Consider the following 57,671-nt stretch of genomic DNA (forward strand, 5'->3'; position numbering starts at 1 on the left):
GTTTGTTGAGTGTTCATATCTTATTGTTTTAGAGAACTTTAAAGATACTCGACTTGCTGCTTTTTCATCGATGCTAAACGTAATGCGGAGTTTTGGGCTAAATCGAAAGGTCTGTCTATATTTATGAAGTCCGCAAAATCTTTGGGATTTTGCTTTAAACAAGGAAAAGAAAAAGAAAACAAAAAGATTTTGCTATGTGCGTGGCGAAATGGAAATCGCTACTCTAAAACAACACTAAGTTTAGCCCCTTGCTGGCGCGAGCAAAAAACATAAAAAGGAAACGCTAGCGCGAGCGTCATTCTAAGTGATTAACTTTGAAGGCAATCATCTATATGAATTTTAAAAATGAAGACTTTATGAAAAATACAATTACGCATTCGTTGCTATCATTAGGTATCCTTTGTATTTTCAGTTGTGTGTTTGCCTCCTGTAAATTTTCGAAAGAAAAGGAGAATAGTAATGTGAGTCCAAAAGAAATAACCGCTTTAGACGTAGTAAAAAACGCAATACATACAGCCGGAACAAATCAAAAATGGAAAAACATAGCCTCCTTAAGCTATACCAAAAAATCAAAATTACTTTTAGAGAATGGTGACATCGAATCTGAAGTAACGCAGCGCCACCACTACGAATTGCGACCTCAAAAAAGTATCAAAATAACATGGGTTGTTGAAAAGGATAGCTTTCTAATTGTTCATAATGATTCGATTTCTCAAAAATTCAAAAATGGAAATCTTATTGATGAGGGTGACACCATAAAATCATCGGTTAACAGCTCACTTTATGTTATCGGAATGCCTTTCAAACTTTTAGATGAAGGCACAGTCCTCAGCTACGAAGGGCTACAAACGCTAAACACTATCGACACGGTACACACCATTAATGCAAGCTATGCACCAAAGGAACACCAAAATCATTCTACTCAAGACGTATGGTGGTATCATTTCGAAAAGAATACTGGCGCTTTTTTAAGCTCGTTGGTGTATCATGAACCTACATATGCTTTAATAGAAAATGAAGCTACTATAAAGCACGAAGGGCTGACTTTTCCGAAAAGGCGAAAAAGCTACTTCTGTGATGAATTTGGAAAAAAACTTTTCTTAAGGGCCGAATTCTGGTATGATGATTATGTAATAACATTTCTAAATGACTGAATTAGCATTGTACAGGCTAGGGCTCATCTGTGACGAGTGCCGTCACGATTGAGCAACTTTGTGAGCACTCGTTGCAAACGAGCGCTCGCCGTGTAAAATCAAAAGGTCTGTGTATATTTAGAATGTCGCTAAATTGAAAATTACGCGATAGTGAAATGTTCAATTTTAGCTTTGAACAAGAAAAAAGAAAACCAAAAGCTTTTGCTTAGCGCATAGCTGGAAATCCGTCGAATTTCTGCGCCACACTAATCATAACCGAAACCGTTCTACACCATTTTGACCCGTCCTGAAATATATATACAAAACACTTCAAGTATATGTATAAAAATGATGGATATGTAAAACGCTATAGTCAGAGCTTCAAGCTCAAAGTCTTGGCAGAACTTACCAAAGGAAACCATTCCAAAAGACAAATTGCATTAACTTACGGGATACAATCCAGTACTATAAACGTATGGATCAAAAAATATGATCGTAAAGATTTAATGAACACCCGTGTAACCGTGCAAAAAGATGACGAACTTTCCCGTATCAAAGCCCTTCAAAAAGAGCTGAAACAACTTAAGGACCTTCTTATTAAAAAGGACCTGGACAAACGGGTAAACGGTATTCTAAAAGATGAATTTTTTCTTGACCAAACCTTTACCAGTGTGGTCTATGCTAAAAAAGCAGCCAAAAATGCAATCAAACTATACAACTCTAAAAGATTGCATTTATCTTTAGATTATAAAACACCTAATTACGTGCATCAATATACCGCTTAAAACTAATATTAATCTGTAGCCGTATTTTAGGACGTGACATTTGAGAAAAACCGTCTTCATATTAAGTTTTGTTTTCAGCACATTAATTTTTGCTCAAAATCCTGAATCGTCAACTCTATATGAAAAAGAGTATTACGATTTGATAAATTATGTGCCGAAAAACTTGGAGCTTGACTCTATTCTTAAACCTGAAAGTCGACTTTTACAAGTGGAATTAAATACAATAAGTAGTTTACATATTTACAGCGGGTTAAGAGACGATTTTAAACTGAACGAAAATGACAACAAATGGTTGAATAATAAAATTGACCAAATTGCAATGGCTTTATTTCTCGACGGAAAAAGAATTTTAGTCAGTTCAGTTGGTGGCTATTCTGGTTGTCCAGATAAAATGATTGACACTCTTCAGCTAAATAATATTGAGATTATTAATTTAAAATTCTGCCATAATTGTACTAATACTATTCGAGACGAAAATTTTATACGAAAATTTAATGACCGAATGTATTCCTTAATGAAAATTGAGCCACCAAATAGAAAAACAAGACTTTTCTATGGAGAATATAAAGGACGGAACAAAGACCGATTTGAGATTAAATTAGTTTTAAAAGAAGACAGAACTTTCAAGTTTTGGATAAATAAGGGACACGGTTCAGATTTTACCGAAGGTTTGTGGAAAAATATAAATGATACACTAATTTTAAAGTCTAGGAATCTGAATAAAGATGATGAAATAAGTTTTGCGTTATCGAGTGCAAAATGGATTGAATTTAATGATTTGGTATTCCGATTAAAAAAAGGAAAGCTGACTGAATTAAATGGCGGAAATTTGAAATTAAAAAAAACAGTCGAATAAAAAACGTTGGGTAACACCGTATAAAAATATTGGGGCAATTAGTTGCTTAATTCAATGACTTGGGCACTTTTGTGAGGTCGCCAAATTTTTAAATTTGGCTTTTAGAAAAATAAAGATAGAACACAATGTAAAAATTCGGCTCGGTGTTTAATCGAAAAGTTAGCATCTTTTTATACGCTACGTTTCATACACTAACCGTTAGCCTTCATTATGAACAAAATGAATGATTTTTATTTAAAATAGATATAAAAAGACAATAATAAATATTAACCAATGAAACACGTAAAAAAGTTCTTGACCATCAATTTAAATATCTTTAAAATTTTCTTGTTCGTTTGTCTTTTCTCTTTTAATTTCAACTTAGAAGCTCAAATAAATTGGACAAACGATGGAGCTTCTTATTTTAAATTAGAAAAAAATCAACTTGTTACCTATACCCTTCCTAACCATAAGGCTAAAACAGTCATTTCAAAGGTGCAACTTACTCCATCTGGGAAGTCGGCACCTATATCGGTCGCTCATTTTACATTCTCCTTAGATCAACAAAAAGTATTATTATTCACCAATACTAAAAAAGTTTGGAGGCTTCATACCAAAGGAGATTATTGGGTTTTTAACTTTAAAACAAATACTCTTACCCAAATTGGAAAGAGCCTTCCTCCTTCCACTCTGATGTTTGCAAAATTCTCTCCCGATGGAAACACCGTAGCTTATGTTTCTGAGAACAATTTATATAGTGAAGATTATGCAAGTGGCAAGATTCAAGCCTTGACTACCAATGGCACGGTTTCTTTAATGAATGGAACTTTTGATTGGGCATACGAGGAAGAATTTGCTTGTAGAGATGGATTTCGTTGGAGTCCTGACAGCAAATCTATTGCTTATTGGCAAATTGATGCAAGCGCAATCAAAAAGTTTTATATGATTAATAATACAGATTCTATCTACTCTCAAATAATTCCGTTAGAATACCCTAAAGTTGGTGAAACTCCATCTGCGTGTAAAGTGGGCGTTGTAACTATTTCCGATGCCAAAACAACTTGGATGGATGTTCCTGGAGATCCCTCTCAAAATTATTTGGTAAGAATGGAATTTATTCCAAGTACCAACAACCTTTTAATCCAACAATTAAACAGAAAACAAAACCAAAGCAAATTATTCATTGCAGAGGCGTTAAAAGGAACCACAAAAAGTATTTATGAAGAATCAGATGAAGCTTGGGTAGATTTATTTCAACTAGGCAATTCTTATGCAATTGATTATACCAATAACTTTAATTTTTTAAATGAAAACAAAAGCATTCTTTGGGCTTCTGAAAAAGATGGATGGAGGCATTTATACCAAGTTTCCTTAGAAGGAAAACCAGAGGTACTCATTACCAAAGGTGAATACGATGTGATCGATTTGAAGCACATTAATTCTAAAGAAGGTTTTGTGTATTATCTAGCTTCTCCAGATAATGCCACGCAAAAATATTTATATAAAACGAAATTAAATGGAAAATGGAAAAACGAGTTGCAAAGTCCAGAAAGTTTAAAAGGAAGCCATGATTATTCTTTTTCTTCAAACGGTACGTATGCAGAACATACCTTTTCAAATCATTTCACCCCCTATTCTAAAGAGTTTATTAGCGTTGCCAATCACAAAGCTTTAACTGAAGAAGAAAGTATTCTTAAAAACATTAAAAAACTAGAAGAAAAACCAACAACAGAGTTCTTTACCATCACAACTTCAGACAATATTGAAATGGACGGATGGATGGTAAAACCAACAAATTTTGATCCAAATAAAAAATACCCAGTAGTGTTTTATGTGTATTCTGAACCGGCCGGAACCACAGTAAAAGACACCTATAATGTGAGTAGAAATAGGAATTATAATGGGAATATGGCTGAAGAAGGATATATATACATTTCGTTAGATAACAGAGGTACACCTGCTCCAAAAGGACGCGCATGGAGAAAGTCCATTTACAGAAAAATTGGAGTGATTAATATTAACGATCAGGCTATGGCAGCCAAAGAAATTTTGAAGTGGGATTTCGTGGATTCTGAACGGATAGCAGTTTGGGGCCATAGCGGAGGAGGATCTGCAACATTGAATTTGATGTTTCGATATCCTGAGATCTACAAAACAGGGATTTCACTCGCTGCAGTTGCAAATCAATTAACCTATGATAACATTTATCAAGAGCGCTATATGGGCTTACCACAAGAAAATATGGAAGACTTTATTGAAGGTTCTCCCGTTACCTATGCAAAAAATCTAGAAGGAAATTTACTATATATACATGGAACTGGAGATGATAATGTCCATTATCAAAATGCAGAAATATTAGTTAATGAATTCATAAAATATAATAAGCAATTTCAATTTATGCCTTATCCTAACAGAACTCATGGAATTAGAGAAGGAGAAGGGACATTTGAACATTTGTCTACCTTATATACTAACTATTTAAAATTACACTGTCCTCCAGGAGGAAGATAAAATTTACTAAAAAGGATATCCTCATTAATTAAGAAATGAAGAAATAGGCCACAAAAAAGAATAACGAAAGGCTAACAACGTTTATAAAACATAACTAGTAAGTACTAAGCATTTAGATTATCGCTTATTTACAAAGACCGTCAAATTTTTAAATTTGGCTTTTAAAATAGAAAAGGTAAAAACAAAATATAAAAATTCGGCTCTGTGTTAATCCGAAAAATTAGCGTCTTTTTATACGCTACGTTTCATACAAAAACCGCTAGCAATAATTTAAAATCAGTACTAACTATTAAACTGATTTTTTTTCTAAAACTTTAATTAACTTTATAATTCAATGAGAATCTTATACACTATACTAATTACAACTGTTATAATAATTACACTTATAATCACTTGGTTTTACTTTTATTTACGGGTAAATACCAAAGATGTAAGTAACGAATTGCCTTTTAGTGAAGTTATAGATAAAGAACTCATTTTAGATAGAGATATTTTCCTTCTTAGAAATAATACTTCTGATTTTTATAAAGTAACTTCTACTGTGGTTGATAATGAAGGAGATATTGGAACGATTGATGAAGGAAACATGATCGTAGAAGTTGTTACAAAAGGGACCCCTTTATCTATTAATAAAGCTAACATACAATCTCATGGAGAAAGCGGAACATATGGACTTATAACAGGTGTATTACATACGAAACAATATGACATACCCTTTAAACAAAGATGGGGCACATTGAGCCCTTATATACTTGATAATAGTGAACCTACCGACAATACCAATACACTCTATTTCACATTCAATAAACCTATTTGGGTGAGTGAAACTGAACATAAAATAACGAAAACATACTTTTTACCCGAGCTTTAAAATTAAAAATTTGACTCTGTATTTATCCAAAAAATGGGCGTTTTTAAACGCTAAGTTTCATACACAAACCGTTGTAGTGCATTATGACCCGTCCTGAAGTATGTATAAAAAATCAAATATTTTAGACGTCTAGACTTTTGTTTAAAAAAGGTTTGAAATATAAAATATTTTTTTTATAATGTTTACTAATAATTAACAAGCAATTTAAAATTGTAACTAAATACAAATTCTCGGTTAAAATAACAGAAGCACCAACCCTTATAAAAAGTCATTCAAATTTAAAAAACAACTCAATACAATTTAATTGGTTATTCAACATCAAAAATAATTAATCATGAATAGCAAAGCTATTTACTTTATACTCGGCATTATAAGTGTCTTAATTTTAACGCCTTGTTTGATATGGCCTTTAACCTCGAATGTATCCACATTTGAAGGTGGCAGAGCTTATTCTCGGTTTTTTGCGACACCTATACTTTTTATTGGATTTTTAATACTTTGGTTTATAGACTATAAAATATTTTACAAGCCTACAAACATGTTTTTAAAATATCGAATTATCGTTTTTTCTATAATCATAATAGTTTCATCAATTGGATTAAAAAATTTCATTAGCAATGAATTAAATGTAGAAAAAGCGGGAAAACAAAATACCTATGGTTGCAAAGCAGACGTTAAAGATTCTTATGAAGGCTATATTACTGACACCCAATATCAACGCCTTAAAATTCGTAAAAATGATTCTAATCTTACGGAGTTTAAATATTCTCGCCTTAAGTTAGATAATTTCGATTCATATTTTTATGAAGGGCAAAAAATATCAAAAAAAGCCAATGAAACAGAGTTTGAGGTTGAACTAAGAGATGGTTCTTTAAGAAGGTTTAAAATTCCTTGTTATCAATAAATTATTTATCACTATACACTGTAGCCAAGGTTTATAGTAAAGCCATGAATTAAGGTAGAATCAAAAGGGTAATAAAATTTATAAAACAATACTTGAAATCTAAAAACCTGATTTTGCTAAACCAAGTAGAATTAACAATTAATCAAATATTGAAAAATTAAAAAGAAGTTTGAATAAAAAATAACTAATGAAATCTCTAAAAATATATTACACATTTATCTTTGTCGTTATGCTTAGCTCCTGTGCTAGTATCAGTTCAAATAAAAAAAACACTTTACAAGAAAATATGAAAAAATATAAAGATGATGACCTAATATTAGCAATGAGTGTTAGTAGACATAACATTGCTAATCCTCAATACAATTATGAATTAGCTATTTTTGGTAATGGTGAAATTTTAAGAAAAGGAGGTGTTTACAAACGGGATTATCCAATTAAAGCTTCAAAAGAAATACTAGATTCAATTGTTAGTATGAGCTTGGAAATAAGCTCTTACAATTTTACGCCAAGACCATTTGTGCATGATGGTCCGTCACGTAGTCTAACAGTTTACGCACACCCTACACCCATAGACATGAGTTTAGAAAATGAAGGTGTAACTAAACTGCTAAATTATGTTGACTCAGTTATTATATTACCTGTTAATTAGTGAAAATTAATATTTTTTCACTCTAATTGGTATACAACGTCTAGATTTAAACTAGAATGAATAAAGTCAACTAGAAAGAACATGCAAGTATTAAAAACGCACTACAACAGTGGCAATAATTAATACGGGTTTTGGTAATTAACCCAAAGTGAAGTGCTTTTTAACCAAGTCCGCCAAATCTTTTGATTTGGCTTTACAATAGAAAAGATAAAACAAAATAAAAAGATTTGGCTAAGTGCTTAATCGGAAATTAATTACTTTTAATTTCCGTACTAACAATAGCCGAGACGTGAGCAACCATTTGGTCAAACCAACAACGACATGGCTAAATTTACAGAATTTGTTAGTTCTTTTTTATTCGTTTCAATTTTAGAAACGACTTTAATTCCACTATATAAAGTGTAAAAAAAAGAAGAAATAGATTTTAAATCTTTGCTGTCTTTTAATTGACCTTTTTCTTTACCTTTTTTGAGATACTCATAAAAGAGGTTTTCAATATCTCGTTTATTGCTCTCTAAAACTTTTAATAAACTTTCATCATTGGGAATAAGTTCTGTAGTAATATTTACAACAAAACAACCTTTTCTATCTTTATCAAGAATTGCTTCTTCAATAGCAATATTAAAAAGTTTTGAAAATCCATCTCTAACATTTGGTTGACTTTGAAAAAAAAAAGTCAATCCTTCCATACTTGTCTTTCTGTAAAGTTCAAAGGACTTTTTAAAAAGTTGTTCCTTATCACCAAAAGTATCATATAAACTTGCTCTGTTAATTCCTAAATGATTAACTAAATCTCTGACAGAAGTTGCGGAATATCCTTGTTTCCAAAACAAATTCATTGCTTTGGTCAAGACTTCGTTTTCATCAAATAATTTAACTCTTGGCATATCAAAAAAATATGGAAGCGTTATACGCTTCCACAAAAGTAATTTATTGGAACATTCATTCCAAATATAATTAAAAAAATTAGCCTAATAGCGGATTGATATTTATACCACCATCAATATTATACTCACTTCCAGTGATGAAAGAAGCATCGTCAGAAGCTAAAAACAAAACTAGTTTTGCTATATCTTCTGGCTGTCCAAATCGTTTTAACGGAATACGATTTTGCATAGCTTCGGCAAATCCATTTAATTGTTGTTCTTCCATACCTGTCTTTCCAAAAATCGGAGTAGAAACAGGTCCAGGGTTTACAGAATTTATTCTTATTTTTCTTGGTGCTAGTTCAGTTGCAGCAGTCCTTGTATAAGCGTTCAATGCAGCTTTTGATGCAGCATAAACGGCAGTATTTGGCATTCCAGTATAAGCATTTACAGAAGACAAATTAATGATTGAAGCACCATCATTTAAAATTGGTAGAAATTTTTCAGTTGTAAACAATGCACCTTTAAAGTTTATACTCATTTGGTGGTCGAACATTTCCTCACTAATTTGACCAACAGGAGCAGGCTGAAAAATACCAGCATTTACGAATAGAACATCAACTTTTCCAAAATCTGATTTTACTTGTGCCACCAAATCTTCTATTGCTGAAAGACTTTTAACATCAGCAACAATTCCTTTTACACCAAGCTCTTGTGATGCTTTTGCAACCTTTTCCGAATCTCTTCCCGTAATTACAACAGTTGCACCTTGACTTTTAAACTCTTTTGCTGATGCATAACCAATACCACTATTACCGCCTGTAACTATGGCAATTTTTCCATTTAATTTACTCATTTTTTAATTTTTAAATTCTTAATAATAACAGAACGTTCATTCCGTTTACAAACATACGTATATTAGAACGATAGTTCCAAATAAAACAAAATAATTGTAGGAAAATATAAACGTATGCTTAAGACGTATATAAAACCTAGCTAATTAATACTTTTCGAGAGGTTTTTGCATATTTCTTAAGTCTATCAAATTTTTATTTTTGTATATTTTAAATATAAAAGCTTAATAGAAAAAATAGCAATCAATCTATTATTGTTTCTGAATACTTCAAAGAAGAGAATAAAAACTTAGCTATCGGAGATATGGTTGTATTTGTAATTGAAAATAGTATTAAAGACCAAGTTAAAACTTTGGTTACATCTACTAGTGAAATTGAATCAAAAGAAGATGAATAAAGCCATAAGCTTTCGTTTCGTAGGCTAATTCAAAATAAAAATTATCGGTGTATTATTTATTATTAAGCCGTAGTTCTTTTAACCTTTTCGAGGATACCTTTACTACTGAAATGTCTAATGGTAACGGTGTAAACGGAGTATCTGTAGAATCCTTTGGAACATTAACTAATTCGTCTACAACATTTATCCCTTTTAAAACATTACCAAATACAGTATAATCACCATCTAAGCGGTGTAGGCCATCTTTATTTTGTACAATATAAAACTGACAACGAGCCGATAATTTTTCGGCATTGCCATCTCGCCCTGCTCCTACTGCACCATAAGTATGTGTTAGTTTAGAATCAAATTCCGGAGCTAATAAATATTCGGGGTCATTAAACCCTTCAGGAGTATCTGGGCAACCACCTTGTGCTACAAAATCTGGAATTACCCTATTAAAGGTCAACGAATCCCAATAACCTTCATTTGCTAATGCTATAAAACTTGCTTTATGATTGGGAGTCTCGTCATGCAACCATATCAAAATTTCTCCTTTTGGAGTGTCTATTTTACCTATTTCATATGATTTACATGCCGTAAACAATACAAATACCATCAAATACTTTAAACACTTCATCTAGCCATAATTTTATAGTCCGTTAAAATACTAAAAAACGATGTAAAAATTTAGTGCTTACCAAAGCTCTAAATTGATTTTCAAAAGATAAAACTACAATACAGTTAAATATAAGCTGGATCTAAGACCATTCAGAAGCTAAAAACCTTCTTTCGATAACAACAAAACATCTACAAATACGTTGCACCCAATATGAAAAAACCAATCAAAATTATCATCCGAACACTTTTAGTTTTACTAATTATAGTAATTTCCTACGGTTTATTCACCTATCTATCAGACCCATACATAAAGGCATTGGTACAAAATAATGAATCTAAACTTTTCTATAGACCTTCTGTAGAAATTGAGCCTTTTAATGATTTAAACTTTTCAGAACAAATACTTACCGTAGAAGATTCTATTAACATTCATACTTATTTATTCCATCCTTCAACTAAAGCAAAGGCAAACATTTTTTTAGTCCGTGGCAACAGTGGAAACACCAGTCAAGGTAAAGAACTGATTAAACCACTTGTGGATAATGGCTTTAAGGTGTATTCCACAGATTGGAGAGGTTATGGAAAATCTAATGGAGTACCGAATTATAAAGGTTTAATGAAAGATACAGAGATAGCATTCGCTGATTTTTTGAATCGAACAAAAAATGATAGTATAAAAACAATCGTCTATGGTATGTCTTTAGGTGGTCAATTGGCAGTAAAGCTGACCAAAGAAAATCAAACTAAAGTAGATGCGTTAGTACTAGACGGCTCTTTAGAATCTGCTCATAGCTTTATTACAGATAATTTTAGAGCGTTTTATTTAAAATCATTTACCAATAACGCCGAAGACTATAATCAAGATTATATAGCCATTAGAGACATAGCTGAAATTGAGAATATACCTAAACTTATTATACAAAGTGCTAAAGACAGGGCTGTTCCATTCGAAAGAGGACAGAACATTTTTAATGCTGCTAAAGAACCAAAACTATTTTGGGAAACCAATACCGATCATATAAGAACCATACCCGAATTGACAGAGGAATTAAATTTTAAGTTGATTGAATTAATTCGTTAATTGAACGTTATCATTCTTAACCAACACAATGAGAAAACTATTACCGATTCTTTTAACTATTCATCTATTATCTTCCTGTGGTAATCATGAGAAGAAATCAATTAAAAATAAAATCTCTTCCAACAAAGACAAAACCCTAATGGCAATATTTGCTCATCCAGATGATGAGATTGTTATATCCCCTATGCTATACAAGTATCAAAAAGAAGGGGTAAATATTCATTTGGTAATTGTAACCGACGGTAGAAACGGAGTTACCCCTCATGCCAATATTCCTGCCGGAGATGTACTCGCCAAAACACGTTCAGAAGAGGCATTATGTGTTACAAAAACCTTAGGTATTAATTCGCCGATATTTCTCAATTATATAGACGGAGATTTAGCGCTAAAAGAGAACATTAATTCTTTAGACGAAAAAATTGATAGCCTTTTTACGAAATACCGACCCAATACTGTAATTAGTTTTGGACCTGGTGGGCAATATGGACACCCTGATCATAGAATTGTTAGCAACGTGGTTTCCGAGGTTTTTCAACGAGAAACATCAGAATCTTTGCAAAACCTTTTGTACTACGGGTATCCGAAAAAAATAACCAATACTAATGTCAACTTTAATACCGATTTGGTACAATGGCTAAACGATAATTTAAAAAGAACTCAAAAGAGATTTCTAACCTATAGAATACCATTCAACAAGACCGATTTAGAACTTGCCCATAAAGCATCAAATTGTCATAAATCTCAATATACATTAGATGCTATTGATGATTTACTTACTATTGTAGGACAAACAGATTCGCTAATTTACTTTAGGCCTTGGATGGGGAATGAAGAGGTAAAAAGTAATATTTTTGAATAAAAATACAATCAATGCATATTAAACACCTAGTTTATCTATTAATCATTATTTCTTTAGTTTCATGCGAGCAAAAACAAAAGAAATATCATACCGATAAAGACATTTATAATTACGGCGCTAAAAACGATTCTTCTGTTTTTTATTTTAATAAAGGTTGGGAGCATATTCTAGATTATGGTCAATGGACGCTTTCTGAAAAAGCATTTAGAAAAGCCGTAGCATTCGATTCTACTTTTATTATCGGTCAGGCGTTGGTTGGTAAAAATACTACAGATCTCAAAGAAAGAATTGAAATCTTAAACGACCTAAACAACTCTCAAATTAAGGTTCGTGAAGACGACCAACTAATTTTAGAAGTTACCATGATTACGCTAGAACTATTTAATGCTCGCGGACAAAACGTAAAATTAGATAAAGATTTTTTATCAAATTTCTTGTCAACAGCCGAAAAAAACTATAGAACATTTATTCATAAATACCCCAACGAATCATATATAAAGGCAGAATACATTGAGGTCTTGAATGCTATTTACGGACCTGAATTAGCCTTAGATTCGTTACACATTCTTACTACACCTAAACAAAAGAGAATACCATTTTTTATTAGCTATGCAGCTACCTTGGAATCTGATTTGGGGAATTTCAAAAAAGCACTCGCTATTGCCGACCAATTTAATGACCAGATCAATGACCCGAATATACCTCAACCTTATGTGTTATACGGTAGTATTTATTTAAAAATGGATAGTTTGTCTTTAGCAACTCCAAGCCTTGATAAAGCACTTGAATTAGACCCTAATCATATTTTCGCACAGCGATTTAAAAAACAGCTTCAAACTAAATTAAACACCAATATCAGTAATGACTAAAATTATAGACAACAACAAGTAAACCATTTTAAAAACAGTATAAATGAAAAAGACGACATATATCTATAATGGCATTACTGGTGTATCGTCTTTACTCCTACTCCTGTTTTCAGCCTTTATCATTTCTTGCAACGGTCAACAAACAGAAAATAAACAGCAGTCAAACGATATAGATTCAAGAACCTCTCTGAAAGACATTCCATTACAAAAAACACAACCGCTTAAAAATGAATATAGTAGTCCTTATTTGCAACCGACTATTGATTTACCCATAAGCGAATTTGTTCGTAGAATATTTCAAGATAAAAGCGATAATCTATGGTTTGGTACCAATGGAGATGGTGTTGCAAGGTATAACGGTTCTACTCTTGATTATTTTTCTATCGATGAGGGTTTTGGTGGCGTCGCTGTTAGGGGAATCATTGAAGATAATGACGGAAATATTTGGTTTGGCACCGAACGCGGTATAACAAAATTTGATGGCAGTTCTTTTATAAATTTTACAGAAAAAGATGGACTTAACAATAATAATGTTTGGAGTCTTTTTATGGACAGTAAAGGTATCATTTGGATAGGTACTTTAGAGGGTATAAATTTATTTGATGGTCAAAAATTCACCTCGTTTACTTTACCAGAATCCAAACCAGATTACAACAGAGGTGTTACAAGTGCTAAAATAGTTCATAGTATAATGGAAGACAGCAAAGGTTCTATGTGGTTTGGCACTAACGAAGGTGCTTATTATTATGATGGAAAATCATTATTTAATCTTTCAGAAAAAGACGGATTATGCAATAACGCCGTCAATGATATTTTAGAGGATAAAAATGGTAATATTTGGTTTGCAACTCACTATGAAGGAGTTTGTTTTTGGGACGGAAAATCTTTCACTAAAGTTGCTACAAAAGAAAGAGAAAATAGTACTGAAGTTTGGAGCTTATTTGAAGATACAACTGGTAAAATTTGGTTTCCCATTGAAAGTTTTGGTGTTTACAGATACAACGGTACAATTGCCATAAATTACAACGAAAACGACGGACTTAAAAGTGGTGCCATACAATGTATATTTGAAGATAATGAAGGGAGAATTTGGCTGGGCGGCTATATGGGTTTGTTCCGTTTTGACGGAACTTCTTTTTATAGCGTAAGTCAAAACGGCATATTAAAAGAATAAATAATCAACCGCAATAAACTATAAACCAGATATTTAAATATTTCAAATTAAAGTTGATCTTTATCATACATTTAATAATCAACATTCTATTGATAAAAAATAATTTCAAAATTATAATATAAAAATAGTATTCAGCAATGGCTAAAATAATAGATACCCCAGAACAAAACAACCTTAAAATAGGCATGGCTCAAATCTCACCGGTTTGGCTAAATAAAGAAAAGACGATTGATAAAATCAAGGATTATATCATTAAAGCTGGTGAAGATAATTGTGAGCTTATAATTTTTGGTGAAGCCTTATTACCAGGTTATCCTTTTTGGGTTTCCATGACGGATGGTGCTCAGTTTGATTCCAAAGTGCAGAAAGAAATTCACGCTCATTATATAAAAAATTCTATTCAAATAGAAGCGGGTGAATTAGATGAAATTTGCGCTCTTGCAAAGCAGCATAAGCTTGCTATCTACTTAGGATTAATGGAACGAGCAAAAAATAGAGGCGGGCACAGTATTTACTGCTCGCTAGTTTATATCAATAGTGATGGTGAAATTAAATCTGTTCACAGAAAATTACAACCAACCTACGAAGAGCGACTTACATGGGCACCTGGTGATGGTAATGGTTTACGAGTTCACGAGTTAAAAAATTTCACCGTTGGTGGATTAAATTGTTGGGAAAATTGGATGCCTCTTCCACGCACCGCTTTATATGGTTTGGGAGAAGATTTGCATATAGCCGTATGGCCTGGTTCCGATTACAACACTGCTGATATTACAAGGTTCATTGCAAGGGAATCTAGATCTTTTGTAGTTTCTGTTTCTAGTTTAATGAGCAAAACCGATTTCCCTAAAGACACACCACACTTAGATACTATTCTTGAAAACTGTCCAGATACTCTGGCAAACGGAGGTTCTTGTATTGCCGGACCGGATGGAGAATGGATCTTACCACCGGTTATTGACAAAGAAGGACTTATTACAACGACAATAGATTTTAATAGGGTGCTTCAAGAAAGACAGAATTTTGATTCCGTTGGGCATTATTCACGACCAGATGTAACAAAACTCACCGTTAATAGAGAACGACAATCTACCGTTGAAATAAAAGATTAAAACAGAGAGCAGTTATTACTGCCCTCCATTTAATTCTTTCATAATTTCAGCAAACAATTGGTAAGATTTAATACGGTCTTTGCCATCATAAATATTGGTTACCGCTATAAGTTCATCTACTTGGGTATCAGTAATAAATTGTTGTACCTGCTTTTTAACGGTCTCTTTGCTACCAATAAAGGAATACTTCAACATTTGCTGTACAGACGGATTCTGACTTAACTCGCGTATATCTTCAGTCATGTCTACTGGTGGCTGCATAAAACCTCTATTTCCTGTCAACAAGCCTACAATCATTTTGTAAAGCGATGTTGAAATGCGTTCTGCTTCTTCATCGGTATCTGCAATAATGATGTTCACTCCCGCAGCCGTATATGGTTTTTCTAACTCCTTAGATGGCTGAAATTCATTGTGATAAATTTTCAACGCATTCATTAGGTGGGTTGTAGCAAAGTGGCTCGCAAATGCATAAGGCAAACCTTTTTTAGCTGCTAAATGTGCACTATCTGTACTAGAGCCCAAAATGTATAAAGGCACCTCTACCCCTTCAGCTAAAGTAGCACGTACTTTTGCATGGGCATTTTCAGGAGAAAAGTAGCGTTGTATTTTTTCAACCTCTAAAGGAAACGACTGTGCTGCCTGAAAAAAATCAGAACGTATGGCTTGTGCCGTCAATTGATCCGTACCTGGTGCGCGACCCAAGCCTAAGTCTATTCGGTTAGGATATAATATGCCTAATGTACCAAACTGCTCTGCTATAATTAACGGGGAATGGTTAGGCAACATTATTCCACCAGACCCAATTCGTATTGTTTTTGTTTCTTCGGCAATCTTACCTATTAAAATGGATGTTGCACTACTACCTATAGCTATAGAATTGTGATGCTCTGCCAACCAAAAACGGGTATAGCCAGATTCTTCCGCTGCTTGCGCAAGAGCTACGGAATGATCAAAGGTATCTTTCAATGTAGTCCCCTGCGATACTATGGCTAAATCTAATATGGAATATTTTATTTTTTTCATACTAATAAATTCATTTATATATTTAAAAGTATCTATATATCTATTTAAAAAAATTACAAATTTTGCAACCTCAACATATAATTATCCCACACTTCATGATTCAAGGTATAATTATAATTACGACCTATTTTATGTTTGTTTATCAAGCCTGCTTCTACAAGTTTTTTTACATGATGACTTATAGATGGTTGTGCTAAATCAAGTAATTTACAGGCTTTGGTACATTCTACCTTTCCTTGGTTATTTTGCATATACTGCAACAATTTCAACCGATTAACATCACTTAATGCTTTAGAAATTTTCTCAACCTGTTTTAGCTCCATGATGTGTTTAATATATTGATACATGCAAATGTATTTATAAATATTAATTTAAAATACAAATTGGGAAGACCTTAATAATTATTAACTTGACCTTAAGAATAATACTATAACTATAGATGAAGAAAATTACTCAAGCACCACATTTTATGTTCTTGATTCTTATTCCAATAATACTACTCATTGGATTGTTAAAACCTGACAAAACACTTGAAATTAATATTCATGATACATATATTCTAATTGCATTATTGCATTTAGCTGTTTTGATTTCTATTATCTTCGGAATTCTAGGATTAGGCTATTGGGTAGTAATTAAATTAAACAAAAGGTTGGTAAATTGGCTTACCATAATTCATTTAATCATCACAGTTATCAGTTTATGCTTAATAATATTAATCCCATTTTTCTTACCAGAATCCAATCAAGGTATTACCTCTTTATATTTTGATGCACAAGTAACTATTACTTTATCCGCACTTGTAGCAGTTTGTATACAGTCTTTATATCTCGTAAATATTATAACTGCCCTAATCAGAAAAACAAATTAAATTTTTTAATAAATGTTAGGTATTAATGCAACATGTTAACATTGTGCCAAACCTTAGCATTTACATTGGTTTTTTAATAAATGATTTAACTTTGCTACGTTAAAATTAAGATTAATAACCACCAATGAATCTTACAATTGAAAACATACTTTTAGTAGGTTCTATTCTGCTATTTATTAGCATTATAGTAGGTAAGACCTCCTACAAGTTTGGGGTACCTACATTAATCCTTTTCTTGGCTATTGGTATGCTGGCAGGTTCTGATGGTATTGGCGGTATTCAGTTCGACGACCCCAAGCTTGCTCAATTTATAGGTATCGTTTCTTTGAACTTTATTCTCTTTTCTGGTGGATTAGATACCAACTGGAAAGCTGTAAAACCGATTTTAAAAGAAGGTTTGGTACTTTCTACCTTAGGTGTACTGCTTACAGCACTTACACTAGGTACTTTTGTGTACTACATTACAGACTTCACCATTTACGAGAGTATGCTTTTGGGATCTATAGTTTCATCTACCGATGCCGCCGCTGTCTTCTCCATATTACGTTCAAAGAACTTAGCGTTAAAAAGCAACCTTAGACCTACATTAGAACTAGAAAGTGGTAGTAACGACCCTATGGCCTATGTACTTACACTTGCTTTTCTAACCTTGGTCATTAATCAAGATTTAAGTGTTCTTTCCATCATACCACTATTTTTGCAACAAATGATACTGGGAGCTATAGGTGGATTTGCTTTTGGTAAATTGAGTGAGATTATCATCAATAAAATCAAACTTGGTTTTGAAGGTTTGTATCCGGTATTGGTAATCGCTCTAATGTTCATCACCTTTTCAGCTACAGATGCTGTTGGTGGTAACGGATTCTTAGCCATTTACATTTGTGCCGTATATTTAGGTAATCAAGATTTAATACATAAATCGACCATTTTAAAGATGTTCGATGGTATGGCTTGGTTAATGCAAATTGTATTGTTCCTAACCTTAGGATTATTAGTTTTTCCATCGCAAATTATCCCATATTTAGGCATCGGATTACTTATTTCAGTATTCCTAATTCTAGTAGCAAGACCGGTTAGTGTTTTATTGAGCCTCATGTTCTTTAAAATGAAAATGGGACGTCGGTTTTATATTTCATGGGTAGGTTTACGTGGAGCAGTGCCTATTGTATTTGCTACTTATCCCCTATTGGCTGGTATAGACAAAGCGAATATCATTTTCAGCATTGTATTCTTTATATCAGTTTCATCAGTATTAATACAAGGTACTACGTTGTCTATTTTTGCAAAATGGCTGAATGTTGCTTTGCCTGACGAGGTGAAACCTATAGCAGAAAATGACAGGTATATTCTCAATCTACCGAAATCTGCTATGGAAGAAGTTATAATTTTGCCAAATAGTTTTGCGGTAGATAAACGTATAATAGATTTGCACTTACCAAGGGCTGCATTCATTGTTATGATCAAACGAGATGGAACTTTTGTTAGACCCGGCGGTTCTACCATTATAGAAGCTAATGATACGCTAGTATTGCTGCTAGATAATGATGAAAGTTTACAAGAAGTTAATGTAATTCTAAACCAAGCGGTTATTGCTTAATATGAAAAGTACAAATAACATATTTAGAGTTCTTTTATTCGTTACAATTTATTGTTTCGGGATATATAGTTCTGCAAATACGTTACCCTTTTCTAAAGAGGTTGTAATAAGCCTAAACAGCAGTAAGCAATCCTTATTCAAAGAATCTACAAAGACATTATCTCCGCATGCACAGCAATCTGAAATTTCAGTTTCTGATGTTGCCGAAGTATCATCACCTAATTACAAATTACCATTTACAAGTTACAACTCACATTTAAATAATAGTGAGTTACGCTTCGTAGCAAGAATAAAGCAGTACCAACTGTTCGCTAATACGTTATTGATAAGACATAGAAAGTCTGATCTCATCTTCCCTTTCCATAGTTTCTGGTAATCCATTTTTTTAAAGGTTATCGTTTTGGTAATCATATGTAACTATTTGATATGGTGTTATTTAAAACATCATAAAGAAAACAATATATCATATTTAAAAAATTAGAAAATGGAATTAGGAATAGCCGCTATTGGTTTAGCATCTGTTGCACTTTGTGCAATGCCTTTTGTTGTAACTAGCAGAAGTAGAAAAACGAAAGAAAAACAAATGATGACATCTCTAAACGATGTTGCCAGTAAACATAATTGTAAAATAACGGAACATGAAATTTTTGGTCACTACGCCATAGGTGTTGATGCACAGAAAAAATTCGTATTCTTTATTTCACAAATCGGAGAAGTTTTAAATCAGCAATACGCGGATTTATCTACTATTAAGACCTCTGAAATTGCCAATATCGGCAAATCGTATGCTAGAAAAGAGAAAATAACAGAGCGTTTACTTTTGAATCTTTTTTCGAAAAAAGCAAATGAAGCCGATACCGTTTTTGAATTCTATAATGCTGAAGTAAACTATCAATTGAGCGGAGAGTTTCAGTCTATTGAAAAATGGAACAAGGTGATTAAGAACTTGCTTAAAAGTAATTAGTCTATATCAACAAAGTTCTCTTTAATTATAAAAGCGAGTAGATAATCTTATAAAAAAAGGTTAGCTATTCGCTTTTGTTTTTTAAAGCGTTAAAATTTTATTAGCTTGTAAAAGCACACGAGCATGAATTAGAAAATGAAATTATTCGATATAAAGGTTGACCATAGTAAAAACTTGCTTCCGCAGGGTGGAACAGTTAATTACTACGGAAAAATACTTACCCAACAGAAAGCTGAGAATTACCTAGACAAACTGCTCAATAACATTGTTTGGAAGAATGATGAAGCTATTATCTTTGGAAAAAAGATTATTACCAAACGTAAAGTAGCTTGGTATGGCAAAAAACCATTCGAATATACTTACTCTAATACTACAAAACTGGCGTTACCGTGGACGACGGAGTTACTGGAATTAAAAGATAGAATAGAACAAGAAACGGGAGAAACCTTTAACTCGTGCCTTCTAAACTTATATCACGACGGTAGCGAGGGTATGGCTTGGCACAGTGATGGAGAAAAAGACTTGAAAAAGAACGGAGCCATTGCCTCTCTTAGTTTTGGTGATGAACGCAAATTCGCTTTTAAACATAAAGAAACAAAAGAAAAAGTAGAACTGGTTTTAGAACATGGTAGCTTATTGATTATGAAAGATGAAACCCAAACGAATTGGCTGCATCGACTACCGCCAACAACTAAAAGCAAGAATCCTAGGGTAAATTTGACTTTTAGAACTATTGTGGAAAAGTAATTTTAAACAAATAAATGCTTAGTTCTTTATCTGCTCATAGTTTTTAATGAGTATTCCTAAACGGTATAAAGCATTATCTATTTCTTCATTCCAAACCAGTCCGTAACTAAGACGAAGACAATTGGTGTACTGATCTTGGAGTGTAAAAATCTTTCCAGGAAAAAATCTAATTTCTTCACATTCCGCTAACTTATAGATCACCTCTGTATCTATAGTTGAAGCTAATTCTATCCATAATAGAAACCCTCCCTTTGGTTTGCTTACTCGTGTATCTTTTGGAAAATATGCTACAATAGCTTTTAAAAATTTCAAACTGTTCGTATGTAGCGTATGCCGTAACTTTCTTAAATGATGGTCATACCTACCCTTTTCTAAAAATAACGCCAATGCTTCTTCGGTAATTGTCGCCGTGGTTGAAGACAAATAAAGTTTTAGTTTCACGATTTCATCGAAATAGTTACCTGGTGCCACCCATCCTACCCTATACCCACAAGCAAGTGTTTTAGAAAAAGAGCCGCATAGAATTACAAGACCTGTATCATCATAGGTTTTACAAGTAGTAGGTCTACTTTCTCCATAATAAATATCACCATATATATCATCTTCTATAAGTGGAATGTTATGTTTTTGAATAATTTTCACCAATGCCTTTTTACCATCATCAGACATTGTATTCCCCATAGGGTTATTAAAATTAGAAATTATTGCAATTGCCTTAATATCGTTCTTCTCAATCGCTTTTTCTAAAGCTTTTAAATCTATACCTGACAGGGGATCTGTTGGTAGTTCTAAAACCCGTAAGCCTAAAGTATTTGCAAGTTGTAATAATCCAAAATAAACAGGGCTTTCCACTGCAATGGTATCTCCTGGCTTTGTTACGGTCATCAACGAAAATGATAATGCGCTGGTACAACCAGATGTTATGATTAAATCATTTTCGGTAAGCTTACCTCCCCATAGAATGGACCTTCGCGCTATTTGTCTTCGTAAATTCTCACGTCCTAAAATATCGCCTTGTGCACTGCCACCTAGCGGCAACGATATAATTGCCTCATGCATTACTTTGTTTAACTTCGCAATAGGCAACAACTCTTTTGATGGTACACCCAATGAAAAGTCAACGCCTTTTTCAATAGTAATATTCTGAAAAAAATCAACAATAATCTCTGTTGAACTACTTTTTACAGATGATTGATGCGGACTACTCTTCTCAAGATTTTTTGGAATATCCGTGGAGCAAAAAATGACAAAATATCCAGATTTAGGTTTAGGCTCAATTAAATTTTTTGCCTCTAATTGATAATACGCCTGTAGCACAGTGCTTATACTAACGCCGTATTCTTGCTGCAATACGCGTAATGAAGGTAACTTATCGCCTAACTTAAGAACGCCTTCATAAATTTGTTGCTCTATACTGTTAGCGATTTCAATGTATTTATAACTTTTTGTGGGTATTGATTTCAATATGATTTTTTATCTGTACTGGTTAAATTTACAAAAACTGAATCTGTTATGGTATCTATAAATTGTTCAATTTTGAATGCGATAATTAGTAAGAATTCTAAAAACATGTAAAAATGAGCAGCACAAGTTTAGTACAGAACCAGATGTATAAAGAAGTGGATGATAAAATCATTTTTAAAAAAGCGTCACAATTCGCAAAAGAATACCTAGAAAGTGTTTTTGAACGAAATGTATATCCAACAGAAGAGGCATTATCTGACTTAGATAAATTTGATGAATCTATGCCGCAGAATTCGAGTAAAGCCAATGATGTTTTAGATTTTTTAAATCAATACGGTTCTCCTGCAACAGTTACCACAACAGGTGCTAGATACTTCGGCTTTGTTTCTGGTGGTGCAATTCCGGTAAGTTTAGCCGCAAAAGTAATATCTACATTTTGGGATCAAGCACCAGCCATGCACGTGCTCTCCCCTATTGGATCAGCACTGGAAACTGTTGTTGAGAAATGGTTAAAAGAGATTTTTAATCTTCCTGAAAGTACGGTTGCTGGTTTTGTCAGTGGTACTTCTACTGCTAATTTCTGCGGATTAGCAGCTGCGCGCTTTAGATTACTATCCAACCTTAATTGGAACATTAACGATAAAGGACTGTTCAATGCTCCTCAACTACGAATTGTTACTGGTAAACATGCACATTCTACTATTCTTAAAGCAATAGGACTTTTAGGATTTGGTAAAGAAAATATTGAATGGGTAGATGTTGATGATCAAGGTAGACTAGAGCTGAATAATTTACCCCAATTAGATGAAAGAACTATATTAATTCTACAAGCTGGGAATGTTAACAGCGGTTCTTTTGATAATTTCTCGGAGCTTTGTAAAATTGCAAAAAAAGCAAAATCATGGGTACACATTGATGGTGCTTTTGGTCTGTGGGCTGGTGCCGTAGATAAATTAAAACATTTAACAAAGGGAATTGAAGGAGCCAACTCTTGGGCTGTTGACGGACATAAAACCCTTAACACTCCTTATGATTGTGGCATTGTACTTTGTGAAGATGAAGCTGCAATTAGATCTGCCCTACATATGACCGGAAGCTACATTATAACATGCGAAAAGCGAGATGGTATGTTCTATACACCAGAGATGTCACGCAGAGCCAGAGTTATTGAGCTATGGGCAACAATGAAATATTTAGGCAAAAATGGTATTGATGAAATGATTTATGAAATGCACATAAGAGCCAATCAGTTTGCCAATGAAATTAAGATTGTAGACGGATTCTCTGTTCTTAATGACGTTGTTTTTAATCAAGTTTTAATTCAATGTAATACTGATGAAGTAACAGATAATGTATTACAAAAGGTTCAAGAGTTACGAGAATGTTGGGCAGGCGGCTCGATATGGAAAGGTAAAAAAGTAGTTAGAATCAGTATCTGTTCTTGGGCAACCACCTCGTCTGATATTTCACGCTCCGTAAACTCTTTCAAACAAGCTTTAAATGAAATATCTAAATAAATCTATGATTCAAATTACCTTAAAAGGAATGTCAGGATAATTAAATCAGTAATATAATTTCATTTAATTTTGCAGCATGGTCAGAAATGTACAGTTGCGGTTATCATTAAAGGAAGAAGGCACACCTAACGGATTAGAAATTCGTACGGCAAAGTACTTAGGACTCGAAGATGGAACCTTTAAAATTAGGGTACTTCGAAAGTCTATAGATGCTCGTAAGCCTAAAATTTTCTTTAATTACAAACTGGCAATTTACATTAATGAACCTGCCCCTAGCGATGCTCTTAATTTTAAATATAAAGATGTATCGAAAGCAAAACCAATTCACATTGTAGGATTCGGACCTGCTGGGATGTGGGCTGCATTACGTTGTTTAGAAATGGGCTATAAACCCATTGTTCTTGAACGAGGTAATAATGTAAAGGATCGTAGACGAGATTTAAAAGCAATCAACCAAGACCATCAAGTAAACCCTGAAAGTAATTACTGTTTTGGAGAAGGTGGTGCCGGCACTTATTCTGACGGAAAATTATATACACGTAGCCTTAAACGTGGTGATGTTCGTCGCATATTCGAAAGTTTAGTTTTTCACGGTGCTACAGACCAGATTCTGGTTGATGCTCATCCGCATATTGGGACGAACAAACTTCCTAAAATTGTTCAGAATATTCGTGAAGTAATTCAGCATCACGGTGGTGAAATTCACTTCAATACTAAAGTGACCGATTTCGTTATTAAAGACAATACCTTAAAAGCGATTGTTTTAAACGAGAATGATGAAATGGCTGTTGAAAGAGTAATCTTGGCAACGGGACATTCAGCTCGCGATATTTTTGATTTACTGCATAAAAAAAATATTGCACTTGAAGCAAAGTCATTTGCTATGGGTGTTCGTGTAGAGCATCCGCAACATATTATAGATAGTATTCAGTACCACTGTTCTGGTGACCGTAGCGAATTGCTACCAGCGGCTTCATACAGTTTGGTAGAACAGGTAAAAGAACGTGGTGTGTATTCTTTTTGTATGTGCCCTGGCGGATTCATAGTACCTGCTGCAACTGCACCTGGTGAGGTTGTCGTTAATGGAATGTCTCCGTCGAAACGAAATAACCTGTATGCAAATTCGGGTATCGTGGTTGAAATAAATGTGGATAAGGATATTCCCAAGTACGAGAAATTTGGAGCGCTTAAAGGATTAGAATATCAAAAAGCATTAGAGCGATTAGCATTTACATCTGGCGGAAGAACACAAACTGCTCCTGCGCAACGATTAACTGATTTTGTAGATGGAAACCTTTCTGTAGATTTAAATCCGACTTCATATCAACCTGGTCTTAACTCTTCGCCTTTACATTCTTTACTACCTAAATTAATAGGTGGTAGACTACGCCAAGGCTTCAAAGCATTCGGTGATAAAATGCATGGGTATTATACTGCCGAGGCAAATATTGTAGGTGTAGAATCTAGAACCTCATCACCTGTAAGTATTCCAAGAAATGAAAAATTAGAACATCCTGTTATCAAAGGTCTTTTCCCTTGTGGTGAAGGCGGTGGTTATGCTGGTGGAATCGTATCTGCCGCTATGGACGGAGAACGTTGTGCCGAAGCTGCAATTGTGGGACTTTAATTGGTTGTTGGTTGTTGGTTGTTGGTTGTTGGTTGTTGGTTGTTGGTTGTTGGTTGTTGGAAAATAAAATTTTGCGTAGCTAAATTGTTATTGCCTGTAGTCTTTCCTCTCTACTCTATTTTCTCTTTTCTACTTTATACTTTGTACCTAATACTTAGTACTTAATACTGCAAACTGGCAACTGAACACTGAACACTGAACACTGAACACTAAAACTTAAGCCATTTTAGGCTTATTAGCCTTTGTCAAAAAATTCAAATCTCTTTTGATTCTTGAGTTTTTAAATTTGTATAATCTAGCTACTTCTGTATTTGATTCTATTTTGATTTCGTTATTTGTTTCTGTAACAATGGTGATTTCAATAGTTTCAACCTTTACTTCTTCAGTAGTGTTTTGTGCTTGAGCAGTGAAGCTTATAAAGATGATAAAGATTGTTGCGATTATTGTTTTCATGACTTGCGTTTGTTACAATAATAGAACGCCGCAGGCCTTGTTTTACTAGGTGGTGAATCGCTGAAAAACCCCTTATACTCGTTACTTGACACAAGTTCGGGTAAAGTGTAAAATCGCATCGATAAACGACATCACCCTCAAAAACACCTTACCGAGATTTGGTGTCGTTAACCGACAAACGAAGTTTTAAATTCAAGAATTAGATACAAGTTCAAACTCAAAAATCAAGTTCAAGTTCAAAATGAGTTGTTGGTTGTTGGTTGTTAGTTGTTAGTTGTTAGTTGTTAGTTGTTAGAAACTATAAAATTTAGCTTTACTAAATACGCTTGATAAGGAACTAATCAAAAAAAAGTCTATTCTCTATATTCTTACCTCTTACTTTGTACTTATTACTGATGACTGGAAACTGGAAACCGAACACTGAAAACTAAAAACTGAAAACTGAAATTAAGCCATTTTAGGCTTGTTAGCTTTTGTTAAGAAGTTCAAATCTCTTTTGATTCTAGAATTTTTGAATTTGTATAAACGAGCTATTTCTGTTTTCGCTTCTAAGTTGATCTCGTAAGTGGTTTCTGTAACAATGGTCATTTCAACAGTTTCAACCTTTACTTCTTCAGTAGTGTTTTGTGCTTGAGCAGTGAAGCTTAAAAAGATGATAAAGATTGTTGCTATTATTGTTTTCATGACTTGCGTTTGTTACAATAATAGAACGCCGCAGGCCTTGTTTTACTAGGTGGTGAATCGCTGAAAAACCCCTTATACTCGTTACTTGACACAAGTTCGGGTAAAGTGTAAAATCGCATCGATAAACGACATCACCCTCAAAAACACCTTACCGAGAATTGGTGTCGTTAACCGACACATAGCTTAAACTGGAGGATAGAATTTAGGAGATAGTAGATAAAAATTGTCGACCAGAGAATATTCAAGAATACATATTGAAGACATCTAATTAGATTTCTTCGGACTAAACAATTGAGAAATGAAAACTAAAACTGAATACTAAAATTTATGCCATTTTAGGAGCGTTTGGCATTTACTTCAGTTTGAAGAACACAGACCGTACCCGTTAAAATGTTGGTAGATTTGTAGGCTTCCCTATAAATAAGACAGTAGAAAATTCGAATTTACTAACTTTAAATTCAAACTGTCATTATGAAAACAAGCAAGTTTAGCGAGAGTCAAATCATCAAGGCTCTTAAGGAAAATGAACAAGGAAAATCTGTTGGGGATATTTCCAGAGAATTGGGTATTGATAAGAGCACATTTTATTACTGGCGTAAAAAGTACGGTGGTATGGAAAAACAGGAACTCAAACGCCTGAAAGATTTAGAAGCAGAAAATCTGAGACTTAAGCAAATGTATGCTGACGTAAGTCTCGATAATAAGATGTTTAAAGATATACTGTCAAAAAAGTTCTAAGACCTTCCGACAAAATAGTTCGAACAAAATATCTCATCAAGGAATATCTAGTGCCTATCGTACGTGCGTGTAAAGTAGCTGGTCTGACCAGTATGAAATGGTTTAACGGAATGAACTTAAAGTTGTAGAACTCCCAAAAAAAATGATAAAAACTCTGTGTATATTTAATAAAACAGTTTTCGGTTAGTTATGACACAGTATAATAGTGTCTTTTGCCTTATTAAAATAGATTAAGGTTGCTATCTTATATTGTTGAATCGTGTGTGTGTGTGTGTGTGTGTGTGGACTATAGGGCATAAAAGTTCTAACCCTACATTTAATTCTTTACGCGGTACGTAATTCTTCTATTGGTAATTACATTACACTTACTAACAGTTAAGTTAGTGGTGGCAGAAATATTCAAAACTGGGTCACCCGGCATACCACCGTATTCTACTACATAACCTTGCGAAGCATAAGCACCCCCACCCCCATTGTTTGGTAAATCGTTCCAAGCACCTATTGGCGCTCCACCTCTAATTACAGATGCTGCTGCAATGTGCGCATAGTCTTCTCCATTACTACCAACGTTATTAGGTTCACCACCATTCCAATTGGCGAAAGTTAGTTCTGTACCATTAGAGAGACCTTGCCAGAATTGAGTCCCTGCCTCAGGCCCAGTCACCCAGCGCCATTCACCTTCAACTGCTAAATCTGTTGCCCCTATCCATCCAAAACCACTGGCTTGTGCTCCAGAAAAATCGGCTTCTTCCTGTGTTGTAAGCGTTACCAAATATCCTTGTAATCCAAAATAAGTTCGAGCAGATGCAGCGGCCTCTGCTGCTGTCCAAGAAATACCTGGTGCAGAAACAAATTCGTAATAATGCTGGGTAGAAGGTAAAAAATTAGCCTCACCTACTGTAATTGAAAATTGCCTAATTCCAGATGGAGTTAGGGAACTGCTAGAGAATTCAGTTGCTAAGACCGCAGCTTCAAATTCGGTATATGTTGCAGGACCTTGTAAGGTTAACTCACCTTGCACAATATCCCAACTTGTAGTAATGTTAGGATGAAATCCAGTTAGTGTCAAAATATCCTCGCCATTGATATAACCGTTAGATATTTGTATATAAACGGCAGAAGTACTTGTATCATCTGGATCAGTAATACTTATGGATTGTGCTATGGGCAGTGATGCAGCCGGACAATACAGCTGATTTCCTGTTGCCGACAGTACCGGAGGTAAATCTGTGCCTTGCCCTTTTACAAGACTCGTCATCAAACAAAATAAAATACTACAAATGAAAAATTCATACCTCAATAACATTCAACAATAATTAACCATAGTAAAGCTAACCCAATAGACTCCTATGGTCAAAAAAATGTTGTGTAGCGATCCATTTATAACACAAATGGACATTTTAGCATCATTATCCCTTATAAGTCATTACACAAGATGAAAGGTTTTTTCTCAAATCCTTTTAATAATAGCCGTAACTTCGCGCTTTATTAAAAATTATGACATTTAAAGAACTCGGCCTAGCCGAACCAATCCTAAAGGCCTTAGAAGCCGAAGGTTATACTCACCCTACTCCAATTCAAGAACAATCAATTCCTATATTACTTAAAGGCAAAGATCTTTTAGGTGTTGCACAAACAGGTACTGGTAAGACAGCTGCTTTTGGTATTCCAATACTTCATCAATTATATGAAGGTATTAGTTTAAGCCAAAACAAACGAAAGATAAAAGCACTGATTGTTACTCCTACTCGTGAACTTGCCATACAGATTGCTGAAAGCTTTACGGCTTACGGTAAACATACTGGCTTACGTAATACTGTTATTTTTGGCGGTGTAAAACAAGGTAAACAAGTAAATGCACTTAGAGGTGGCGTTGATATTTTAATAGCTACTCCCGGTCGTTTATTAGATTTAATGAACCAAGGTTTTATTTCTTTTAGAGATTTAGAGCATGTAGTTTTAGATGAAGCCGACCAAATGTTGGATATGGGTTTCATTCACGACATTAAAAAAATCATTGCAAAATTACCAGCCAAAAGACAATCGTTGTTCTTCTCGGCAACCATGCCTAAAGATATCGTAGAGCTTTCTCGTAAAATGCTTGGTGATTTTGAACGTGTTACTATTAAACCTGAACAAGCAACCGCAGAGAAGGTTGAACAAGGTGTCTATTTTGTTAGTAAAGCGAATAAGCCTAAACTTCTTATTCACCTTATTAATGAAAAGCCCGAGAACACATTAATCGTATTCTCAAGAACCAAACATGGTGCTAACAAGATTGTAAAGAAATTAGACCAAGCTGGTATTCGTTCTGCTGCAATACATGGTAACAAATCGCAAACGGCAAGACAAAAAGCTTTAGGTAGTTTTAAAGATGGTTCGTTGAAAGTATTGGTAGCTACAGATATTGCTGCAAGAGGTATTGATGTTGAAGATTTATCATTAGTTGTAAATTACGATTTACCTAATGTTTCTGAAACTTATGTACACCGTATTGGTAGAACTGGGCGTGCAAATGCAAGCGGAATCGCAATTTCGTTTTGTGATAAAGAAGAAAGAGCATACTTACGTGATATTGAAAAGCTAATAAAGCAACCTATACCACGCATGCCAGAGCATCAATTTACTGATGGGGATTCTGATGATGCACAAGATGAGAAACCAGCTCAACAACCAAGAAATAACGGCAATAAAAATAAAAACCGTAACAGACCTGGTGGTAACAACTTTCGAGGAAAGAACAATAGAAATACGAGTAGACCTAAAAAAAGAAATGATTCTAGCAGAAGCGAATAGCTTCTGTTAGAATTTCATTTATACTAACACACTGCATTATGAAAAAGCAAATGGTTATTTATGGCAGCGGTCGCCATACCATACCATTCTTAAATTACATCGCAAAAGCAACTGGTAAAGAAAAACCGAATATGTGTTTTATACCTACAGCTAGCGGTGAAGATGAAAAGTATATTGCTTCTTTCTATGATGTTTGCTCACAGATAGATGTTACTCCGCATGTACTTTCCGTCTGGATAAATTCATACGACCAAAAAGAATCTTTCGAGGAGATTATCTCTCGTATGGATGCTATTATAGTTGGCGGCGGAAACACCTTAAATATGCTTGCCATTTGGAAAGCTCAAGGCATTGATATTGCTCTTAAAAACGCTTATGATAACGGCGTAGTTATGGGTGGCGGTAGTGCAGGTTCTTTATGTTGGTTTAATGGTGGAACTACAGATTCTAGACCTAAAGAATTAAGTATTGTTGGTGGTATGGCGTTTATTGACAAAAGCCACTGTCCGCATTACAATTCTGAGACTTCACGTAGACCTCTTTATTTTGAAAATATTAAAACAAGTAAACTTTCTAATGGTTACGCCTGTGATGACCGTTCTGCTATTCATTTCATTGATGGTGAAGTTCATACCTCCGTTTCTTTGAATGAAGAAAACCACTCTTATTACGTGTATTTAAAAGATGGTGAAATTGTTGAGGAGTTGATACCGAGTACGGTAATTTCTTAGATTCTAGGGATTCGGACTAATTCTATAATTATTTATTGAATTCAAATCATTTTAAATTGTAGTACTAAAAAAGACCCACCCCTAGCCCCTCCCATGAGGGGAACAGTTTGAGCATGTATTTAATCCTTCGTGAAAAAATTTACTAAGCGACTTTAAATTGCTTTTTGGTCAAATACTCCCAATCAAAAACGCAATAATCCCCTCTTGGGGGGAATAGTTCTTGCTTAAATTAATCTTTGTCCCTAACGTCAACAGTGTAACTATAGACTTCAAAACTTGATTGAAACTCGCAATCAAAAACAAAAATCTCCCCTCCTGGGAGGGGACCAAAGGGCTGGGTAATACGGATGATAAATTGGTCTTATATGGAACTCTAAAAGAATATCGATACCTAAGATCGGAAAATAAAAAAATCATCAAAGTAATTTTGATAGCACTAAAATGATTTATGTTCATAATTTGGTACACTAAATTATAGAACCCTTAAATAGCCTATAAAAACTTACCTGACCATACTAATCCAACTGATTTACGATTATATTTAAATGTAAGAAATGCAAAAGAGATTACTTTAAAATATAGTACATGAAAAAAATATCCATAAGCCTTTTTATCTTTACTAGTTTATTTTTTTTAGCATGTAGTGATTCCGGAATAATTTTTAAAGACGGTTTGATTATTGAAAATATTTCTATAATTGATCCCGAAATAGGCATAAAAGAAAATCAAACCGTGGTTATCCAAAACGGCAAAATCATTCAAGTATCCCCTTCAAAGGATCTTCATTTATCTGAGATAAATACAATTATAGACGGAACCGGAAAGTATCTCCTACCTGGTCTATGGGATACGCATATACATTTCTCCTATATAAAGGAACTAGCTCCCAATATGTTTGATCTTTTTTTGGCAAACGGTATAACAAGTGTAAGGGATACCGGAGGCGACATTGATTTTATAAACAAATGGAAAGAAAAGTCATTGTCTGATCCTACTAACTCACCTAGGGTTATGATTGCCGGTCCTCTTCTGGACGGAATGCCAAATGTGTATGATGGCAGTGACCCAGGACATCCGCCTTTATCTGTTGGACTTCAATCCCAAGAGGATTTGATTAGTGAGGTCAATGAACTGGACAGTTTGGGTGTAGATTTCCTTAAAGCCTATGAAATGCTTACTTCTGAGCAGTTTAAAACAATTGCAAGACTAGGAAAGGAAAAAGGACTGAAAGTTACTGGGCATGTTCCCTTAAGTATGGATGTTATTAGCGCTAGTAATGCAGGGCTGAACAGTATGGAACATCTTCGTAATCTAGAATTGTCATGTGCATCTAATTCAGACGAACTATTACAAGAACGTAGGGATTTACTTTTATTGGGAAGAGATGACAAAGGTGCTGCCCTACGCTCCAGCATCCATAATAAACAACGAGAAACAGCCATTAAAAACTATGATAAAAATAAAGCTAAAGAGGTACTTAGCGTTCTGGCAAAAAATGACACGTGGCAAATACCAACTTTGGCATTAAGCACAGGTTTTGTGAAAAGACATTTCAATAAAGCTGAATGGCATGAAAGTTTCAATTATATTCCAAAAGAGATCGCAAAAAATTGGTTGGAAAGTATTGACAAAATCAATCAAATGGAGATTACCCCATTTCGACAGGAATATTCAGATTGGCTTATAGCTATGACAGAGAATATTCACAATACCGGTATCGAAATCATGGCCGGAACCGACACTCCTATTTTCTTTCTAACTCCTGGCAGAAGTCTACATCAAGAATTAGTGATGTTAGTGGAGGCAGGACTAACACCATTGGAAGCTATAAAAACAGCAACTGTTAACCCTTCAAAATACTTCAACCTAGAAAAAGAACTCGGTAATATTAAAAAAGACCATTGGGCAGATTTGATCATTCTTGATGCTAACCCTCTAGAAGATATTAACAACACCAGGAGTATCAATGCAGTCATCAAACAAGGAAACTATTTTGATAAGGCGGCATTAGATGAAATGATGAAGCAATTAAAAGAAAAGTAATTTATAGCCCAATTTTACTCGAACTTAAGCTAATAATAATGATGATGTTAAAGGTTAGATGCCATATTTATAATTACATCGTTAATTAGACAACAATTTGTAAGCACTCAACACATTCTCAATCTTAGCCTCTGTCTCGGCATCAATATTCTGATGCTCAGGATTCTCTTTTAGCCACTTTACGGTTCTCTTAATTCCTTCTGAGAACGGAATGGTTGCTTTAAAACCAGGTACAAAGGTTTTAATCTTAGTATTATCAAACAAAACACTTTCTGCTTTGTCCGCCAATAACGTTCCTGTAAATGATGGTTCAACTTTACATATAAAATCTGATGCTATGTGTACTACATTTGCTTCTTTTCCTAAGGCATCCGCTAGAATTTTATAAATCATATTCCAACTTAAAACCTCATCTGAAGTAATGTGAAAAGCGTGACCGATTGCTGGCTGTAATCCTAATAATCCAACAAATCCTTTTGCAAAATCGTCGGAATGGGTAACTGTCCATAACGACGTTCCATCTCCATGTATAATAATTTCTTTTCCTTCTAAAATTCGCTTTGCTGTGTTGTATTTATTGAATCCGCCAATGGCAATAGGTATTACAGTATCATATGTTAAGGAAGGACGAACTATGGTAATGGGAAATCCTTCTTCACGATATGCTTTTTGCAAACGATCTTCACACTGAATTTTACCTTGAGAGTAATCCCACAAATTATTGCAAAGCGGTGTAGATTCCGTTATCACCGGATAACTCAACGGAGTCTGATAACACGAAGCTGAGCTAATAAAAATATATTGCTTGGTCTTCCCTTTGAATAATTCAATATCGCGCTCAATATCATTGGGTGTGAAAGCGATCCAGTTAACGACAACATCCCATTCATGCTTTTTTAGTTCTGTAAGTTCTTCTGGCTTATTGATGTCTCCGATAATGGAATGTGCTCCTTCAATCTCAACTTTGGCTTTCCCCCTATTCAGCACATATAAATCTATTCCCTTAGCAACTGCAAGCTTACTACTTGGCGTACTTATATTTCCTGTTCCTCCTATAAATAATACTTTCATTTTTATATTTTATTTACTGAATATCAACTGATTAATACTATTCACTTTACATATCTGCATAAAATTATAATACGTTTTTAAACAGTTTATAAAAATCAAACATGTCAATAACATTCCATTCAAAAAAACAGAATTAGTTTAATGTATGCAGTCTTAGTCTTCTATAGTGTGAAAATACGAAAAGCAATAAAAATTCGAATGTTAATACTTACTCAATTCTGCAAAATAGTGATTCATTTTTTTAAGTATTTCGCTATCTTCATAGCATCGTTTTAAACCAAATTCAACACTATGAAAATTATTATTAAAACACTCTTTCTTCTATTCTTTACAACATCTATTACCGCCCAAGTTTCTTCTAACCTTCAGCTGACCGATATTTTTAATATGGAGTATGTTTCTGACCCTCAGATTTCTCCTGATGGTAGTAAAATTATCTATGTTAGGAACTTTAAGGATATTATGACTGATAGAAATTTATCGAACCTTTGGATTATAAATTATGATGGTTCACAAAATAGACCTTTGACTACTGGCAACCAAAATGACTACTATCCTCGTTGGTCGCACGACGGTAAAAAAATCATCTTTAAATCTAATAAAGAAGATGAAAAAATGAAATTGTATGTTATGTGGATGGACACCAAAGAAATTGCACCACTTACGAATACACCAAAAGCACCCGGTGCCGTTAGTTGGTCTAATGACGATCGTTACTTGGCATTTACCATGTTTGTACCAGAAGCTGAAGAATCTATTGTAAAACTACCGGCAAAACCGGAAGGTGCAAAGTGGAACACGCCACCAACATATATTGATAAATTGAACTATAGAGGTGACGGTCAAGGTTATATAAAAGGTGGTCATACTCAAATTTTCACCTTATCTATAGATGGTGGTACTCCAAAACAATTGACAACAACAACATTTGACCATGGTGCTCCTGTATGGGCTAAAAATGACAGAACGCTTTACTTCTCTGCAAATTTTAATCCTGATGAGGCTTTTGAACCTGCAAATAGTGAGGTATACGCTTTGAATATTTCTACTGCCGATGTTTCACCGTTAACTACAAGATATGGCCCTGACAGTTCACCAACGGTTTCTCCTGATGGTAAAATGATTGCCTACACCGGTAATGATGATAAATTACAAGGGTACCAGATCACAAACCTTTATGTGATGAATACAGATGGTAGCAACTCAAAATTACTTTCTGGAAGTTTTGATAGAGATATTGCCAATGCGCAATGGGCTAACGATGGCAAAGGGCTATACTTTCAATATGATACCGAAGGTGCTACTAAAATAGGACATATTACATTAGACGGTAAAGTAACCACTCTTGTTGAAGGGCTCGGCGGATTGTCTTTAGGCCGACCTTATAATGCAGGTGATTTTACGGTTTCTAAAAATTCAAGATTCGCCTATACTTTAGGAAATACCGAACACCCTTCTGATTTAGGAGCTGCCGATAAAAAAGGCTCTAAGCGATTAACTTTTGTAAATGATGACCTTTATTCTTTTAGAGATTTAGGTAAAACCGAAGAAATTTGGTGGGAGTCTTCGTACGATCAACAAAAAATTCAAGGTTGGGTGGTAACTCCACCAAATTTTGACCCTAATAAAAAATATCCATTTATTCTTGAAATTCATGGCGGACCATTTACTAGCTACGGTTCTGTGTATAGTGCAGAAATACAAGCTTATGCTGCTGCTGGTTATGTGGTTTTGTATAGTAACCCACGTGGTAGTACTAGCTATGGTGCTGAATTCGGTAATTTAATTCACCATGATTATCCTAACCATGACTTTGATGATTTAATGAGTGGTGTAGATGCCGTTATTGAAAAAGGATATATTGATACCGACAACCTTTTTGTGACCGGTGGTAGTGGCGGCGGAGTGCTTACTGCTTGGATCGTTGGTAAAACAGATAGATTTAAAGCTGCTGTAGTTGCCAAACCAGTAATTAACTGGACAAGTTTTGTTCTGTATGCTGATGGAGCTGCCTTCTTTTCTAAATATTGGTTCGGTAAGAAACCTTGGGAAGATCCAGAAAATTATTTTAGACGTTCTCCATTAATGTACGTTGCCAATGTAACTACACCAACTATGTTATTAACCGGAGAAGAAGATTATAGAACACCTATTGCAGAATCTGAGCAATTCTATACGGCATTAAAATTAGAAGGTGTAGAAACGGCCATGGTACGTATACCTGGTGCGGGACACGGTATTGCCAACAGACCAAGTAATTTAATTGCCAAAATTGCAAGTGTATTAGCTTGGTTTGAGAAATATAAGGATGCCGAGTAATAGCTTGAAGACACTAGTATTAATATTGGGATTATTTGTCTCGATGTCTACTATATATGGTCAAGAAGTTGATGTATTGTCATATAACATAAAATATGATAATGTAAACGATTCTGTAAACAATTGGAACGACCGTAAAGGTGCTATGGTAGACTTATTGAACCATTATAACCCTGGTATTATTGGCTTTCAAGAGGTTTTACATCATCAGTTGAGTTATTTAAATGAACAACTTTCTGATTATTCATACATCGGAGTTGGGCGTGATGACGGGAAGGGAAAGGGCGAATACTCCCCTATTCTTTTCAACATCAAAAAATATAAGCTTTTACAGAGTGAAACCTTTTGGCTGTCTGAAACTCCCCATGAAATTTCTGTAGGTTGGGATGCTGCTATGGAGCGTATTTGTACATATGGTTTATTTCAAGATTTAAAAACAGGGAATCAATTTTTAGTATTCAATACGCATTTTGACCATATAGGTACCGTAGCCCGTGAAAAATCTGCGGAATTGATAGTTTCCAAAATTCATGAAACAAATGAGAATAAACTTCCTGTAGTTTTAATGGGCGATTTGAATTTGAGTCCCGATGAAGGTCCTATTCAATATTTACAAAATGCCCTGTCAGATGGTTTAGCAATTACTCAAAAACAATTCTACGGACCAACAGGAACGTTTAGTGGATTTGACCAATCTAAAGTTTTAAACAACCGAATCGATTATATATTTGTTGAGAATTTCAAAGTTTTAGAATACATGCATATTGATGACAGAATGGAAAATAACAAACACATCTCTGATCATTTGCCAGTATTAGCACGATTGATTATTGAAAAATAGATACTTGTTCGTATTCATTGAAATCATAAAAAATCCCGATTGTTTAATACAATCGGGATTTTTCATTCAATAGAACTCCTACTTATTTCTTCAAAAAGGAAATCAATATTTCATTTAACTCCTCTGGGTGCGTAACATTGAGTCCGTGAGGTGCTCCTTTAATTACTTCATAAGTACTGTATTTAATACCCTCATGAGCTTGTTTTGCCGATGTTTCTATTGGCACAGTCGCATCGGCATCACCATGCACTATTAATGTTGGTACGGTTACATTCTTTAGTTCTGGTCTAAAATCAGTATGCATCCATGCTAATGCTGCTTGTATGGTTGCTCTAGGCGATGCAAATGAAGCAATGGTAAAATCGTAATCTAATTGTGCCTGACTTATTCTTTTACCTTCGTTTTCTTCAAAATTATAGAATCCTTTACTGAACTCTTTTAAGAAACCTACCCTATCTTTTTGCAAAGCATCAATAATACCATCTAAAGCTTCCTCCGGTACGCCCGCTGGGTTATCTGCTTTTTGTTTTACTAGCGGAACAATTGAACTAATCAATGCTGCTTTAGCTATTCTACTAGAACCGTAATCAGTTAAATAACGAACTACTTCTCCTCCACCCATTGAAAAACCAACGATAACGGCATCTTTTAAATCCAATTCTTCAATGATTGCATTTAAATCACTCGCTAAAGCTGAATAATCATAAGCATCCCATGGTGAAGATGATGTTCCAAATCCTCTACGGTCATACGAAATACAGCGATAGCCTTCCTCTACTATCTTCCATACTTGTTGCTCCCAAGACTTACGACTTAATGGCCACCCATGAATTAAAATCACCGGTTGTCCACTTCCGTAATCTTCATAAAATATATCTACTTGTTCTTTTGCTTTAGTATTTGTTATAAAAGGCATATTCTTGTTTTAAAATTCACATACAAGATAATTAGTATCTCGCTAATTATGTAACACGAAACATTAAATAATTGGTTCTAAAACCATTTGCTCAAAACGGTTATATTTACAAAGAAAACCAGACCACATGTTTATACCTGAGCACTATAAAAATAATGACGTTAAAGAGATTCATGACTTTTTAAAGAATAATAGTTTTGGCATCTTTATTAATACTATTGAAGGAAAACCTTGGGGTACACACATTCCTTTAGAACTATCAAAAAATTTAGACGATAAAGATATCTTGGTAGGCCATATTGCCAAAGCGAACTTGCAAAGTAAAAACCTGGTTGATGGCGATGAAGTGCTATGTATTTTTAACGGTCCGCACAGCTATATTTCATCATCATGGTATCAGAAAGAAGAGGTGCCTACGTGGAACTACATTGCTGTTCATGTATATGGTACTGTAAAAATTCAAACTTCAGAAGAGTTGCTTACCTCTTTACATGCACTCGTAAATAAATACGAGCAAAAATCTGAACAGCCTATCTCATTAGATAATATGTCTAAAAAAACCATGAGTCAAGTTAATGGTATTATAGGGTTTGAAATTTTAGTTAACGATATACAAGCTGTAAACAAACTTTCGCAAGGCAGAAGTCATGATCACCCTAAAATAATTTCTGAGCTTGAAAAACAAGGCGCTTCTGAAAAAGCGGTTGCAGATGAGATGAAAAAACGGATGACTTAATTGTTTCTCATATCAGTTAAAATAAATTTGGTTAGACTGTTTACATTACCTTCTTTACCCCTAATTTTAATCGCATTGGCATACCCAATAAACACTTTACATTATGAGCGAATTAAAATCTGTTTTTGAATTCAATAAAAAGGCCAACATCAAACAATGGCATATTGTCAACGATGATGTTATGGGAGGTCTATCAATGGGACTCATGCAAATAAATATACAAGGTAACGGTGTTTTCAGCGGCCATGTTTCTTTAGATAATAATGGTGGATTTTGCCTTGTTAGACATGATTTAGAACGCATACCCGTAGATAAGTATTCATTTTTTGTATTACGAATTAAAGGAGATGGAAAAAAATATGCTTTCCGCTGTAAATCTGGTGAGCATCAAAGACATACCTATAGCTATGATTTTAAGGCAGGTAAAGAATGGCAAACTATTGAAATTCCATTTAAACAAATGGAACCTGTATTTAGAGGTGAAGAATTAAAACTACCGAATTACCATGGCGATTATCTAGCTCAAATTGCCATCATTATTAAAAATGGTATTGAAGAAGACTTTACACTCGAAATAGACTGTATTGCATTGAAATAATGCAAAACTCCCAAATACAATAATCATTTTAAAAGAATTAAATATTGATTTTTATCATTTTTAAATCACTTAAATTTTAATAAGTTTAAGTAACCAATACTTAAACCTATGTACCACCAACTACATCCCATTAAAAAATTAATTATTCCATTTAAGGTAGATGCATTGTTACCTAATGTTCTAATATTGATACCTAGAGTAATTACCGGATACTTACTTGCATTTATTTTTGCCGTCAATAAATTTGGAACACCTTGGACTCCAAAATCTGCGGGACTCGGATTTTTAGAGGTATCTGATTGGTTTGTTGAATTGGTTAAACAATTTGGTATACCCTTTACTTTTATGCCCGAATTTTTTGCATGGTCTGCAGGTTTTACAGAAGCTCTAGGTGGTATTTTACTAATCTTAGGGTTAAATACTAGAATAACAGCCTTCTTTGTCACTATAACTATGTTTACTACCATAGTATTTAGACCCTGGGATAATTCGTGGAGTATAATGCCCACATTTACATTTTTCTGTTTAGGTCTCTTCTATATGGGCTTCGGGTCGGGTAAATTCGGTCTCGATTATTTCATTACTAATAGAAGATAATATCCCTTAACACTATTAAAACTATGTGCTTTCTCGCACTATCATCAATATTATTCAATTCAGTAGCGCATTTCTACAATTGAGTTAGTTCCTTTTTCAAAAAGCGTATTCATAAGGCATCTTTGAAGTATCAATTAAACTTTAAAACCTTATAAAATGAAAAAGTTATTATTTACAATTACCGTATTTGCAATGAGTTTTACAATGAATGCCCAAGAAGAAACAGGCATAACATTAACTGTAGTTATCCAAAATGTATTGAACAGTGAAGGTCATATATTAAGTGGATTGCATAATGAAACTACGTTTATGAAAGCGGAGGGTATTAAAACCAGTAAAGATAAAGCTGAAGCAGGAGAATTAATTTTAACTTTTGAGAACATACAACCGGGAGATTATGCATTTTCCGTATTACACGATGCAAACGACAATAACCGAATGGATTTTGCAACCAATGGTATGCCCACAGAAGATTATGCCATGAGTGGTGAATCTTTACCAATGGGTCCGCCAACTTTCAGTGATGCAAAGTTTTCTATTGAAGAAGATGATATGGAATTGACCCTTCGTTTTTAGAGAGAAATTAACGTCTGAATACCTGTTGTCAATAGGTTATAATAATGGTTTTTAGTAATTTTATAACCTTATACTATATACATGACCATTACTCAATTACAATACGTACTTGCTGTTGCTGAATACAAAAATTTTACACTCGCTGCCGAGAAGAGTTTTGTAACGCAACCAACTTTAAGCATGCAAGTTCAAAAGCTTGAAGATGAATTAGATATACTTCTTTTTGATCGTAGCAAAAAACCAATTACTATTACCGAAGTCGGTAAAAAAATTGTAGCGCAAGCAAAAAATATTGTAAACGAGGCGGCACGTATTAAAGATATTGTAGAGCAAGAAAAAGGATATATTGGTGGGGATTATGTATTGGGAATCATCCCAACTATAATGCCCACTTTATTACCTATGTTTCTGAAGAATTTTATACAGAAATATCCGAAGGTAAACCTTATTATTAAAGAGCAGAATACGGAGAGCTTAATTCAAAATATTGAAGATGGACATATTGATGCCGCCATTGCCGCGACACCTTTAGAGGTAGATTTTATTACCGAAAGACCGTTGTATTACGAACCCTTCGTTGGTTATGTACCAAAGGAGCATCGTTTAGGAAATAGTACACAGATTACACCAGAGGATTTAGATATTGAAGACATTTTACTGCTACAAGATGGGCATTGTTTTAGAGAAGGTGTTTTAAATCTTTGCAAAACTCCAAAAATTGGCGGAGACCATTTTAGTCTACAAAGTGGAAGTTTTGAAACCCTAATCAATCTTTCTAATGAAGGATTGGGTATGACCCTACTACCCTATTTAAATACGTTAGAACTTGATGATATAAAAAAGAAAAACTTGAAGTACTTTAAAGAACCTTCGCCTGCACGTGAAGTAAGTCTTATTTACCACAAAAAAGAACTTAAGGTACAGATTACGGAAGCTTTAAGAGATGTTATTACAGGCATTGTTCGTGGTGCAATCGCTTTTCAAGATGTTAAGATCATAAGCCCTATACATAAGTAATACCTATTGTTTTTCAAACCTGTACAAACAACCTTCAATACAAATACCTGGGTAAGATGGCGATAGCGTTAATCTTGTTTTACTCTCATTAAAATCTGCGCTATACCCTAGAGTATCTTTTTTACCTTCAATTATAAAGTACAGATAAAGTTCTTCGTCTGTAATTTCATAATCGCCAGAATTCAGTACTTCTTTATTAAAATCGGTTCTGTCGTAGTTACCAGATTCATCGAAGAAATAGCGATACCCTTCTTCAACATCTTTCCATTCCGTAGCATCACCTGGACTTACATAAGATGCTGTCAAAAGACACTCACCTAATAAACTCGGGTTATCAATTGGTGTGTCATCAAAAGCATCATCACTTTCACATGCTATAAATCATATTGCACAAAATATAATAGTAAACTTTAGTTTCATTGTTCCTTTTTAATACTAGATACCAAAATAGATAAAAGGTTGTCTCAAAAAAAAAGAGCCACTTTAAGTGGCTCTCTATTATGCTTTTAAATAAACTAAACTTTGATGTAATTCTGGTTTATCAGTTATAAAACTTTCTAACCAAACTTTTAACTCCTCTACCTCTTCGGGTAGTAACGTCGTTAAGGCTTTCTTCAACTCTTTACAAAATAGTAAGGTATCAAAACTAACCTTTTTAAGTACTGTTTTACTATACTCTAGCATAGACTTAGACATGTTGTTGTTAGATTAATAGATTTGTTGTTGTATAAAGATAAACAGAAATGCAGTTGTAATATTGTATACAAAAAGTTAAAGTACTTACCTACATGTTAAATTTTTATCGCATTCATAAGTATGCAATTTTGTAATTTCGAATTCATGAAGAATTTTCTTTTTATTATAGTTATTTTAATACTTATTTCCGCCTGTACTTCAACAAAATCTATTATACGAAAAGATTTTAACAAACAGTTGTCATCTTTATTTTATCAAAATCAGTTTACTGGTGTTTTGGTAATAGATGCAGAAACGAAAGACACTATATATACCAATAACAGTCATAAGTATTTTATTCCTGCCAGTAATACCAAAATTTTTACACTTTACGCAGCGCTTAAAATCTTGCCAATTCAGATACCCGCTTTAAAATATATTGAAGCAAATGACACTTTGTATTTTGAAGGTACCGGTGACCCTTCGTTTTTACATCGGTATATAAAAGACTCAACAGGTTTAAAATTTCTTGAGAGACATCATAACCTCGTATTTGTTTCTGATAACTTTCAAGATGAAAAATACGGACCAGGTTGGGCATGGGATGATTACCAATGGTATTATTCTGCAGAGAAAAGTGCGCTACCCATAAATGGTAATGTAGTGATTACGAATAAGAATCCGGTGCTCATGGTTTCTCCTTCTTATTTTAAGGACAGTATTTTAGAATTGACCCATAAGAACAATAGAAATGAGACTTCAAATTTATTTTATTATCCACCGACAAGAAAGGATACATTAGAAACTCCGTTTATTACAAGTAATCAGACTACAAAATCAATTTTAGAGAATTTGCTTTCCAAAAAGGTTGGTATCGCTACAACAATGCCTGTAGGCGAAAAGCAAACATTGTACGGTAGTAATGCCGATTCGCTTTACGTGCGCATGATGCACGAAAGCGATAATTTTATTGCAGAACAACTTTTACTCGTATCTGCAGGTGTTCTCACGGACACCTTAAATGGAAAACTAACTAGAAGTTATATTTTAGAAAATGAACTAAAAAATTTAAATCAAGAACCTAGGTGGGTAGATGGATCGGGACTCTCGCGATACAATCTGTTTACTCCGCAGAACATGGTCTCGGTTTTAGACCAATTATATAAAATGGTACCTCAAGAACGTTTATTTTCTATTTTCCCTGCCGGGGGATTATCGGGTACTTTAAAAAATAGATTTGCAGGAGATAAGAAACCTTATGTATTTGCTAAATCTGGAAGCCTAAGTAATAACTACTGCCTTAGCGGATACTTGGTTGCAAACTCAGGAAAAGTATTGATTTTCAGTTTCATGAACAATCACTTTAAACAATCTACAACAGAAGAACGAGATAGACTTGAACAAATGCTTCAAACACTTAGAGATACCTACTAACTATTGGACTTTTGCTGACACATGTTTGGCATATTTCTCTTTCAACAACTTAATTTTAGGGGAAATATGTGTTCTACAAAAAGGCTTCTCAGTATCGTTAAAATAGTAATTTTGGAAACGTTCTTCAGAAGATTTAAATGCCCCAAATGGAATAACTGCTGTAATCAACGAAGTTTTAAAATCTTGTTGTACGTCAGTCATAATTCCCTTTAATACAAGCTCATCAGCCTGTTTAAAAAAATAAATACCTGAACGGTACTTATTTCGCATAGAATGATTTTCGGTGCTTTTATGGGTGTCCAAATGAATCGCTACTAAATCTTTCAACGAAATAACTGCAGCATTATAATGGACGATTACAGCCTCGGAAAAATCTGTTGGGTTCTCCTTCGGAGCAATGAAGCCTTGTTCCACCTTTTCAACACCGTTGAGTGCCATAAACACAGCTTCGGTACACCAATGACAACCACCTCCAAATCCGACTTTAAAGACTTTATTCATATTAGAAGAGTCGCATATCAAACTTTAAACTAACGAAAATAGCTTTGCATGTTGTAACAGCATAATGGTTTTGGCATCTTTAATCTCTCCACTAGCTACCATCTTCATAGCATCATTAAAATCTAATTCCAAAACCTCAATATTTTCAGTTTCATCATCCGCACCACCACCATCACTGACTTTCATACTTTCATCATACTCTCCTACAAAAAGATACACTATCTCGGTCACCGAACCCGGCGACATGTAGGTTTGAAATACCTTCTGTACATTACTGATTTTATACCCTGTTTCTTCTTCGGTTTCTTTACGAACACAATCAGCTGGGTTATCACCATCTAGGAGTCCTGCACAAACTTCGATCATCATTCCGTCTTCATTACCATTTACATACGTTGGCATTCTAAATTGTTTGGTAAGCACAACAGTCTTCTTTTTAGAGTTATATAATAAAATGGCAGCACCATTGCCTCTATCATAAGCTTCACGTTCTTGTTTTTCCCAAGTGCCATCAGGTCGTTGATAGCTGAATGTATATTTATTTAGCGTATACCAATTATCAGAAAGTAGTTTTTTTTCTACGTCTTTTATGCTTCCGTTTTTCAATTCAATTGAATTTTAAATTCGTTCATAAAGATAAAGTAGTAAAATGTAAATCGTAAATAAATTGCTTACATGTTCCATAAGATTACCTTAATAGCTTAAAAATGGTTATCCAGCAAAATCTCTTGCTATTTAAAACTCTTTTTATTTATCTTTTCAATGCAAACATAAACTTCCACTACCTTGAAACAATTCTACGTCTACGCCATTTTACTTTTAGTATATACAACCTCTTGTAAAGACGATAAGTCATCAGAAGAAATCAAAGAACTACCAAAAATTGCTATTGCCGGTTTAGGTATTGAAAGTAGCACCTTCTCACCTGCCCTTTCTACCGAAGAGGCTTTTCACGCAAAAGTGGGCGATTCGGTTTTCTCCAGATACCCATTTTTACAACCAGATTCTTTAAACAGAAATAGAGCGGAATGGGTACCAACTCTTGTAGGTAAGTCTTTACCTGGCGGAACTGTAACCCGCGATGCTTATGAGTCTTTGGTAACTAAAAGTTTAAACCTACTGGAGGAAAATAAGCCATATGACGGACTCTTCTTTGACATACACGGTGCAATGAGCGTTGTTGGTCTAGATGACCCTGAAGGTGATTTTATAGTACGTATTCGTGAAGTTATTGGTGATGATGTATTAATTTCTACGTCGATGGATTTGCACGGTAATGTATCTGAACGTTTAGCTGAAAATACCGATTTAATTACCTGTTATAGAATGGCGCCACATGAAGATGCTATTGAATCTAAAAAGAGAGCGGTTACCAATTTAATAGATAGATTAGAAAGCGGCAAAGGAAAACCTACTTATAAAGCTTGGGTTCCTGTTCCTATACTTTTACCCGGAGAAAAAACAAGTACACGTATAGAACCTGGTAAAAGTCTTTATGCCATAGTACCAACGGTTGCCGATCAAGACGGCGTAATTGATGCAGCCATTTGGATCGGTTATGCTTGGGCAGATGAGCCACGTAACCATGCAGTTGTAATGGTTACAGGCGATGATAAGGAAAAGGTTGAAAAAGGTGCAGAGAAATTAGCTCAAAGTTTTTGGGATGTACGTAATGAATTTGAATTTGTAGCGCCAACCACAACCCTGGAGGAAAGCTTAAAACTTGCTTTGGCAAGTGATAAAAAACCCTATATGATAAGCGATATGGGCGATAACCCTACCGCTGGTGGTGCCGGTGATGTTACGTGGACTTTAAAAGAATTATTAGCAAGACCTGAATTTACATCTAAAAACGGAAAGGCTTTAATCTATGCTTCTATACCCGGACCAGAATTCGTAGAAAAAGCACTAGAAATTGGTGTTGGCGGGAAAATTCAAGCGGAAGCTGGTGCCGCCGTAGATCATAGATTTGCCGGACCTTTATTACTGGACGGAACGATTAAAGCCATAAAAGAAGGTGATGTAAATGCGGAAGTTGAAGTGGTCGTTAAGGTTGGAAATATTGATGTGATTGTTACTAAAAAACGGAAACCTTATCACCACTTAAGTGATTTTACCAATTTAGGATTAGACCCGAAAAATTCTGATGTTGTTGTCGTAAAAATTGGCTACCTAGTTCCTGAGTTGTACGATATACGTGGTGATTGGACCATGGCGCTTACTCCCGGAGGAGTGGACCAAGATCTTAACCGTTTAGGGTATAAAAGAATTAAAAGACCTATGTTTCCTTTAGATAGTACTATGACGCAACCAGATTTAAAAGTAAGATGGATTCCTGCAGCTGATGCTAAATAACTTAGATAAATAACTTATGTTTGTTCAATATGTCTAGTAAAAAATGGCGAAAAATTATAGGTTACCTTTTTATATTTAGTATTGGAATAGCTACGCTTCTTGTAATAATTCTTTTGATAGGAAGCTTTTTGTAAAATATAAATTTTGAAAATCATTCAGCAAGTATTATGTAATAGGCTATTGAATCTAGGATAGAAAGAAAATCAGCTTGGATATTTATTATCACCTTATGCTTAATTTCAATTTTGTTCTAATGAACGATACAGATCCATTTAAATACATTATGCTCGTTTCAATAATTATGAGTTTAATAATATATTACTTGCTTTATAGAAAAGGAATAGTAACCTCCCGCATTGGGGATCTTGAAAATAGATTGTTAATTGGAATATTATTAATACCTGTATTATATGTGATTAATTTTTTATTTGATTGGTTTTGGCAAAGGCTAAATTAATTGCAATGAATAGTTTTTATTAAAATTAGTATTAAACCGTAATCGCTTTGTTCAAATAACGCCTAAACGGAAGCATTTCTTTATAGGCGTTTATTAATTCATCATCAAAAGAAGCCTTGTTGGTTTCCTTTGTGGAAAACTCTTGGAATACGGCAAAAGTCTTATTTTTGAGTAATTCTATATGTTTATGATCTTTATCAAAACCTTTAGGTGCGTTGGTTAATTTGGCATCTTCGTATAGATTACCGAAACGAGTTTTGAAAGATTTTTTATTCAATATTTTTACAAAGTCCTCACCGTCGTAATCAATAGCATCACGAACACTTCGTAATACTTTTGACTCAGGTCTCCATAATCCACCAGCGAAAATGCAACGTTCAATTCCCAACTCAAAATAGAAATCTGCCGTCTTAGGTTTTTTGTCAAATCCCGCTCCAAAATGGTCTTTATATACCGGTTTGTTTGGATGAAACATCAGATTATTATTAATACGGTTGATTCCTTTTTTACCGGGAGTATCATAGTATTCGTCATCAATATCAGATAATCTAGTATTCATACTATTAAGCCAATCGATATATTCATCACGAACTTGGTGGTACCATTTACGATTGGCATCCATCCATTCCTTTGAATTGTTTTTCTGTAATTCTTTAAGAAATTCTATTAGGTTGTTGAAACTCATATGCTACAAGTTCAAACTCAAGTATCAATTTCAACTACAAAGCTTATGTATTTGAGCTTGATACTTGAACTTGAGTTATATTTTATTTTTAAAATCGATTATCTCCACCAACAATGTCACCAAGTGTACCTAGAATACTACCTTCTCCTTTATCTTTTCCTCCTCTTGGTATAGATGCTAGAACTCTACCTGCCAAACGACTAAATGGTAAAGACTGAATGTAGACAGTACCTGGCCCGCGAAGAGTTGCGAAGAATAAACCTTCACCACCGAAAACGGTATTTCGTATTCCGCCAACAAACTCTATATCATAGTCCACATCTTTTGTAAAACCAACGATACAACCGGTATCTACTTTTAATACTTCACCAGGACCTAATGTCTTTTTAGCTAAAGTTCCACCAGCGTGTATGAAAGACATTCCGTCACCTTCTAATTTTTGCATGATAAAACCTTCACCACCAAAAAGACCGCGGCCTAATTTCTTTGAAAACTCTATACCTACAGATACTCCCTGAGCTGCACATAAAAAGGCATCTTTCTGGCATATAAAACGACCGCCCATTTCAGAAAGGTCAATTGGTAGAATTTTACCTGGATACGGAGAAGCAAAACTCACTTTCTTTTTACCCTGACCTATGTTTAAAAATGCAGTCATGAACAGACTCTCGCCCGTGAGCATACGTTTACCTGCAGAGAAAATTTTCCCTAAAACACTATTATCTTGATTGCTACCATCACCAAAAATGGTGTTCATTTTAACATCGGTATTCATCATCATAAAGCTACCAGCTTCGGCAACAACTGCTTCTTGTGGGTCTAGCTCTATTTCAACGTATTGCATTTCTTCTCCAAAAATCTCGTAATCTATTTCGTGTGCGTTCATGTGTATTTTGTTTTTGATTGATGCTTATTAGTTGCAGGAAGTAGACGTTTTGTTACATCAAATCAATTATTTTTTGAAAGGGATTTCAAAAACTGTTCTGCCTTTTGCGACCCAATAAGATATTTCTCTCCATTTTCAAGTGTAAAAGCGACTCCTTCTTTACCCTTTACATTATAGACGGTACCGTACTTTTTAGTTTTTCTAATACCATAACCTACAAAATCATAATTGGTTATTTGATAATCCATTATATCATTAAAACCGATCACTTTTTTAAAAAATAACAGATGACGAATTTTAATATAATTGTTTATTACTACAACCTTAAGTTTAGATAGTGCCAAAAATAAAATGGTAAGTATGTAAATTAGTACTAATACAAATTGAAACATAGATACTCTTGCCGATATCCATGACATGCTCACATTTCCTGAAACACCAGGAGTGTAACCGCCAGATACATATAGAATACTACTTATAATATTAAAAGCTGCTAAAATTATAGGCGCAAGGATAATCAACCACAACCACCATTGTGTAAATTTTTGTGTTTCCTTAAACCGTATTACTTCTTTCATTGTGACTATTTTTTCTTCTTCAATCTTAACGTCCACTCAAACTTAAAGGTACTTACCACTACTCCATCGGTATTTACTCCAACAGATTTCATCCAAACGGTTTGTCCTTCTCCGGTAGCAATCGTTTTATCTAAAGCTTCTTTAATTAAGTGTCCGTCTTCACAACTAAATGTAATTCTACCTGTTGCTTTCTTTGAAAAGTTTGCGGTGTTGTTCGCTACCAACATGGAGATTTTCTTTCCTGTCGCTTCAATTTGATCTATCATTAAAGCCCCAGTTGTCAACTCTGCTGCCATACCTTGAACAGCCCAAAACATAGAGTTAAACGGATTCTGGTTAAACCATCTGTGCTTTACCGTTACTACTGACCTGTTTTTATCTATTTCTCTTAAACGTACCCCACACCACCATGCAGACGGTAGTTTAAAAAATGAGAACATATTGATTTTACTAGGTGTTACCGCCATTTTATCTAAATATTTTTATAAAAATAACTATTATTCGCAGCATACTAAAATGTTAATTTATTGTTAAATATTAGTACTATGTGTTACATAGTACCTTTTTTTAGACATATATTTGCATAGGAAGTTAATAGGTAATCAAAGTAATTGGCTTTTACATAGTATTATAATCAATCATCATCACCAACGAATCAATCATGACAGAATCAGTAACAAAACACGAAAGAAACCTCTCTGCATTAATACATGCAAGTACGTTCTCTAAATTCTTTTTTCCGTTCGGGAACTTCATCATTCCTCTAGTTTTATGGACGGCAAGTAAAAAAGAATATGAATTTGTAGATCATAACGGTAAACAAGCGCTGAATTTTCAAATTAGTATACTCCTCTACTCTATTCTAGTAGGTATGGTTAGCATCCCTTTTTTCTTAGGTGGCTTTCTTCCTAATATTTTCGATTTTGATCATTTCAGCTTTTCAAATATTCACAGTTTCAATAACATCAATTTTAATTTTGATTCTGATGACTTTTTTGGTCCGTGGATGATACCTGTAGCATTACTTGGCTTGGCACAATCAGCCTTATTTATTATCAATATCGTTTATACCATATTAGCTACTATAAAAACAAATGAAGGTGAAGTTTTTGAATATCCTTTCACTATAAAATTTATAAAATAGAATCATCAGTTTACATTATATATCGGGTATTCATCACACCTTTAAGAGTTTATTAATCAATCAAAAAATCAATCAGGATGTTTATTCATCAAACAAAAAACGAACAGTTAACCTATGCAGACAACAGACACAATGGAGCAATCCCCTCCGAAAGCGGGACTGCATAAAAAGCAAAAAGAGATTATGAATGTAGAAAATACGAAAGCACAAATGCGCAAAGGGGTTTTGGAGTATTGTATCCTGTCCATTTTAAATGGGCATGATAAATATGCTTCTGAAATCTTAGGAACGCTAAAAGATGCAAAAATGCTTGTAGTGGAAGGTACTATCTATCCGCTACTGACCAGATTAAAGAATGCGGGTCTTCTAAACTACCGTTGGGAAGAATCTACTTCTGGACCGCCACGAAAATACTACACCCTAACCGAGACCGGTAAACTTTTTCTTAAAGAATTAGATACCACTTGGGACGAATTAAGAAAAGCCACCAACCTGGTAACCAACTCAAAAAACAGCTAATCATGAACAAAACAGTAAATATAAATTTAGCAAACATGCTCTTCCATATAGACGAAGAGGCATACAATATAATGCGTAGGTATTTAGAATCTGTAAAACGTTCTTTTGCCAACACACCGGGTAGCGATGAAATCATTGCAGATATAGAAGCTCGCATAGCCGAACTTTTTCATGATAAATTAGAGAATGAAAGACAGGTAATTACTCAAAAAGAAGTAGATGAAGTTATCGCCATTATGGGGCAACCTGAAGATTACATGGTCGATGAAGACATCTTTGAAGATGAGCCTAGAGCCAAAACTGCTTCAGCCAAAGAAAGAGTAAAAAAGCTATATAGAGATACTGAAAAGAAATATGTTGCCGGTGTATCTTCTGGTTTAGCACATTACTTCGGTATTGATCCGTTATGGATTCGCTTACTTTGGATTTTCTTGACCATTTTCACTTGGGGCGGATTCATCTTTATATACGGTTTACTTTGGATCCTAATTCCTGAAGCTAGAACTACGGCTCAAAAATTAGATATGAGCGGTGAGACTGTAAATATCAGTAATATTGAGCGTAAGGTTAAAGAGGGTTTTGATGACGTAGCGGATCGTGTAAAAAGTGTTGACTATGAAAAAGTAGGTGACACCGTCAAAAAAGGAGGTAAAACGATTTTTGACACCTTTGGTGATATCGTAATGTTCCTTTTCAAAATCTTCGGCAAATTCATTGGTATACTATTAGTTATCATTGGTGCCGCTACATTAATAGGACTCTTTGTTGGCATGTTTACGGTTGGTATTTTAGATATCATTCATGTACCTGGTATTGATTTCTATAATGTAGTTAACTCTACCAACCTACCAATTTGGGTAGTATCGTTATTGGCATTTTTTGCCATCGGTATTCCGTTTTTCTTCTTAATGTACTTAGGATTAAAAATATTGGTAAATAACTTAAAGTCAATTGGTACAGTTGCTAAATTCTCTTTATTAGGATTATGGCTGATCTCAATTATATGTTTGGTCGTCTTTGGTATTAGAGAAGCTGCAGCACATGCATATACAGGTAGTACTTCTGTAGAAAGTGAAATTACTTCTATCATGCCTTCAGATACTTTAAATATTAGGTTAGTGTCTACCGATGAGTACGATTATGAAAAGGATATGCATATGGGCGATACCTTTATTTCTTATGACGAAGCCGGTAATAAAGTATTGGTTTCAGATGATGTTAGATTCCGTATTCGTAAGTCTAAAGACACCTTGGTTCGTGTTCAAATCAGAAAGGAAGCTGACGGACCATCTAATAGAGAAGCAAAAGATATTGCTAGCCAAATAATTTATGAATATGAAGTAAACGGTAATACCATCTCTTTTGATGATTACTTGACCACACAGGGTCCTAAGTTTAAAGATCAAGAGGTACGTGTTAATATATTCTTACCAGTAGGTACCATTTTAACCTATGACCAAACAAATTCTAGAGATTGGATTACGACCGTAAATACCGATAGAGATGTTGAAGGTCTAGAAGGCTATATCTGGAAAATGACGAAAAGCGGAGAGCTTGAATGTCTAGACTGTCCTGATTTTATTGAAATGGAAGATGAAGATGATTCTGGTTCTAATCGCATCAATATCAATGAAAATGGCATCGATATCAACATTAATGATAATGGCGATAAAGGTAAAATCATTATCAACGAAAACGGAATTGACATTGACGTAAATGATAACGGAGAATCGTTTAAAATGAAGTTAGATGAGAATGGCGTAAAAGTTAATACCAACGATAGTATCAACTAATTACAGTTCAGGCATCTTAAACAACAGTTCAGTATTTATAAATAGAAAAGGAGTTAAAAAACAATCATTTTTACATCATCATAAAATAATAATCAATCAAAAAACGAACAATCATGACAACATTAGTAAGAATAACAGTAGCACTCGTATTAGCCCTATTACTTTCATCTTGTGGCTTTGATATTAACTTTGGAGATTTTGGTTCTGGAGAAAAAGGCAACGGCGTAGTCGTTGAAGAAACCAGAGAAATTACCGGAGAATTTACAGAAGTATCAGCTTCTGAAGGTTTAGAGGTATTTGTTACTCAAGGCGCAGACCTTGATATCGCAGTTGAAGCAGATGAAAATATCATTGACTTAATTGGAACGGATATTAAAAACGGAAAATTAAAAATTCACTGTATCGAAAACATTGGCCGTTCTACTAAAAAGATATATGTAACCATGCCAGACGTGACTGGACTTTATGCTTCAAGCGGTTCTCATTTAACTACTGAAAATAAAATTCAATCAGATAAATTAGAAGTCGATGCAAGTAGCGGTGCCATTATTAATGCTAATGTACACGTTACGAATATGGATATTGATGCCAGTAGCGGTGCAAACATTTCTTTAGAAGGTATTGCCAAAGAAGTATATGTTGACGCTAGTAGCGGCGCAAATATTAAGGCGAATGACTTAACTACTTTAGTGGCTACTGCAGATGCCAGTAGTGGTGCAAATATAAGTATTGATGTTACCGACGACTTAACAGCAGAAGCTTCTAGTGGTGGTAACATATCTTACAAAGGTGACCCATCGGTTCAAAAGAACAAATCGGTTTCTGGTAGCGTGCACAAATATTAAAAATCACATCAATCAATTCAACTTTAAAACCCACTGAAATATCAGTGGGTTTTCATTTTTTAGTCTATACCTAATCTGTATATTAGTGGTATGCAAGTAGACCTTAAAAAATATACATTACCATTAAAGCACACCTTTAGCATCTCAAGAGAATCTCATGATTTTCAAGATACTATGATTGCTTCTTTAACTTTAGACGGAAAAACAGGATATGGAGAGGCTACCTCTAATCCGTATTACAAAATTACTACACAGAGTATGATGGCAGAAATTAATGCCATTTCTCCTGAAATTCAAGAATTTGAATTTACAAAGCCAGAAGTTTTTCATGCCTTTTTAGTGAGTAAAGGGTTATCTAATTTTGCTATTTGCGCTTTAGACTTGGCTGCTCATGACCTTTATGGCAAATTACTTGGTAAGCCGCTATATGAGATTTGGGGTACCAGTATTAAAGAATACCCTACTACAAATTACACTATTGGTATCGCTTCCATTGAAGTTATGTTAGCTAAAATGCAGGAGATGCCCTGGCCTATTTATAAAATTAAACTAGGTACTAGTGATGATGTTGCTATTGTTCGCGAATTAAGAAAACATACAGATGCTATTTTTAGAATAGATGCCAATTGTGCTTGGACCGCTACAGAAACTATTCACAATGCCCCTCTTTTAAAAGAGTTGGGAGTGGAATTTTTAGAACAACCATTAAAAGCTGATGATTGGTCTGGCATGGAAGAGGTTATGCACCATAGTGTTTTACCTGTAATTGCCGATGAAAGCTGTATTGTAGAAAGTGATGTAGAAAAATGTGCATTACATTTTAGTGGTATTAATATTAAATTGACCAAGTGTGGCGGACTCACCCCTGCCCTACGTATGATAAAAAAGGCTAAAGAATTAGGAATAAGTGTTATGGTGGGCTGTATGACCGAATCTACCGTAGGCATTTCAGCTATTGCGCAGTTGATTCCGCAATTAGATTATGTGGATATGGATGGTGCTTTGTTATTAAAAAGTGATATTGCAACGGGAGTACATATTGAACCTGACGGAAAAGTTATCTTCCCAAAACTAGCCGGTAGCGGTGTTCAACTATTAGATTAATGTTTACTATTGATGAATTTCCCGATAGAACTATTGCCATTAACGGTAAGGAATACCTATACTTTGGTGGCACTTCATATTTAGGATTACAAACTGATGCCGAGTTTCAATCGTTGTTCATCAATAATATTAAAAAATACGGTACGGCTTACAGTGCTTCTCGTAAATCTAATATTAGAATATCGATTTTTGATGAAGTAGATGCCCATTTAGCTGAAATAATTGGCAGTGAAACTTGTGTAACTATGTCGTCTGGTTATCTGGCTGGTCAGTTGGTGTGCAACTATTTCAGTCAGCCCGATTACCAATTATACTATGCGCCAAACACGCATTCTGCCTTATATAGAAATCATCAAGAAATATTTCAAAGCTGGAACGAGCTTGAAAATGCAATCAACCTTAATTCTAACAAAACACCCGTACTCTTTTTAGATAGTATCGATTTTCACGGCGATAATTATCCGGAGTACAACTTCCTTAAAAACCTAGTACTGAAAGATATAATTCTAGTCGTAGATGATTCTCACGGGATAGGAATTACTGGAGAAAATGGTGGAGGTAGTTTCAAATTTTTACAATCACTGGCACCGAAAGAACTTTTGGTTTCTTGCTCTTTAGGTAAAGGTTTTGGTATTCAAGCCGGAGCAATATTTAGCAGTAATAATATGATTAATGCGCTAAAAAATACGCAGTTTTTTGGTGGTGCAAGTCCCGCAACACCTGCTTCTTTAGCAACATTAAGAGATGCTAGTTCGCTTATAGCAACTAAAAGAATGCAATTGGCAAATAATATGGATCTATTCTTGAAAAACGTATCAAATAGGTCTCTATTTGTCTACGCCGAGGGGCATCCGACCTTTAATTTTCAAAATGAAATCCTTGCCAATTATCTAGAAGATAACGGTATTATAGTGACCAATTTTAGATATCCAACAGAAAATGATTCCCTCATGAGTCGTTTAGTTTTAAGCGCTTCTCACACCAATGAAGACATCTTGAAAATTTGCACTATTCTCAATTCAAACTCTTCAAATCTGTAGTAATTACTATAATTACTTAAATACCATTAGGTTATTCGTAATTATAGTGTATTTTTTTTGTTAAATTCTAATATTTAATTCGTATCTTTTTACTACACATTCAACCCTTTTATTAACTAACACCTTATCACTATGAAAAAAACTATAGGATTGGTATTGTTGATGCTGATATTGGTATCGGCCGCCTCAACAAATTCCATCAACGAAAATTACATGCATACCATTCAAGGTACATGGGAACTGGAAAGCTTTTATAATTATGACGGACAAGAAGTAATTGATACCATACCAACTGCCGATGGGTATAGACAGGTTAAAATGTACTATAACGGTAAGATTATGTGGTCTAGATATGTGCCAGTAGATAAAGTTGGCAGATTCGGCTATGGCACTTATAATCTTAAAGATGACAAACTAATGGAAACGCTAGAATATGGCGATAATGAAATGATTCAAGCTATGGATACCATGCGAATTTTCACTTTTGAGCTTCAACTTAACGACGATAGATTCAGTCAAATAAGTTTAGATGAAGAAGGCAACAGAACATTCTCTGAAAACTACGTAAGAATAGATTAACTTAATACATTCAACAAATAAAAGAGCCCATTCTAACGAATGGGCTCTTTTATATTTTAAACTATTCTATACACTAGTACTTATCTGCAATTGCTTCTTCTACAGAACCAATTGATGCTAAGTAACGCTCTGCATCTAATGCTGCCATACAACCTGAGCCAGCAGCTGTAACCGCTTGTCTATACTCTTTATCTTGAGCATCTCCACTAGCGAATACACCTGGTAAATTAGTTTTGGTAGACTTACCTTTTGTAATAAGGTAACCCGTTTCATCCATATCTAACTGACCTTTAAATATATCAGTATTCGGTTTGTGCCCAATGGCTATAAATATGCCAGTAATGGCAATTTCTTCTTTCTTACCTGTTTGGTTATTTACCATACGCAATCCTTCAACAACTTGGTCACCCAAAACTTCATCTACTTCTGTATTGTAGCGTACTTCAATATTTTTAAGGCTGTGAACCCTATGCTGCATTGCTTTTGACGCTCTCATTTCGTCTTTACGAACCAACATAGTCACTTTATTACAAATATTAGCTAAATACGAAGCTTCTTCTGCTGCTGTATCACCTGCACCAACGATTGCTACATCCTGTCCTTTATAGAAAAAGCCATCACAAACCGCACAAGCAGAAACTCCGCCGCCACGTAAACGTTGCTCACTAGGAATATTTAAATATTTAGCAGATGCACCTGTAGAAATTATAATAGTTTCAGCTTCTATTTGCTTTTCACCATCGGCAACTACTTTATGAATACCTCCTTTTTCTTTTGAAAACTCAACTGAAGTTATCATACCAATTCTAACTTCGGTACCAAAACGTTCAGCTTGTTGTTGTAATTGTACCATCATCGTAGGTCCGTCAATACCTTCTGGGTATCCTGGAAAATTATCTACTTCAGTCGTGGTGGTCAATTGACCCCCTGGCTCCATACCTGTATACATAACAGGTTTTAAATCTGCACGGGCAGCATAAATAGCTGCTGTATACCCTGCAGGACCAGATCCTATAATTAATGTTTTTACACGTTCTATTTTATCAGACATAATATCAAGTGGTTCTATTAAATTCTCTACTACAAAAGTAGGTTTTTGAGCTAAAAACTTACAATATAGTTATCAAAAGTTTTTATACGAATATTAGCTATGAAGATAACTATTTACTATTTTTCGCCTGTTTTTCTAACTTTTTGTTCAAATTAAATTGAAGAAAAATGAACTTTCCCCCATTCTTTACGTATGTATAGTAGAACTTATATTATTATCGAATGAAAACCTTTAAATGCGCTATCATAGAAGATTCTAGCACGCAGCGAAAACTTCTTGAGCAAATTATTGACAAAAATAAAAGCTTAAAGCTATTACATTCTTCTAGTGCGAGTACTGAAAGCTTAGTAGAGGTAAATGCCTTGAAGATAGATTTCTTATTTCTTGATATTGAAATGCCCGCAATGAACGGATTCGAGTTTTTAGCCGGACTAACAATTCATCCGCAGGTAATTATTACTAGTCAGAATAAGAAATATGCCCTTAACGCTTTTGAGTTTAATGTGACGCACTTTCTTTTAAAGCCTTTTAGCAATACTAGGTTTGAAGCTGCTATTACGAAAGCAATTGATAAGGCGAAATCGATAAAAAAGAAACAA

General features: G+C 34.4%; 59 protein-coding genes and 2 pseudogenes (1 of these 61 running past the window's edge). 40 read left to right on the forward strand and 21 right to left on the reverse strand.

Features of this window, described 5'->3' with window-relative positions; translation table 11 throughout:
* Positions 1-356 precede the first annotated feature (356 nt).
* From Q0871_RS17415 to Q0871_RS17445, 7 genes are all read left to right on the forward strand, one after another.
* On the forward strand, positions 357-1,154 hold the full coding sequence (locus tag Q0871_RS17415) for a hypothetical protein (RefSeq protein WP_299325979.1): 798 nt from the start codon (positions 357-359) through the stop codon (positions 1,152-1,154).
* A 317-nt stretch (positions 1,155-1,471) separates the two neighbouring features.
* Complete coding sequence (locus Q0871_RS17420; RefSeq protein ID WP_299325981.1) at positions 1,472-1,918, forward strand: integrase core domain-containing protein; 447 nt, start codon at positions 1,472-1,474, stop codon at positions 1,916-1,918.
* A gap of 40 nt (positions 1,919-1,958) precedes the next feature.
* Positions 1,959-2,774, forward strand: a complete 816-nt coding sequence (locus Q0871_RS17425) for a hypothetical protein (protein ID WP_299325983.1) — start codon at positions 1,959-1,961, stop codon at positions 2,772-2,774.
* Positions 2,775-3,047: 273 nt separating this feature from the next.
* Positions 3,048-5,264, forward strand: coding sequence for a DPP IV N-terminal domain-containing protein (locus Q0871_RS17430; protein ID WP_299325985.1), 2,217 nt, complete (start codon positions 3,048-3,050; stop codon positions 5,262-5,264).
* A gap of 334 nt (positions 5,265-5,598) precedes the next feature.
* Entirely contained in the window at positions 5,599-6,135 is a 537-nt protein-coding gene (locus Q0871_RS17435; RefSeq protein WP_299325987.1) for a hypothetical protein, read from the forward strand.
* 334 nt (positions 6,136-6,469) lie between these two features.
* On the forward strand, positions 6,470-7,039 hold the full coding sequence (locus tag Q0871_RS17440) for a hypothetical protein (RefSeq protein ID WP_299325989.1): 570 nt from the start codon (positions 6,470-6,472) through the stop codon (positions 7,037-7,039).
* Between the two features lie 286 nt (positions 7,040-7,325).
* Entirely contained in the window at positions 7,326-7,688 is a 363-nt protein-coding gene (locus Q0871_RS17445) for a hypothetical protein (protein ID WP_299325990.1), read from the forward strand.
* A gap of 305 nt (positions 7,689-7,993) precedes the next feature.
* On the opposite strand, the gene Q0871_RS17450 is transcribed toward Q0871_RS17445, so the two are convergent.
* The 3 genes from Q0871_RS17450 to Q0871_RS17460 all read right to left on the reverse strand — a co-directional run bounded on the left by Q0871_RS17450 (position 7,994) and on the right by Q0871_RS17460 (position 10,424).
* On the reverse strand, positions 7,994-8,575 hold the full coding sequence (locus tag Q0871_RS17450) for a TetR/AcrR family transcriptional regulator (protein WP_299325991.1): 582 nt from the start codon (positions 8,573-8,575) through the stop codon (positions 7,994-7,996).
* A 79-nt stretch (positions 8,576-8,654) separates the two neighbouring features.
* The gene (locus Q0871_RS17455; protein ID WP_299325993.1) at positions 8,655-9,410 is read right to left on the reverse strand and encodes an SDR family oxidoreductase; all 756 of its coding nucleotides are present in this window, start codon (positions 9,408-9,410) and stop codon (positions 8,655-8,657) included.
* Positions 9,411-9,857: 447 nt separating this feature from the next.
* On the reverse strand, positions 9,858-10,424 hold the full coding sequence (locus Q0871_RS17460) for a peptidylprolyl isomerase (RefSeq protein WP_299325995.1): 567 nt from the start codon (positions 10,422-10,424) through the stop codon (positions 9,858-9,860).
* Positions 10,425-10,616: 192 nt separating this feature from the next.
* Between Q0871_RS17460 and Q0871_RS17465 the strand changes: the two genes are divergently transcribed.
* The 4 genes and pseudogenes from Q0871_RS17465 to Q0871_RS17480 all read left to right on the forward strand — a co-directional run.
* Complete coding sequence (locus Q0871_RS17465) at positions 10,617-11,486, forward strand: alpha/beta fold hydrolase (protein ID WP_299325997.1); 870 nt, start codon at positions 10,617-10,619, stop codon at positions 11,484-11,486.
* A gap of 28 nt (positions 11,487-11,514) precedes the next feature.
* Positions 11,515-12,345, forward strand: a complete 831-nt coding sequence (locus Q0871_RS17470; protein ID WP_299325999.1) for a PIG-L family deacetylase — start codon at positions 11,515-11,517, stop codon at positions 12,343-12,345.
* Between the two features lie 11 nt (positions 12,346-12,356).
* Positions 12,357-13,214, forward strand: coding sequence for a hypothetical protein (locus tag Q0871_RS17475; protein WP_299326001.1), 858 nt, complete (start codon positions 12,357-12,359; stop codon positions 13,212-13,214).
* Positions 13,215-13,257: 43 nt separating this feature from the next.
* Positions 13,258-14,313 (forward strand): annotated as a pseudogene (locus tag Q0871_RS17480) (two-component regulator propeller domain-containing protein); the annotation flags it as partial.
* Here the strand turns inward: Q0871_RS17480 and Q0871_RS18760 are convergent.
* The gene (locus Q0871_RS18760) at positions 14,255-14,386 is read right to left on the reverse strand and encodes a glucodextranase DOMON-like domain-containing protein (protein WP_367275160.1); all 132 of its coding nucleotides are present in this window, start codon (positions 14,384-14,386) and stop codon (positions 14,255-14,257) included. The pseudogene Q0871_RS17480 and the gene Q0871_RS18760 overlap by 59 nt on opposite strands.
* Positions 14,387-14,525: 139 nt before the next feature.
* Between Q0871_RS18760 and Q0871_RS17485 the strand changes: the two genes are divergently transcribed.
* Positions 14,526-15,500, forward strand: a complete 975-nt coding sequence (locus tag Q0871_RS17485; RefSeq protein ID WP_299326005.1) for a carbon-nitrogen hydrolase family protein — start codon at positions 14,526-14,528, stop codon at positions 15,498-15,500.
* A 15-nt stretch (positions 15,501-15,515) separates the two neighbouring features.
* Here the strand turns inward: Q0871_RS17485 and Q0871_RS17490 are convergent, their stop codons facing one another.
* Together Q0871_RS17490 and Q0871_RS17495 are read right to left on the reverse strand one after the other, a co-directional pair.
* Positions 15,516-16,529, reverse strand: coding sequence for an LLM class flavin-dependent oxidoreductase (locus Q0871_RS17490; protein WP_299326109.1), 1,014 nt, complete (start codon positions 16,527-16,529; stop codon positions 15,516-15,518).
* Positions 16,530-16,576: 47 nt separating this feature from the next.
* Positions 16,577-16,846 carry an ArsR family transcriptional regulator gene (locus tag Q0871_RS17495; protein WP_299326007.1) on the reverse strand — a complete coding sequence of 90 codons (270 nt, stop codon included), beginning with the start codon at positions 16,844-16,846 and terminating at the stop codon, positions 16,577-16,579.
* Positions 16,847-16,962: 116 nt separating this feature from the next.
* Between Q0871_RS17495 and Q0871_RS17500 the strand changes: the two genes are divergently transcribed.
* The 5 genes from Q0871_RS17500 (at position 16,963) to Q0871_RS17520 (ending at position 20,702) form a co-directional block, all read left to right on the forward strand.
* Positions 16,963-17,394 carry a hypothetical protein gene (locus Q0871_RS17500; RefSeq protein ID WP_299326009.1) on the forward strand — a complete coding sequence of 144 codons (432 nt, stop codon included), beginning with the start codon at positions 16,963-16,965 and terminating at the stop codon, positions 17,392-17,394.
* A 124-nt stretch (positions 17,395-17,518) separates the two neighbouring features.
* Positions 17,519-18,991 carry a potassium/proton antiporter gene (locus Q0871_RS17505; protein ID WP_299326011.1) on the forward strand — a complete coding sequence of 491 codons (1,473 nt, stop codon included), beginning with the start codon at positions 17,519-17,521 and terminating at the stop codon, positions 18,989-18,991.
* A gap of 1 nt (position 18,992) precedes the next feature.
* Positions 18,993-19,367, forward strand: a complete 375-nt coding sequence (locus tag Q0871_RS17510; protein ID WP_299326013.1) for a hypothetical protein — start codon at positions 18,993-18,995, stop codon at positions 19,365-19,367.
* A 108-nt stretch (positions 19,368-19,475) separates the two neighbouring features.
* Positions 19,476-19,955 (forward strand): hypothetical protein, encoded by a 480-nt coding sequence (locus Q0871_RS17515; RefSeq protein ID WP_299326015.1) that lies wholly within the window; start codon positions 19,476-19,478, stop codon positions 19,953-19,955.
* Between the two features lie 135 nt (positions 19,956-20,090).
* The gene (locus tag Q0871_RS17520) at positions 20,091-20,702 is read left to right on the forward strand and encodes an alpha-ketoglutarate-dependent dioxygenase AlkB (protein ID WP_299326017.1); all 612 of its coding nucleotides are present in this window, start codon (positions 20,091-20,093) and stop codon (positions 20,700-20,702) included.
* A gap of 18 nt (positions 20,703-20,720) precedes the next feature.
* Here the strand turns inward: Q0871_RS17520 and Q0871_RS17525 are convergent, their stop codons facing one another.
* Positions 20,721-22,166: a PLP-dependent aminotransferase family protein gene (locus Q0871_RS17525; RefSeq protein WP_299326019.1), complete on the reverse strand. Its 1,446-nt coding sequence runs from the start codon at positions 22,164-22,166 to the stop codon at positions 20,721-20,723.
* Positions 22,167-22,279: 113 nt separating this feature from the next.
* Between Q0871_RS17525 and Q0871_RS17530 the strand changes: the two genes are divergently transcribed.
* Positions 22,280-23,683, forward strand: a complete 1,404-nt coding sequence (locus Q0871_RS17530; RefSeq protein ID WP_299326021.1) for an aminotransferase class V-fold PLP-dependent enzyme — start codon at positions 22,280-22,282, stop codon at positions 23,681-23,683.
* Positions 23,684-23,759: 76 nt separating this feature from the next.
* Complete coding sequence (locus Q0871_RS17535; protein WP_299326023.1) at positions 23,760-25,310, forward strand: NAD(P)/FAD-dependent oxidoreductase; 1,551 nt, start codon at positions 23,760-23,762, stop codon at positions 25,308-25,310.
* A gap of 216 nt (positions 25,311-25,526) precedes the next feature.
* On the opposite strand, the gene Q0871_RS17540 is transcribed toward Q0871_RS17535, so the two are convergent.
* Together Q0871_RS17540 and Q0871_RS17545 are read right to left on the reverse strand one after the other, a co-directional pair.
* Complete coding sequence (locus Q0871_RS17540) at positions 25,527-25,763, reverse strand: hypothetical protein (protein ID WP_299326025.1); 237 nt, start codon at positions 25,761-25,763, stop codon at positions 25,527-25,529.
* Positions 25,764-26,210: 447 nt separating this feature from the next.
* A complete protein-coding gene (locus Q0871_RS17545) occupies positions 26,211-26,447 on the reverse strand; it encodes a hypothetical protein (protein ID WP_299326027.1) in 237 nt (78 codons plus the stop codon).
* Positions 26,448-26,918: 471 nt separating this feature from the next.
* Here Q0871_RS17545 and Q0871_RS17550 point away from each other — a divergent pair.
* Positions 26,919-27,190 (forward strand): annotated as a pseudogene (locus tag Q0871_RS17550) (transposase); the annotation flags it as partial.
* 311 nt (positions 27,191-27,501) lie between these two features.
* Here the strand turns inward: Q0871_RS17550 and Q0871_RS17555 are convergent.
* On the reverse strand, positions 27,502-28,443 hold the full coding sequence (locus Q0871_RS17555; RefSeq protein WP_299326029.1) for a C-type lectin domain-containing protein: 942 nt from the start codon (positions 28,441-28,443) through the stop codon (positions 27,502-27,504).
* A gap of 239 nt (positions 28,444-28,682) precedes the next feature.
* On the opposite strand from Q0871_RS17555, the gene Q0871_RS17560 reads away from it, so the two are divergent.
* The 3 genes from Q0871_RS17560 (at position 28,683) to Q0871_RS17570 (ending at position 32,755) form a co-directional block, all read left to right on the forward strand.
* Positions 28,683-29,981, forward strand: a complete 1,299-nt coding sequence (locus Q0871_RS17560; protein WP_299326031.1) for a DEAD/DEAH box helicase — start codon at positions 28,683-28,685, stop codon at positions 29,979-29,981.
* A gap of 38 nt (positions 29,982-30,019) precedes the next feature.
* Positions 30,020-30,712 carry a peptidase E gene (locus Q0871_RS17565; protein WP_299326033.1) on the forward strand — a complete coding sequence of 231 codons (693 nt, stop codon included), beginning with the start codon at positions 30,020-30,022 and terminating at the stop codon, positions 30,710-30,712.
* A gap of 732 nt (positions 30,713-31,444) precedes the next feature.
* Positions 31,445-32,755: an amidohydrolase family protein gene (locus Q0871_RS17570; RefSeq protein ID WP_299326035.1), complete on the forward strand. Its 1,311-nt coding sequence runs from the start codon at positions 31,445-31,447 to the stop codon at positions 32,753-32,755.
* Positions 32,756-32,836: 81 nt separating this feature from the next.
* Here the strand turns inward: Q0871_RS17570 and Q0871_RS17575 are convergent, their stop codons facing one another.
* Positions 32,837-33,826, reverse strand: a complete 990-nt coding sequence (locus Q0871_RS17575; RefSeq protein ID WP_299326037.1) for an SDR family oxidoreductase — start codon at positions 33,824-33,826, stop codon at positions 32,837-32,839.
* A gap of 291 nt (positions 33,827-34,117) precedes the next feature.
* On the opposite strand from Q0871_RS17575, the gene Q0871_RS17580 reads away from it, so the two are divergent.
* Together Q0871_RS17580 and Q0871_RS17585 are read left to right on the forward strand one after the other, a co-directional pair.
* Positions 34,118-36,145 (forward strand): S9 family peptidase, encoded by a 2,028-nt coding sequence (locus Q0871_RS17580; RefSeq protein ID WP_299326039.1) that lies wholly within the window; start codon positions 34,118-34,120, stop codon positions 36,143-36,145.
* Between the two features lie 43 nt (positions 36,146-36,188).
* Positions 36,189-36,986 (forward strand): endonuclease/exonuclease/phosphatase family protein, encoded by a 798-nt coding sequence (locus tag Q0871_RS17585; RefSeq protein ID WP_299326041.1) that lies wholly within the window; start codon positions 36,189-36,191, stop codon positions 36,984-36,986.
* Between the two features lie 82 nt (positions 36,987-37,068).
* On the opposite strand, the gene Q0871_RS17590 is transcribed toward Q0871_RS17585, so the two are convergent.
* Complete coding sequence (locus Q0871_RS17590) at positions 37,069-37,902, reverse strand: alpha/beta hydrolase (RefSeq protein WP_299326043.1); 834 nt, start codon at positions 37,900-37,902, stop codon at positions 37,069-37,071.
* Positions 37,903-38,029: 127 nt separating this feature from the next.
* On the opposite strand from Q0871_RS17590, the gene Q0871_RS17595 reads away from it, so the two are divergent.
* From Q0871_RS17595 to Q0871_RS17615, 5 genes are all read left to right on the forward strand, one after another.
* Positions 38,030-38,638 (forward strand): FMN-binding negative transcriptional regulator, encoded by a 609-nt coding sequence (locus Q0871_RS17595; RefSeq protein WP_299326046.1) that lies wholly within the window; start codon positions 38,030-38,032, stop codon positions 38,636-38,638.
* 103 nt (positions 38,639-38,741) lie between these two features.
* A complete protein-coding gene (locus Q0871_RS17600) occupies positions 38,742-39,236 on the forward strand; it encodes a CIA30 family protein (RefSeq protein ID WP_299326048.1) in 495 nt (164 codons plus the stop codon).
* 108 nt (positions 39,237-39,344) lie between these two features.
* Entirely contained in the window at positions 39,345-39,833 is a 489-nt protein-coding gene (locus Q0871_RS17605) for a DoxX family membrane protein (RefSeq protein WP_299326050.1), read from the forward strand.
* Between the two features lie 156 nt (positions 39,834-39,989).
* The gene (locus Q0871_RS17610) at positions 39,990-40,409 is read left to right on the forward strand and encodes a DUF2141 domain-containing protein (RefSeq protein WP_299326052.1); all 420 of its coding nucleotides are present in this window, start codon (positions 39,990-39,992) and stop codon (positions 40,407-40,409) included.
* 81 nt (positions 40,410-40,490) lie between these two features.
* Positions 40,491-41,426, forward strand: a complete 936-nt coding sequence (locus tag Q0871_RS17615; protein WP_299326054.1) for a LysR substrate-binding domain-containing protein — start codon at positions 40,491-40,493, stop codon at positions 41,424-41,426.
* A 3-nt stretch (positions 41,427-41,429) separates the two neighbouring features.
* On the opposite strand, the gene Q0871_RS17620 is transcribed toward Q0871_RS17615, so the two are convergent.
* Both Q0871_RS17620 and Q0871_RS17625 read right to left on the reverse strand, forming a co-directional pair.
* Positions 41,430-41,732 carry a hypothetical protein gene (locus Q0871_RS17620; RefSeq protein WP_299326056.1) on the reverse strand — a complete coding sequence of 101 codons (303 nt, stop codon included), beginning with the start codon at positions 41,730-41,732 and terminating at the stop codon, positions 41,430-41,432.
* Positions 41,733-41,924: 192 nt separating this feature from the next.
* On the reverse strand, positions 41,925-42,122 hold the full coding sequence (locus Q0871_RS17625) for a hypothetical protein (protein ID WP_036155302.1): 198 nt from the start codon (positions 42,120-42,122) through the stop codon (positions 41,925-41,927).
* A 144-nt stretch (positions 42,123-42,266) separates the two neighbouring features.
* On the opposite strand from Q0871_RS17625, the gene Q0871_RS17630 reads away from it, so the two are divergent.
* A complete protein-coding gene (locus Q0871_RS17630) occupies positions 42,267-43,535 on the forward strand; it encodes a D-alanyl-D-alanine carboxypeptidase/D-alanyl-D-alanine-endopeptidase (RefSeq protein WP_299326060.1) in 1,269 nt (422 codons plus the stop codon).
* Here Q0871_RS17630 and Q0871_RS17635 read toward each other — a convergent pair whose 3' ends face one another.
* Both Q0871_RS17635 and nudK read right to left on the reverse strand, forming a co-directional pair.
* Entirely contained in the window at positions 43,536-44,036 is a 501-nt protein-coding gene (locus tag Q0871_RS17635; RefSeq protein ID WP_299326062.1) for a peptide-methionine (S)-S-oxide reductase, read from the reverse strand.
* A 24-nt stretch (positions 44,037-44,060) separates the two neighbouring features.
* A complete protein-coding gene (gene nudK / locus Q0871_RS17640) occupies positions 44,061-44,642 on the reverse strand; it encodes a GDP-mannose pyrophosphatase NudK (protein WP_299326064.1) in 582 nt (193 codons plus the stop codon).
* 204 nt (positions 44,643-44,846) lie between these two features.
* On the opposite strand from nudK, the gene Q0871_RS17645 reads away from it, so the two are divergent.
* Positions 44,847-46,391, forward strand: a complete 1,545-nt coding sequence (locus Q0871_RS17645) for a M81 family metallopeptidase (protein ID WP_367275161.1) — start codon at positions 44,847-44,849, stop codon at positions 46,389-46,391.
* Between the two features lie 488 nt (positions 46,392-46,879).
* Here Q0871_RS17645 and Q0871_RS17650 read toward each other — a convergent pair whose 3' ends face one another.
* The 4 genes from Q0871_RS17650 to Q0871_RS17665 form a co-directional block, all read right to left on the reverse strand.
* A complete protein-coding gene (locus Q0871_RS17650; protein ID WP_299326069.1) occupies positions 46,880-47,533 on the reverse strand; it encodes a DUF2461 domain-containing protein in 654 nt (217 codons plus the stop codon).
* 88 nt (positions 47,534-47,621) lie between these two features.
* A complete protein-coding gene (locus Q0871_RS17655) occupies positions 47,622-48,419 on the reverse strand; it encodes a TIGR00266 family protein (RefSeq protein ID WP_299326071.1) in 798 nt (265 codons plus the stop codon).
* Positions 48,420-48,481: 62 nt separating this feature from the next.
* Positions 48,482-48,997, reverse strand: coding sequence for a hypothetical protein (locus Q0871_RS17660; protein WP_299326073.1), 516 nt, complete (start codon positions 48,995-48,997; stop codon positions 48,482-48,484).
* 5 nt (positions 48,998-49,002) lie between these two features.
* Positions 49,003-49,464, reverse strand: a complete 462-nt coding sequence (locus Q0871_RS17665; RefSeq protein ID WP_299326075.1) for a DUF4442 domain-containing protein — start codon at positions 49,462-49,464, stop codon at positions 49,003-49,005.
* A 194-nt stretch (positions 49,465-49,658) separates the two neighbouring features.
* On the opposite strand from Q0871_RS17665, the gene Q0871_RS17670 reads away from it, so the two are divergent.
* From Q0871_RS17670 to Q0871_RS17700, 7 genes are all read left to right on the forward strand, one after another.
* A complete protein-coding gene (locus Q0871_RS17670; RefSeq protein ID WP_073245173.1) occupies positions 49,659-50,141 on the forward strand; it encodes a DUF4870 domain-containing protein in 483 nt (160 codons plus the stop codon).
* Positions 50,142-50,324: 183 nt separating this feature from the next.
* A complete protein-coding gene (locus tag Q0871_RS17675; protein ID WP_073245975.1) occupies positions 50,325-50,660 on the forward strand; it encodes a PadR family transcriptional regulator in 336 nt (111 codons plus the stop codon).
* 2 nt (positions 50,661-50,662) lie between these two features.
* Positions 50,663-52,453: a PspC domain-containing protein gene (locus Q0871_RS17680; RefSeq protein WP_299326081.1), complete on the forward strand. Its 1,791-nt coding sequence runs from the start codon at positions 50,663-50,665 to the stop codon at positions 52,451-52,453.
* 113 nt (positions 52,454-52,566) lie between these two features.
* Positions 52,567-53,298 (forward strand): head GIN domain-containing protein, encoded by a 732-nt coding sequence (locus Q0871_RS17685; protein ID WP_299326083.1) that lies wholly within the window; start codon positions 52,567-52,569, stop codon positions 53,296-53,298.
* A gap of 90 nt (positions 53,299-53,388) precedes the next feature.
* A complete protein-coding gene (locus tag Q0871_RS17690) occupies positions 53,389-54,402 on the forward strand; it encodes a dipeptide epimerase (protein WP_299326085.1) in 1,014 nt (337 codons plus the stop codon).
* The gene (locus Q0871_RS17695) at positions 54,402-55,442 is read left to right on the forward strand and encodes an aminotransferase class I/II-fold pyridoxal phosphate-dependent enzyme (protein WP_299326087.1); all 1,041 of its coding nucleotides are present in this window, start codon (positions 54,402-54,404) and stop codon (positions 55,440-55,442) included. Before Q0871_RS17690 ends, Q0871_RS17695 begins: the two co-directional genes overlap by 1 nt.
* A 132-nt stretch (positions 55,443-55,574) precedes the next feature.
* On the forward strand, positions 55,575-56,021 hold the full coding sequence (locus tag Q0871_RS17700; protein ID WP_299326089.1) for a hypothetical protein: 447 nt from the start codon (positions 55,575-55,577) through the stop codon (positions 56,019-56,021).
* 73 nt (positions 56,022-56,094) lie between these two features.
* On the opposite strand, the gene trxB is transcribed toward Q0871_RS17700, so the two are convergent.
* Positions 56,095-57,072: a thioredoxin-disulfide reductase gene (gene trxB / locus Q0871_RS17705; protein WP_299326091.1), complete on the reverse strand. Its 978-nt coding sequence runs from the start codon at positions 57,070-57,072 to the stop codon at positions 56,095-56,097.
* Between the two features lie 221 nt (positions 57,073-57,293).
* Here trxB and Q0871_RS17710 point away from each other — a divergent pair, with 221 nt between their 5' ends.
* A protein-coding gene (locus Q0871_RS17710) for a LytTR family DNA-binding domain-containing protein (RefSeq protein WP_299326093.1) crosses the window boundary here: on the forward strand, positions 57,294-57,671 show its 5' portion. Its footprint extends 318 nt past the window's final position; the window shows 378 of its 696 coding nt (coding positions 1-378); it begins with the start codon at positions 57,294-57,296; its stop codon lies beyond the right edge, outside the window.

Origin of the sequence: uncultured Maribacter sp., from assembly GCF_947500985.1 — a bacterium.
GTDB lineage: Bacteria > Bacteroidota > Bacteroidia > Flavobacteriales > Flavobacteriaceae > Maribacter.

Coding starts and splice junctions, on each gene's coding strand:
- Q0871_RS17415 (WP_299325979.1), top strand. CDS start 357: ATGAAAAATACAATTACGCATTCGTTGCTATCATTAGGTATCCTTTGT.
- Q0871_RS17420 (WP_299325981.1), top strand. CDS start 1,472: ATGTATAAAAATGATGGATATGTAAAACGCTATAGTCAGAGCTTCAAG.
- Q0871_RS17430 (WP_299325985.1), top strand. CDS start 3,048: ATGAAACACGTAAAAAAGTTCTTGACCATCAATTTAAATATCTTTAAA.
- Q0871_RS17435 (WP_299325987.1), top strand. CDS start 5,599: ATGAGAATCTTATACACTATACTAATTACAACTGTTATAATAATTACA.
- Q0871_RS17440 (WP_299325989.1), top strand. CDS start 6,470: ATGAATAGCAAAGCTATTTACTTTATACTCGGCATTATAAGTGTCTTA.
- Q0871_RS17445 (WP_299325990.1), top strand. CDS start 7,326: ATGAAAAAATATAAAGATGATGACCTAATATTAGCAATGAGTGTTAGT.
- Q0871_RS17450 (WP_299325991.1), bottom strand. CDS start 8,575: ATGCCAAGAGTTAAATTATTTGATGAAAACGAAGTCTTGACCAAAGCA.
- Q0871_RS17455 (WP_299325993.1), bottom strand. CDS start 9,410: ATGAGTAAATTAAATGGAAAAATTGCCATAGTTACAGGCGGTAATAGT.
- Q0871_RS17460 (WP_299325995.1), bottom strand. CDS start 10,424: ATGAAGTGTTTAAAGTATTTGATGGTATTTGTATTGTTTACGGCATGT.
- Q0871_RS17465 (WP_299325997.1), top strand. CDS start 10,617: ATGAAAAAACCAATCAAAATTATCATCCGAACACTTTTAGTTTTACTA.
- Q0871_RS17470 (WP_299325999.1), top strand. CDS start 11,515: ATGAGAAAACTATTACCGATTCTTTTAACTATTCATCTATTATCTTCC.
- Q0871_RS17475 (WP_299326001.1), top strand. CDS start 12,357: ATGCATATTAAACACCTAGTTTATCTATTAATCATTATTTCTTTAGTT.
- Q0871_RS17485 (WP_299326005.1), top strand. CDS start 14,526: ATGGCTAAAATAATAGATACCCCAGAACAAAACAACCTTAAAATAGGC.
- Q0871_RS17495 (WP_299326007.1), bottom strand. CDS start 16,846: ATGGAGCTAAAACAGGTTGAGAAAATTTCTAAAGCATTAAGTGATGTT.
- Q0871_RS17500 (WP_299326009.1), top strand. CDS start 16,963: ATGAAGAAAATTACTCAAGCACCACATTTTATGTTCTTGATTCTTATT.
- Q0871_RS17505 (WP_299326011.1), top strand. CDS start 17,519: ATGAATCTTACAATTGAAAACATACTTTTAGTAGGTTCTATTCTGCTA.
- Q0871_RS17510 (WP_299326013.1), top strand. CDS start 18,993: ATGAAAAGTACAAATAACATATTTAGAGTTCTTTTATTCGTTACAATT.
- Q0871_RS17515 (WP_299326015.1), top strand. CDS start 19,476: ATGGAATTAGGAATAGCCGCTATTGGTTTAGCATCTGTTGCACTTTGT.
- Q0871_RS17520 (WP_299326017.1), top strand. CDS start 20,091: ATGAAATTATTCGATATAAAGGTTGACCATAGTAAAAACTTGCTTCCG.
- Q0871_RS17530 (WP_299326021.1), top strand. CDS start 22,280: ATGAGCAGCACAAGTTTAGTACAGAACCAGATGTATAAAGAAGTGGAT.
- Q0871_RS17535 (WP_299326023.1), top strand. CDS start 23,760: ATGGTCAGAAATGTACAGTTGCGGTTATCATTAAAGGAAGAAGGCACA.
- Q0871_RS17540 (WP_299326025.1), bottom strand. CDS start 25,763: ATGAAAACAATAATCGCAACAATCTTTATCATCTTTATAAGCTTCACT.
- Q0871_RS17545 (WP_299326027.1), bottom strand. CDS start 26,447: ATGAAAACAATAATAGCAACAATCTTTATCATCTTTTTAAGCTTCACT.
- Q0871_RS17555 (WP_299326029.1), bottom strand. CDS start 28,443: ATGACGAGTCTTGTAAAAGGGCAAGGCACAGATTTACCTCCGGTACTG.
- Q0871_RS17560 (WP_299326031.1), top strand. CDS start 28,683: ATGACATTTAAAGAACTCGGCCTAGCCGAACCAATCCTAAAGGCCTTA.
- Q0871_RS17565 (WP_299326033.1), top strand. CDS start 30,020: ATGAAAAAGCAAATGGTTATTTATGGCAGCGGTCGCCATACCATACCA.
- Q0871_RS17575 (WP_299326037.1), bottom strand. CDS start 33,826: ATGAAAGTATTATTTATAGGAGGAACAGGAAATATAAGTACGCCAAGT.
- Q0871_RS17580 (WP_299326039.1), top strand. CDS start 34,118: ATGAAAATTATTATTAAAACACTCTTTCTTCTATTCTTTACAACATCT.
- Q0871_RS17585 (WP_299326041.1), top strand. CDS start 36,189: ATGTCTACTATATATGGTCAAGAAGTTGATGTATTGTCATATAACATA.
- Q0871_RS17590 (WP_299326043.1), bottom strand. CDS start 37,902: ATGCCTTTTATAACAAATACTAAAGCAAAAGAACAAGTAGATATATTT.
- Q0871_RS17595 (WP_299326046.1), top strand. CDS start 38,030: ATGTTTATACCTGAGCACTATAAAAATAATGACGTTAAAGAGATTCAT.
- Q0871_RS17600 (WP_299326048.1), top strand. CDS start 38,742: ATGAGCGAATTAAAATCTGTTTTTGAATTCAATAAAAAGGCCAACATC.
- Q0871_RS17605 (WP_299326050.1), top strand. CDS start 39,345: ATGTACCACCAACTACATCCCATTAAAAAATTAATTATTCCATTTAAG.
- Q0871_RS17610 (WP_299326052.1), top strand. CDS start 39,990: ATGAAAAAGTTATTATTTACAATTACCGTATTTGCAATGAGTTTTACA.
- Q0871_RS17615 (WP_299326054.1), top strand. CDS start 40,491: ATGACCATTACTCAATTACAATACGTACTTGCTGTTGCTGAATACAAA.
- Q0871_RS17625 (WP_036155302.1), bottom strand. CDS start 42,122: ATGTCTAAGTCTATGCTAGAGTATAGTAAAACAGTACTTAAAAAGGTT.
- Q0871_RS17630 (WP_299326060.1), top strand. CDS start 42,267: ATGAAGAATTTTCTTTTTATTATAGTTATTTTAATACTTATTTCCGCC.
- Q0871_RS17635 (WP_299326062.1), bottom strand. CDS start 44,036: ATGAATAAAGTCTTTAAAGTCGGATTTGGAGGTGGTTGTCATTGGTGT.
- Q0871_RS17650 (WP_299326069.1), bottom strand. CDS start 47,533: ATGAGTTTCAACAACCTAATAGAATTTCTTAAAGAATTACAGAAAAAC.
- Q0871_RS17655 (WP_299326071.1), bottom strand. CDS start 48,419: ATGAACGCACACGAAATAGATTACGAGATTTTTGGAGAAGAAATGCAA.
- Q0871_RS17660 (WP_299326073.1), bottom strand. CDS start 48,997: ATGAAAGAAGTAATACGGTTTAAGGAAACACAAAAATTTACACAATGG.
- Q0871_RS17665 (WP_299326075.1), bottom strand. CDS start 49,464: ATGGCGGTAACACCTAGTAAAATCAATATGTTCTCATTTTTTAAACTA.
- Q0871_RS17670 (WP_073245173.1), top strand. CDS start 49,659: ATGACAGAATCAGTAACAAAACACGAAAGAAACCTCTCTGCATTAATA.
- Q0871_RS17675 (WP_073245975.1), top strand. CDS start 50,325: ATGAATGTAGAAAATACGAAAGCACAAATGCGCAAAGGGGTTTTGGAG.
- Q0871_RS17680 (WP_299326081.1), top strand. CDS start 50,663: ATGAACAAAACAGTAAATATAAATTTAGCAAACATGCTCTTCCATATA.
- Q0871_RS17685 (WP_299326083.1), top strand. CDS start 52,567: ATGACAACATTAGTAAGAATAACAGTAGCACTCGTATTAGCCCTATTA.
- Q0871_RS17690 (WP_299326085.1), top strand. CDS start 53,389: ATGCAAGTAGACCTTAAAAAATATACATTACCATTAAAGCACACCTTT.
- Q0871_RS17695 (WP_299326087.1), top strand. CDS start 54,402: ATGTTTACTATTGATGAATTTCCCGATAGAACTATTGCCATTAACGGT.
- Q0871_RS17700 (WP_299326089.1), top strand. CDS start 55,575: ATGAAAAAAACTATAGGATTGGTATTGTTGATGCTGATATTGGTATCG.
- trxB (WP_299326091.1), bottom strand. CDS start 57,072: ATGTCTGATAAAATAGAACGTGTAAAAACATTAATTATAGGATCTGGT.